Annotated in this window: 45 protein-coding genes and 1 tRNA gene (1 of these 46 running past the window's edge); 21 read left to right on the top strand and 25 right to left on the bottom strand. The window is 68.5% G+C overall.

Annotated elements, in window-relative coordinates; genetic code table 11:
* On the top strand, positions 1–1971 hold the 3' portion of the coding sequence (gene priA / locus VFK57_13485; protein HET7696719.1) for a primosomal protein N'. It extends 444 nt beyond the left edge of the window; 1971 of the gene's 2415 nt are visible here — the last part of the coding sequence; its start codon lies off the left edge, out of view; its stop codon occupies positions 1969–1971.
* Here the strand turns inward: priA and VFK57_13480 are convergent.
* Both VFK57_13480 and VFK57_13475 read right to left on the bottom strand, forming a co-directional pair.
* Entirely contained in the window at positions 1966–2814 is an 849-nt protein-coding gene (locus VFK57_13480; GenBank protein ID HET7696718.1) for a site-2 protease family protein, read from the bottom strand. The two genes, priA and VFK57_13480, sit on opposite strands and share 6 nt — an antisense overlap.
* Before the next feature lie 50 nt (positions 2815–2864).
* On the bottom strand, positions 2865–3137 hold the full coding sequence (locus VFK57_13475) for an HU family DNA-binding protein (protein HET7696717.1): 273 nt from the start codon (positions 3135–3137) through the stop codon (positions 2865–2867).
* Positions 3138–3249: 112 nt separating this feature from the next.
* Between VFK57_13475 and der the strand changes: the two genes are divergently transcribed.
* Complete coding sequence (gene der / locus VFK57_13470) at positions 3250–4596, top strand: ribosome biogenesis GTPase Der (protein HET7696716.1); 1347 nt, start codon at positions 3250–3252, stop codon at positions 4594–4596.
* A gap of 66 nt (positions 4597–4662) precedes the next feature.
* On the opposite strand, the gene VFK57_13465 is transcribed toward der, so the two are convergent.
* On the bottom strand, positions 4663–7470 hold the full coding sequence (locus VFK57_13465; GenBank protein ID HET7696715.1) for a serine/threonine-protein kinase: 2808 nt from the start codon (positions 7468–7470) through the stop codon (positions 4663–4665).
* Between the two features lie 3 nt (positions 7471–7473).
* Positions 7474–10290, bottom strand: a complete 2817-nt coding sequence (locus tag VFK57_13460) for a serine/threonine-protein kinase (GenBank protein HET7696714.1) — start codon at positions 10288–10290, stop codon at positions 7474–7476.
* A 245-nt stretch (positions 10291–10535) separates the two neighbouring features.
* Between VFK57_13460 and VFK57_13455 the strand changes: the two genes are divergently transcribed.
* Both VFK57_13455 and VFK57_13450 read left to right on the top strand, forming a co-directional pair.
* Positions 10536–11021: a MerR family transcriptional regulator gene (locus VFK57_13455; protein ID HET7696713.1), complete on the top strand. Its 486-nt coding sequence runs from the start codon at positions 10536–10538 to the stop codon at positions 11019–11021.
* Between the two features lie 64 nt (positions 11022–11085).
* A tRNA-Pro gene (locus tag VFK57_13450) sits at positions 11086–11162 on the top strand.
* An 11-nt stretch (positions 11163–11173) separates the two neighbouring features.
* Here VFK57_13450 and VFK57_13445 read toward each other — a convergent pair.
* The gene (locus VFK57_13445; GenBank protein HET7696712.1) at positions 11174–12547 is read right to left on the bottom strand and encodes a hypothetical protein; all 1374 of its coding nucleotides are present in this window, start codon (positions 12545–12547) and stop codon (positions 11174–11176) included.
* 1001 nt (positions 12548–13548) lie between these two features.
* Between VFK57_13445 and VFK57_13440 the strand changes: the two genes are divergently transcribed.
* Positions 13549–15135: a DUF4118 domain-containing protein gene (locus VFK57_13440; GenBank protein ID HET7696711.1), complete on the top strand. Its 1587-nt coding sequence runs from the start codon at positions 13549–13551 to the stop codon at positions 15133–15135.
* Here VFK57_13440 and VFK57_13435 read toward each other — a convergent pair whose 3' ends face one another.
* Entirely contained in the window at positions 15136–15774 is a 639-nt protein-coding gene (locus VFK57_13435) for a response regulator transcription factor (GenBank protein ID HET7696710.1), read from the bottom strand. It lies immediately after the preceding gene.
* A 722-nt stretch (positions 15775–16496) separates the two neighbouring features.
* Between VFK57_13435 and VFK57_13430 the strand changes: the two genes are divergently transcribed.
* On the top strand, positions 16497–17585 hold the full coding sequence (locus tag VFK57_13430) for a hypothetical protein (GenBank protein ID HET7696709.1): 1089 nt from the start codon (positions 16497–16499) through the stop codon (positions 17583–17585).
* A gap of 170 nt (positions 17586–17755) precedes the next feature.
* Complete coding sequence (locus tag VFK57_13425) at positions 17756–18922, top strand: Na+/H+ antiporter NhaA (GenBank protein HET7696708.1); 1167 nt, start codon at positions 17756–17758, stop codon at positions 18920–18922.
* A gap of 189 nt (positions 18923–19111) precedes the next feature.
* On the opposite strand, the gene VFK57_13420 is transcribed toward VFK57_13425, so the two are convergent.
* Together VFK57_13420 and VFK57_13415 are read right to left on the bottom strand one after the other, a co-directional pair.
* Positions 19112–22387, bottom strand: coding sequence for an Ig-like domain-containing protein (locus VFK57_13420; GenBank protein HET7696707.1), 3276 nt, complete (start codon positions 22385–22387; stop codon positions 19112–19114).
* 271 nt (positions 22388–22658) lie between these two features.
* Positions 22659–23792: a universal stress protein gene (locus VFK57_13415; protein HET7696706.1), complete on the bottom strand. Its 1134-nt coding sequence runs from the start codon at positions 23790–23792 to the stop codon at positions 22659–22661.
* Positions 23793–24026: 234 nt separating this feature from the next.
* On the opposite strand from VFK57_13415, the gene kdpF reads away from it, so the two are divergent.
* From kdpF to kdpC, 4 genes are read left to right on the top strand one after another with little or no spacing between them, the layout of a single operon-like run.
* Entirely contained in the window at positions 24027–24116 is a 90-nt protein-coding gene (gene kdpF / locus VFK57_13410; GenBank protein HET7696705.1) for a K(+)-transporting ATPase subunit F, read from the top strand.
* Positions 24117–24126: 10 nt separating this feature from the next.
* The gene (gene kdpA / locus VFK57_13405; GenBank protein HET7696704.1) at positions 24127–25827 is read left to right on the top strand and encodes a potassium-transporting ATPase subunit KdpA; all 1701 of its coding nucleotides are present in this window, start codon (positions 24127–24129) and stop codon (positions 25825–25827) included.
* A 4-nt stretch (positions 25828–25831) separates the two neighbouring features.
* Positions 25832–27877, top strand: a complete 2046-nt coding sequence (gene kdpB, locus VFK57_13400) for a potassium-transporting ATPase subunit KdpB (GenBank protein ID HET7696703.1) — start codon at positions 25832–25834, stop codon at positions 27875–27877.
* Between the two features lie 4 nt (positions 27878–27881).
* Positions 27882–28526 (top strand): potassium-transporting ATPase subunit KdpC, encoded by a 645-nt coding sequence (kdpC, locus tag VFK57_13395; GenBank protein HET7696702.1) that lies wholly within the window; start codon positions 27882–27884, stop codon positions 28524–28526.
* Here the strand turns inward: kdpC and VFK57_13390 are convergent.
* From VFK57_13390 to VFK57_13370, 5 genes are all read right to left on the bottom strand, one after another.
* Positions 28502–29188: a response regulator transcription factor gene (locus VFK57_13390; protein ID HET7696701.1), complete on the bottom strand. Its 687-nt coding sequence runs from the start codon at positions 29186–29188 to the stop codon at positions 28502–28504. The genes kdpC and VFK57_13390 overlap by 25 nt on opposite strands.
* Positions 29189–29190: 2 nt before the next feature.
* Positions 29191–30741 (bottom strand): ATP-binding protein, encoded by a 1551-nt coding sequence (locus VFK57_13385; GenBank protein ID HET7696700.1) that lies wholly within the window; start codon positions 30739–30741, stop codon positions 29191–29193.
* A gap of 13 nt (positions 30742–30754) precedes the next feature.
* Positions 30755–32578 carry a potassium transporter Kup gene (locus VFK57_13380; protein ID HET7696699.1) on the bottom strand — a complete coding sequence of 608 codons (1824 nt, stop codon included), beginning with the start codon at positions 32576–32578 and terminating at the stop codon, positions 30755–30757.
* A gap of 207 nt (positions 32579–32785) precedes the next feature.
* On the bottom strand, positions 32786–32995 hold the full coding sequence (locus tag VFK57_13375) for a hypothetical protein (protein HET7696698.1): 210 nt from the start codon (positions 32993–32995) through the stop codon (positions 32786–32788).
* Between the two features lie 23 nt (positions 32996–33018).
* Positions 33019–33219 (bottom strand): hypothetical protein, encoded by a 201-nt coding sequence (locus VFK57_13370; GenBank protein HET7696697.1) that lies wholly within the window; start codon positions 33217–33219, stop codon positions 33019–33021.
* 703 nt (positions 33220–33922) lie between these two features.
* Between VFK57_13370 and VFK57_13365 the strand changes: the two genes are divergently transcribed.
* Both VFK57_13365 and VFK57_13360 read left to right on the top strand, forming a co-directional pair.
* On the top strand, positions 33923–34192 hold the full coding sequence (locus VFK57_13365) for a hypothetical protein (GenBank protein ID HET7696696.1): 270 nt from the start codon (positions 33923–33925) through the stop codon (positions 34190–34192).
* A gap of 246 nt (positions 34193–34438) precedes the next feature.
* Positions 34439–35485: a PLP-dependent cysteine synthase family protein gene (locus VFK57_13360; protein HET7696695.1), complete on the top strand. Its 1047-nt coding sequence runs from the start codon at positions 34439–34441 to the stop codon at positions 35483–35485.
* Here VFK57_13360 and VFK57_13355 read toward each other — a convergent pair.
* On the bottom strand, positions 35464–36090 hold the full coding sequence (locus VFK57_13355) for a response regulator transcription factor (protein HET7696694.1): 627 nt from the start codon (positions 36088–36090) through the stop codon (positions 35464–35466). The genes VFK57_13360 and VFK57_13355 overlap by 22 nt on opposite strands.
* Between VFK57_13355 and VFK57_13350 the strand changes: the two genes are divergently transcribed.
* The 5 genes from VFK57_13350 (at position 36007) to VFK57_13330 (ending at position 41292) form a co-directional block, all read left to right on the top strand.
* Positions 36007–36183 (top strand): hypothetical protein, encoded by a 177-nt coding sequence (locus tag VFK57_13350; protein ID HET7696693.1) that lies wholly within the window; start codon positions 36007–36009, stop codon positions 36181–36183. The genes VFK57_13355 and VFK57_13350 overlap by 84 nt on opposite strands.
* A gap of 75 nt (positions 36184–36258) precedes the next feature.
* A complete protein-coding gene (locus VFK57_13345; protein ID HET7696692.1) occupies positions 36259–37350 on the top strand; it encodes a DmsE family decaheme c-type cytochrome in 1092 nt (363 codons plus the stop codon).
* Between the two features lie 11 nt (positions 37351–37361).
* Positions 37362–39599 carry an MtrB/PioB family outer membrane beta-barrel protein gene (locus tag VFK57_13340; GenBank protein ID HET7696691.1) on the top strand — a complete coding sequence of 746 codons (2238 nt, stop codon included), beginning with the start codon at positions 37362–37364 and terminating at the stop codon, positions 39597–39599.
* Positions 39600–39630: 31 nt separating this feature from the next.
* Entirely contained in the window at positions 39631–39993 is a 363-nt protein-coding gene (locus tag VFK57_13335) for a cytochrome c (protein HET7696690.1), read from the top strand.
* Positions 39994–39999: 6 nt separating this feature from the next.
* Positions 40000–41292 carry a NapC/NirT family cytochrome c gene (locus VFK57_13330; GenBank protein ID HET7696689.1) on the top strand — a complete coding sequence of 431 codons (1293 nt, stop codon included), beginning with the start codon at positions 40000–40002 and terminating at the stop codon, positions 41290–41292.
* A 30-nt stretch (positions 41293–41322) separates the two neighbouring features.
* Here the strand turns inward: VFK57_13330 and VFK57_13325 are convergent, their stop codons facing one another.
* From VFK57_13325 to VFK57_13310, 4 genes are all read right to left on the bottom strand, one after another.
* Positions 41323–41898, bottom strand: a complete 576-nt coding sequence (locus VFK57_13325; GenBank protein HET7696688.1) for a sigma-70 family RNA polymerase sigma factor — start codon at positions 41896–41898, stop codon at positions 41323–41325.
* Positions 41891–42832 (bottom strand): NAD(P)-dependent oxidoreductase, encoded by a 942-nt coding sequence (locus VFK57_13320; GenBank protein ID HET7696687.1) that lies wholly within the window; start codon positions 42830–42832, stop codon positions 41891–41893. The genes VFK57_13325 and VFK57_13320 overlap by 8 nt, the downstream gene beginning before the upstream one ends.
* A gap of 72 nt (positions 42833–42904) precedes the next feature.
* Entirely contained in the window at positions 42905–43819 is a 915-nt protein-coding gene (locus VFK57_13315; protein ID HET7696686.1) for a PhzF family phenazine biosynthesis protein, read from the bottom strand.
* 47 nt (positions 43820–43866) lie between these two features.
* Positions 43867–44373 carry a hypothetical protein gene (locus VFK57_13310; GenBank protein ID HET7696685.1) on the bottom strand — a complete coding sequence of 169 codons (507 nt, stop codon included), beginning with the start codon at positions 44371–44373 and terminating at the stop codon, positions 43867–43869.
* An 83-nt stretch (positions 44374–44456) separates the two neighbouring features.
* Between VFK57_13310 and VFK57_13305 the strand changes: the two genes are divergently transcribed.
* Positions 44457–46808, top strand: a complete 2352-nt coding sequence (locus tag VFK57_13305; GenBank protein HET7696684.1) for a helix-turn-helix domain-containing protein — start codon at positions 44457–44459, stop codon at positions 46806–46808.
* Between the two features lie 162 nt (positions 46809–46970).
* Here VFK57_13305 and VFK57_13300 read toward each other — a convergent pair whose 3' ends face one another.
* Genes VFK57_13300 through VFK57_13290 form a run of 3 tightly spaced genes read right to left on the bottom strand, consistent with a single transcriptional unit; the run spans position 46971 to position 48618 of the window.
* On the bottom strand, positions 46971–47525 hold the full coding sequence (locus tag VFK57_13300; GenBank protein ID HET7696683.1) for a CHRD domain-containing protein: 555 nt from the start codon (positions 47523–47525) through the stop codon (positions 46971–46973).
* Positions 47526–47551: 26 nt separating this feature from the next.
* Positions 47552–48418: a DUF5777 family beta-barrel protein gene (locus tag VFK57_13295; protein ID HET7696682.1), complete on the bottom strand. Its 867-nt coding sequence runs from the start codon at positions 48416–48418 to the stop codon at positions 47552–47554.
* A gap of 23 nt (positions 48419–48441) precedes the next feature.
* Positions 48442–48618 carry a hypothetical protein gene (locus VFK57_13290; protein ID HET7696681.1) on the bottom strand — a complete coding sequence of 59 codons (177 nt, stop codon included), beginning with the start codon at positions 48616–48618 and terminating at the stop codon, positions 48442–48444.
* Between the two features lie 188 nt (positions 48619–48806).
* Between VFK57_13290 and VFK57_13285 the strand changes: the two genes are divergently transcribed.
* Complete coding sequence (locus tag VFK57_13285) at positions 48807–49634, top strand: hypothetical protein (GenBank protein HET7696680.1); 828 nt, start codon at positions 48807–48809, stop codon at positions 49632–49634.
* A gap of 596 nt (positions 49635–50230) precedes the next feature.
* Here the strand turns inward: VFK57_13285 and VFK57_13280 are convergent.
* A complete protein-coding gene (locus VFK57_13280) occupies positions 50231–52318 on the bottom strand; it encodes a hypothetical protein (GenBank protein ID HET7696679.1) in 2088 nt (695 codons plus the stop codon).
* Positions 52319–52476: 158 nt separating this feature from the next.
* On the opposite strand from VFK57_13280, the gene VFK57_13275 reads away from it, so the two are divergent.
* Entirely contained in the window at positions 52477–53298 is an 822-nt protein-coding gene (locus VFK57_13275) for an alpha/beta hydrolase (protein ID HET7696678.1), read from the top strand.
* A 28-nt stretch (positions 53299–53326) separates the two neighbouring features.
* On the opposite strand, the gene VFK57_13270 is transcribed toward VFK57_13275, so the two are convergent.
* The 3 genes from VFK57_13270 to VFK57_13260 all read right to left on the bottom strand — a co-directional run.
* Positions 53327–53632: a hypothetical protein gene (locus VFK57_13270; GenBank protein ID HET7696677.1), complete on the bottom strand. Its 306-nt coding sequence runs from the start codon at positions 53630–53632 to the stop codon at positions 53327–53329.
* A gap of 84 nt (positions 53633–53716) precedes the next feature.
* Complete coding sequence (locus VFK57_13265; protein ID HET7696676.1) at positions 53717–54133, bottom strand: response regulator; 417 nt, start codon at positions 54131–54133, stop codon at positions 53717–53719.
* Between the two features lie 141 nt (positions 54134–54274).
* Positions 54275–57671: efflux RND transporter permease subunit (locus tag VFK57_13260; protein ID HET7696675.1), on the bottom strand; the 3397-nt coding region annotated here is incomplete at its 5' end.

Here is a 57671-nt window from a genome sequence, read left to right as displayed (position 1 = left end):
AGCAGGAAGGCAAAGGGCGCCGCCGCGATCGTCGCGGCTCTGGAGGCGGACGGCTGCGTCAGCCTGACCCGCCCGCTGAAAGGCACGGCCGACGCCTCGCGCACGGTCCGCGTCGCCGTGCTCACCGCGCAGGGCGCCGAGCAGACGGAGATCAAGCTTGGCGTCCGGCAGCAGCAGGCGCTGGATCTGCTGCGCGGCGCGCCGGACGGAATGCCGCTCGCCGATCTTGCGGACGAGGACATTCCGTCGGAGTCGGTCGCGCGGCTGGCGCAGCTGGGCCTCGTGACCATCGAACGGCGCCGCGTCGAACGCGACCCGTTCGAGTCGGGCGCCGATCGGATCGCCCGCGCCGCCGTTCTCGATCTCACCGACGAACAGCAGGCGGCGGTCCGCACGCTGGCCGCACGCGCCGCCGCGAACCAGTATCACGTCGCGCTGCTGCACGGCGTCACGGGCAGCGGGAAGACCGAGATCTATCTGCGTCTGGCGCGCGACGTCCGCGCCTCGGGCAGGGGCGTGCTCCTGATGGTGCCCGAGATCGCGCTCACGCCGGCGGCCGCCGCGATCTTCCGCGCCGCGTTCGGCCCCCGCGTCGCCATCCAGCACAGCGGCCTGTCGGACGGCGAGCGCTACGATCAGTGGCAGCGCATCCGCCGCGGCGAGATCGACGTCGTCGTCGGCACGCGCAGCGCGGTGTTCACGCCGCTGCCGAACCTCGGACTGATCGTCGTGGACGAGGAGCACGACGCCTCCTACAAGCAGGAGGAGAGCCCGCGCTACAACGGACGCGACGTCGCGGTGGTCCGCGGCCGCGCCGCCGGCGCGCTGGTGGTGCTCGGGTCCGCGACGCCGTCGCTCGAGAGCTATCACAACGCCGAGAACGGCCGCTACGAGCTGGTGTCGCTGCAGCGGCGCGTGCTCGATCGGCCGATGGCGTCCGTGGCGGTGGTCGACATGCGCGCCGAGTTCGCCGCCGAAGGGCCCGGCGTGATCCTGAGCACGCCGCTCCGCGACGCGCTCGCGTCGCGCCTCGAGCGCGGCGAGCAGGCGATCGTCCTGCTGAACCGCCGCGGCTATGCCACGGTGGTGTTCTGCCGGCAGTGCGGCGACACGCTCGAGTGCCCGAACTGCAGCGTGTCCCTGACGGTCCACAAGGCGGCGGGCCGGGCGCGGTGTCACTACTGCAACTACGCCACCGGACTGCCGAAGGTGTGCGGCAAGTGCGCCGGTCCGTACCTCGAGCAGCTCGGGTTCGGCACCGAGCGGATCGAGGCGGAGCTGCGCGCGGCGTTTCCGCAGGCGCGCGTCGGGCGTGTCGATCGCGACACCGTCCGCCGGCGCGGCGCGATCGCGTCGATGCTGGCGAGCTTCGCCAACAAGGAGCTCGACGTCCTCGTCGGCACGCAGATGATCGCCAAGGGGCACGACTTCCCGCGCGTCACGCTCGTGGGCGTGATCAGCGCCGACGTCGGCCTCGGGCTGGCCGACTTCCGCGCCGCCGAACGCACGTTCCAGCTGCTGACGCAGGTGGCGGGACGCGCCGGGCGCGGCGAGATCGCCGGGGAAGCCGTGGTCCAGACGCTCTATCCGTCGCATTACAGCATCCGGCACGCCTGCCGGCAGGACTACGGGGCGTTCTACGAGGACGAGATGAAGTTCCGGCGCGCCATGCGCTACCCGCCGGCGGTCGCCTTGATCAACGTCATCGTGAAGGCGAAGTCGCGGCAGCAGGCGATGGACGATGCGGGGACGATCGCCGAGGGGATGCGGCTGCCGGGGTTCGACGCGTGGCGGGTCCTCGGACCCGCGCCGGCGCCGCTCGGACGCCTGAAGGGGGAGCACCGCGCGCAGATCTTCATCAAGGGGACGCACCGCACGGCAATGCGCAAGGCGCTGCTGACGGTGCTCGAGGCGCGTCCGGAACTGAAGCGGCGCACCATCGTCGACGTCGATCCGATGACGGTGTTATAGCGGATCGATCGGCGTGGGCGTGAAGCAGATGATGAACATCACCAGCGCGAACACCGCCAGCGCGAAGCGCGCCCCGCTGAGCGGCTCGTGCTCGTCGATGACCCGCGGATGGCGCGGGCCGAGCAGGAACAGCATCGCGATCATCATCACCGTCATCGCGATCCAGCTGTAGGACACGAAGCACATCGCCACCGCGGCGGCGACGGTGGCGTACGAGAAGAAGCTCGCGCGGTCCCCCAGCGTGGCGTAGGTGATGTGCCCGCCATCGAGCTGGCCGAACGGCAGCAGGTTCCACGCCGTCGCCAGCATGCCGAACCAGGCGGCGAACACGATCGGGTGGATGTTGACCGAGTAGCCGTCCGCGATCTGGCCGAACTGCAGCCACGCCGCCAGCCGGAAGAGCAGCGGCTCGCCCAGCGACCAGCCGTTCATGTCGGCGGGCACCGGGATGACGTTCGACAGGCCCATGCCCCAGAACAGCAGCGGCACGAGCACGACGAAGCCGCCGATCGGGCCGGCCACGGCAATGTCGAACAGCGCCGCGCGCGTCGGGAAGGCCTCGCGGATCTTGATCACCGCCCCCATCGTCCCCGAGAGAGAGATGAACGGCAGGAAGTAGGGAAGGGTCGCGTCGACCTGGTACCAGCGGCACGCGAGGTAGTGGCCCATCTCGTGGGCGCCGAGGATCGAGAGCACCGCCGCGCTGTAGGCGAGCGCCGGCCACAGAAGATCCCAGCTCACGGCCACGTCGCGCGTCCCGAACTGCGACGTGAACGAGAGATAATGGTCGGCGCCGACCGCCGTCGTGGTCACGACCGTGGCCAGGAAGAGGAGGATGTGCACCCACCACCGGTGCTGGAACCGGCGAGGAGGGAGAGCCGGCGGGAAAACGGTCAACCTCCGATATTCTGGAGGTCCTTGCCGGGCTTGAAGCGGATGGTGCGGCCGGGAGGAATGCGAACTTCCTTACCTGTACGGGGATTGCGGCCGATTCCGCGCTTCCGCGGCTTCACCTGAAACACCCCGAAGCCCCGCAGCTCGATGCGCTCGCCGCGCTGCATGGAGATCCGCATCGCCTCGAACACCGCGTCGACAGCCACCTCGGCCTTGACCTTGGTGATGTCGGCAACGCGCGACACCTCGTTGACGATGTCGACCTTGATCATGCTTACTGGCTCCTAGGGAAGTGTAAATATCATATATATCGTCACTTACGCTGTCAAGCTTCGCCCTAACTGCACTTTCTGACATGTCCTCTAGACTCCACTTCACCAAGCGATGACGCGGCCGGGCCGACTTCCAACGGTCGTGCTGGTGGGCCGCCCCAACGTCGGGAAGTCCACGCTGTTCAACCGGATCACCGATACGCGCCGCGCGATCGTCGCGCCGGTGGCGGGGACGACGCGCGACACGATCGCGCAGCCGGCGACCTGGCAGGGAGCGGCGTTCTCCGTCGTCGACACCGGCGGGATGTTCGGCGCCAGCGCCGATCCGCTCCACGCGCTCGTCGTCGAACAGGGGCGCAAAGCTATTGAGTCGGCGGACCTTGTCGTCTTCGTCGTCGACGGCCGCGACGGGCTGGTGTCGGGGGACGAGGAGATCGCGGGCGCGCTGCGCGCGACGAGCGCGCCGGTGGTGGTCGCCGTCAACAAGACCGACGATCGCCGCGCGCACGGCCGCTCGGTCGAGTTCTACACGCTTGGCTTCGAGCCGGTGGTCGAGATTGCCGCCGAGCACGGCCAGGGCGTCGGCGATCTGCTCGACGAGATCGTCGCCCGGTTTCCCGAGGGGCGCCGCCACGGATCCGAGCCGGCGGCGGAGCCCGAGACGAAGGTCGCCATCGTGGGGCGGCCGAACGTCGGCAAGTCGTCTCTCGTCAATCGCTTACTGCGCGAGGAGCGGTCGATCGTCAGCGCCATGCCGGGGACGACGCGCGACACCGTCGATTCGATCCTGAAGTGGCACAAGCGGACGTTTCGCATCCTCGACACTGCCGGGATCCGGCGGGCCGGCCGGGTCGCCCGCGGCGGCGACGTCGAGACGCTGAGCGTGCTGATCGCCAGGCGCGCCATCGCGCAAGCGGATGTGGCGGTTCTGGTGGTGGATGCGGTCGAGGGCGCGACCGACCAGGACGCGACGATTGCGGGTGCGGCGGAGAAGACCGGCTGCGGCGTGATCGTGGCGGTGAACAAGTGGGACCTGATGAAGGGGCGCGGTCCGGACTTCTCGAAGGGCTTCGACGACAAGCTGCGGCAGCAATTGAAGTTCCTGGACTACGCGCAGATCCTGCACATCTCCGCGCTCACCGGCGAGCGCACGCCGAAACTGCTGGAGGCGATCGACAAGGTGGCGGCCGCCCGGCTGCGGCGGATTTCGACCGGCGAGCTCAATCGGTTCGTGCAGGCGGTCACGGCGGCGCATCCGCCCGCGAGCCCGGGTCGGCGGGAGGTTCGCATTCTCTACGCCGCGCAGGTGGGCGTCGCGCCGCCGGAGTTCGTGTTCTTCACCAACGTCGCGACGACGTTCCACTTCTCGTACGAGCGCTTCCTGAAGAACCAGCTGCGCGAGTCCTTCGGCCTGGAAGGCACGCCCATCCGGATCCAGGTCCGCAAGCGCTCCCGCTGAAAACGGGGACAGTCCCCATTTCCGACGGGCGTCAGCGGAAATGGGGACTGTCCCCGTTTTGACGGGTTAGTCGAGGACGCGGCGGCCGAGGAGCGGTTCGCCGCCCCGGGAGACGTAGAAGCCGTAGCACGCCACTGCCGCCGGCATCGCGATCAGCAGCAGCGAGTTGCCGAAGAACCAGCGGGACGAATCGAGCGTCACCACGGCGGTGTTCATCATCATGTTGACCAGGAACAGCGTGACGGTCGCGACCAGCCCGAGCCGATCGATCGTCAGCACGATGATCGCGATCAGGAGGAACCCCGCCGCGCCGTTGACGATCGCCGACCCGCCGTCGAAGATGCCGCGCACCGCGAGCAGGAACGAGAGCAGGATCGCGACCGCGACGGCAACCCGCTCCCGCTTGACGAACATCTTCAGCAGCACCATCCCGTAGACGGCGAACAGGGCGTTGAGCAGCGCGTTGAAGACCTGATTGAGCTGGCGCGCGATGACCACGTGCGTTCCCAGCAACTGGCGCAGCTCGGGCAGGACGGGCGGCGTCGGATAGCCGAGCGCGAGATTGAGGTAGTCGCTCGAGTAGCCGATCACCGTCATCACCGCCCCCAGCGCCGCGCCGAACAGAATGTCGCGCCCGACGAGCGGATCGCGCCACTGTCCGGCCATGAGCCGCGACCAGGACACCAGCGTCGTCGGCCAGAAGCGGCGGACGTACGGCTCCAGCGCGAGATAGATCAACCACAGCAGCCCCGCCGCCCACAGAGGCTGGCCGACGAAAAAGCGCGACATCTCGATGCCGGGATCCGGCACGTGCTTCGAATCCAGGACCCACACGCCGACCGCCGCGAGCGAGATCGTGGCGGCCAGCAGGAACGCGCCGCGCCGATCGCCCCGCCCCTTGCGCAGGTTGTGACGCGCGATCAGGCCGGCGGCCAGAAACATCGCGAGCACGACGACCTGCACCAGCGCCGACGACCACCGCACGCGCGTGCGCTCGGCGATCGTGGCGGGCATCCGCGTCGGCGTGGTCCAGCGCGCGACCTGATGGAAGTAGACCGCCTTGCCGCGGTATGCGGCCGCTTCGACGCGCAGCGTTTCGCCCGGGACGTTCGGCACCGGGCCCGTCCACGCCACGCGGACGTCGGCGTAGAGCGGCGGCGTCCACTCGGGCTCGACGCGCGTGTAGGCCGCGAAGTCCAGACCGGCCGCGTCGAACAGCGCCTTCCAGTTCGTGTCGTCAGCGACCCCGTTCTGCGCCGACAGCGGACCTGTCCCGCCGAAGCCGTTCTTTGGCGAAGGCGGACCTGTCTCGCCGAAGCCGTTCTTTGGCGACAGCGGACCTGTCCCGCCGAAGCCGGTTTTTGGCGAAGGCGGATCGACCTGCGGCGGGATCACGGACAGCCGCTGCAGGCGTCCCTCAGCGTCCGTGACGACCAGGCTCATGCCCGAGATGTTGAAGAGCGGCTGGTCGGTGGTCACCCTCGGTTCGTTTTCCGGTGGAACCATTACCGTGGGACTGCCGCGATACCAGAAGTGCAGCGCGCCGGGCGTCCCGGACGCGAGCCGTTCGCGCGTCGCGAGATCCGGCCGCTGGCGTCCGTAGCCGAGGAAGTTCGCCGGCATCAGCCCGGACGCCGAGTCGATGCCGGGTGAATGTCCCAGCGAGACCAGGATCTCCTTCGCGCGTTCGGCCAGCAGGATCGGCGGCTTCGGCAGCGGGACGACGCTGGTGACGAGAAGCCGATCCGACAGCACCGCCCATGCGGCGATCGCGGCCAGGGTGACGCCCAGACCGAGGAACGCGCCCGCCGGACGAAGCGCGCTGGTCGTTCCGGCGGCGGCGACCATCTCGGGCGACGGCGTTTCCCCGGCAGCCAGCGCCGCGGCCAGCGGGTCGCCGCCGGGAAGCGCGGCGGCCACCGCGAGCGCCGACGCGGGCCGCTGCGCCGGATCCGACTCGATGCACCGCATGATCGCGCGATCGATTGCCGGATCCAGATCGCGGATCACCGTGGAGGGGGCGCTGATGCCGTCCTGCTCGCGCTTGGCGATCAGCTCCGCGAGGCTGCGTCCTTCCAGGGCGCGCCGGCCGGTGAACAGCTCGTACAACACCAGCCCGAGCGCGTAGATGTCGCTGCGCGGCGTGACTTCGCCGCCGGCGAGCTGCTCCGGCGCCATGTACGCCGGCGTGCCGGATCGCATCGTTTCCCCAGCGGCGCCGGCCAGACCGAAGTCCGTGATCCGGATCCTGCCGCCGCCGTCGAGCATGATGTTCGCCGGCTTGAGATCGCGATGGACGACGCCGCGATCGTGCGCGGCGGCGAGGCCGGCGCAGATCTGCCGCGCCAGCTCGACGCCGCGGTCCTGCGGGAACCGGCCGACGCGGCGGATCAACGACGCGAGATCCTCGCCGTCGACGTATTCCATCGACAGGAAGGTGTGCCCCTCGACTTCGCCGACGTCGTAGACGCGGCAGACGTTGGGATGCGACACCTGCCGCGCCATCCGCACCTCGGTATGGAGCTGCGTGAGGCGGGCCGGATCGGTGTCGACGTCCGGCGGCAGGAACTTCAGCGCGACGGGTTGTCCGAGCTTCAGATCGTCGGCGCGATAGACCTCGCCCATGCCGCCCTTGCCGAGCCGTCCGATGATCCGATAGCGGTCGTCGAAGATCGCGCCCGGCTGAAACCGTCCGTGGTCGATCGCGTCGGTGCTGGTGAGCCAGCTCGTCGTCGACCCCGTCTTGCGTCCGGCCGCCGGCGCGGTGCGCAGGTGCGTCACGTCGTCCGACGACCAGGGCGTCGGCGCCGAACATCGCGGGCAGAAGGCGGCGGAGTCCGGGATCTCTGCGGCGCAGCTCGGGCAGGCGGGCATCGGTCAGATCCTCGCCGCGGCGCGCGGCGCGGGGCGGGCGGCGATGTAGCAGCCGCCCACGCCGAGCAGCAGCACCGCGCCCAGGAACACGAACGAGGTCGGCGCGCGCCAGCTCGAGAAGTCCGCGGTCAGCGGTGCGCGCATCAGGACGAAATGCGTGGCGAGGGTCGAGATCGCCGTCAGGAGTCCCGCCCAGCCGAGCACGCCGACGAACGCCGACGTGATGATCAGCCCGAACGCGAGGTCGACGGCCGGCGAGCCCGGAGAGAACATGCCGTTCATCACCACGCCGACGTAGAGGACGACCGAGATGGCGCCGGCCAGCAGCCGGTTCCCGAGCCAGATGCGCAGCACGACGAACCCGCCGAGGCCGAGCATCGCCGACGTCATCGCGTCCTGCACCTGGCCGAAGATCCGCGCCAGCGCGTAGCGGACGGCGATGAGCGGCGTCGGATCCGGCACGAACGGCATCGGCTCGGGCTGGCCGAGCAGCGGCGGCACGAGGTTGTGCGCGGCGAACACGACCGTCATCGCGAGGCCGACGATCACGCCGATCGCGACATCGCGCCCGACCCGCGGGTCGCGCCAGTTGCCGGCGAGCAGGCGGGACCACCCGATCAGCGTGTCGGCGGAGAACCGGCGCACGTACGGTTCGACGCCCAGATAGGCGAGCCACACGAGCGCGGCGTTGAACAGCCCCACGCTGATCGCGCCGAACATCCGCTCCACTTCGATCGCGAGCGATCCGGTGTGATTGTTGCCGAGCAGCCAGCCGCCCATCAGCAGCAGGAACACGGCGGTGGCGGCGCGGAGCGCGCCGCGCCGATCGCCGCGCCCCGACTTCAGGTTGCGGCGCGCGAGCAGCGCGCCCGCCAGCATCAGCGACGGCATGATGAGCGACGTGATCGCGGCGGTAATGCGATTGAGCAGCGGGGGCGTCGTCCCGGTCTGCGTCCGGAGCGAGCGGGACCACGGGCCGGTGATGGCAAAGAACACGGGACGGCCTGCCGTCGCCGCCGCTTCGACGCGGACGGTGACGTCGGGCAGCTCCGGCAGCTTGCCCTCCCACGCCATGCGCTCGTCGGCGAACACCGACGGGCGCCATCGCGGCGCAACCGGCGTGAACGACCCGATCGGCAGCCCCGCGGCGTCGAACAACGCGTTCCAGTCCGCCCGCGCCGGCGCCGCGCCGTCGGGCTGAATGGGCTCGGGCACCGCGAGCAGTTCGACCAGCCGTCCTGCCGGATCGACCACGACCAGCGTCATGCCGGCGATGGTCATCGGCGGGTTCAAGCCTTCGATGGGATTGGTGTCGCCGATCGGCCGCAGCACCCGCGGACTGGTGCGGTACCAGAACACGTAGGTCTCGGGCCGGGTGACGCGCAGCCGGTTCCAGCGCGACGGATCGTTCGACGTCGCGGCGATGTAGTTCGCCCAGTCGCGCGAGGTGGCAAATCCGGACGCGCTCGCGGCGGCGTTGTCGCCGTAGCCCAGTTTCGCGACGATCTCCTGCGCGCGATCGGCGAGCGCCGCCGGCGGTTTCGGCAGCAGCGCGATGTTGCTCAATTGTGCTCGCTGGTACAGGCCGATGAGCAGCGCGCCCGCGATGACGATCGCCGCGCCAATCGTCATCGCCGCCGCGGCAGACATCGTCCCCGCGGTGCCGGCCGCGGCGACCATCTCCGGCGACGGGGTCTGGCCGGCGGCGAGCGCCGCGGCGAGCGGATCGCCGCCCGGCAGCGCCGCCGACACGGCCAGCGCCGACGGCGGCCGGCGCGCCGGATCCGGATCGAGGCACCGCATGATCGCGCGCTCGATCCCTTCATCGAGATCGCGCACCAGCGCCGTGGGCGGGACGATGTCCCCCTGTTCGCGGCGGGCGATCAGCTCCGCCATCGTCGGGGCGTCGAGCGCGCGCTGGCCGGTGAACAGTTCGTAGAGCACGAGGCCGAGCGCGTAGATGTCGCTGCGCGGTGTGACTTCGCCGCCGGCGAGCTGCTCCGGCGCCATGTAGGCGGGCGTGCCGGCGCGGAGCGTCTCGCCGGTGGCGCCGGCGAGGCCGAAGTCGGTGATGCGGATCCGCCCGCTGCCGTCGAGCATGATGTTGGCCGGCTTGAGATCGCGATGGACGACGCCGCGGTCGTGCGCGGCGGCGAGGCCGGCGCAGGTCTGGCGCGCGAGCTCGATGGCGCGGTCCTGCGGGAAACGGCCGATGCGGCGGAGCAGGGAGGCGAGGTCCTCGCCATCGACGTATTCCATCGAGAGGAAGGTGTGCCCCTCGAATTCGCCGACGTCGTAGACCCGGCAGACGTTGGGATGCGACACCTGGCGCGCCATCCGTACTTCGGTATGGAGCTGGGTGAGCCGCGCCGGGTCGCGGTCGACGGCCTCGGGCAGGAACTTCAGGGCGACGGGCTGTCCGAGCTTCAGGTCGTCGGCGCGATACACCTCGCCCATGCCGCCCTTGCCGAGACGGCCGAGGATGCGGTACCGGTCGTCGAAGATCGCGCCGGGCTCGAAGCGGCCGTGATCGATATCAGAGGTGCTGCTGGCCCAGCCGCTGCTGCTGGTCACGCCGCGGCTGCGGTGTGCGGACCGCGCGGTGCCGCTTCGCGGCGCGCCGGAGACCTGGCTGCCGGATCCGTGGCCGATCGCTTCGGCGGGGCGATTCGATGCGGCCAACCGAGTCGCGTCGGGATCGGGTGACGCCAGCCGCGTCTCGTCGGCATTCCAGGGGAGCGGCGTGTCGCACGACGGGCACGTCCCGCGCGCGGCGTCGGCGGGGGCGCCGCACGACGGACACCTGAGGGCCGAATTCACCGAGGGATTCTAGTGCTTTTCTCATCCGAGGGGCTTCGCCCCTCGGACTCCCCGGCACGCTCTCTCGTTTCAACCTCCGCCGCTTTCTCGTTTCACCCTCCGCCGTCCGGGGCTGACGCTGAACGGGACTGCGGCGCAGCGTGAGCGCGCGGCGCACCACGCGAGAGCGTTTTGCGAGCTGCTGCACACCGGGCGTTTGCTATACTGAGCCTTAGCAGTCACCTGCGAACTGCGGCCTCCTGCGAATGATCCCAGACGCCGGTCAGATTCCGAATCGGTCGCTGTTTCGGCAGCCTGAGGTATGCGAGATTGCCCAGGTGCAGCCGTACGTGCTGCGCTCGTGGGAAGCGGAGTTCCAGGATCTCGGGGTCGCGAAGGTGCAGGGCGGGCCGCGCGTCTACCGCAAGGCCGACGTCGAGCGGGTGCTGAAGATCAAGCACCTGCTGTTCGTCGAGGGGCTGACGCTGGCGGGCGCACGGCGTCGGATGCAGGACGAGCAGGGCGCGCCGCCGCCCGACGGCAGCGTGCTCGACGAACTGTTGACCTCCGACGCGCGCGAGCGGATTCTCTCGGTCCGGAGGTCGCTGCGAGAACTGTCGGCGATGCTGGCGCAGCGCCCCGGCGCGCCGCTCGACGAGTTCGTGCTCGAAGCGCCGGCGGTGAAGCGCCCCGTGGCGCGCAAGGCCGTGCCGGCAGCGGCGCCGAAGACACCCGCGAAGAAGCGGAAGTAGTACCATCGGGCGATCCGGTGATCGGGGGATCGGGTGATCGCCCACGCCGGTGGCCAGATCGATTCGGGATGTAGCGCAGCCTGGTAGCGCACCTGACTGGGGGTCAGGGGGTCGTGGGTTCGAATCCCGCCATCCCGACCAAATTTCGCGTGTCAGCGGCCGTCGAGGCGCTCGAACGCGCGTTCAGACACGGCGAGTCTGATCCGCGGACAGTCGGCGCACGGTCCCGTCAGCCCCGCGAGGGCCGCGCCGGTGAGAGGTGGGTCGACCCACACTTTCACCGCGCGGCCGGTCCAGAGCAGGAGCGCGTCCTCGAGCAGCGAGCCGAACGCGGACTGCACGTTGACCCGGCGCGCGCGATCGTCGACGAGCACGATCCAGGTGTCCGGAGGCGCCGACTGCGCGTGCGGCCGGACGAAGTCCAAGGTCGCCTGCGAAAAATCCGCGAGGCGCGTCCAGCGTTCGTTGCGGGCGATGCAGATCGGGGTGCAGAGCAGCGGAATGACCGCCGCCGCGATCAGCGCCGTGTGTTGCCGGCGCGGCGTGCTGCCGCGCCACCAGCCATCCCACAAGGCCGACGCGGCGATGATCGCGCCCACGGAGGGGAAGCACGCGTACAAACTGGACCGGCTCGGAATCCAGATCGTGATCGCGTAGCCCGCCGCCAGCCACACGGCTCCGAGCGCGAGCAGTGTTCGCGGCGATGCGGATGCCGCCGGGCGCAGGGCGATCCACCCGATCAGCGTGACCGCGATCGCGAACGTGCACGCCCGGTCGGCGTACTCGGCGACGTTGCGCGCGATGAGGGTGGGCGTAAACGTCAGGGTGTAGTACGACGGCGCCGTCGAAGGGGTCATCGCGCCCGATTGCGCGCGCAGGAACGCATATGCGACGAAGACGGCGCACGTACCGGCAGCCAGCGCGATCGCCGTCCTCCGCGCGCGCGCCGGGGCGACGAGCTTCAGCAGGAACATCGCGGCCCAGATCGCCGGAATGAGGATCGCCTCCTCCTTCGACCAGAGTGCGAAGGCGAATCCGCCCAGCGCCACCGCCGGCGCTCCGCGCACGGCGCCTATTGCCGCGACGAGCGCGCCGGCGATCAGGAGCAGCGCGGTGCGGCCGCTGATCCACAGCACGGCCATGCTGATGCCGTGAAAGTTCAGCAGCCAGACGACCGCGCCCATCCAGGCGGCGCCGCGGCTGAGGCCGAGGGATTTCAGCAGCCACTGGAGCAGCACGCCACACAGCAGGGCGAGCAGCAGGTTGGTCCAGCCGTATCCCTGCGGATGGATGCCGAACAGCGCGTAATTCAGCGCGAAGCTCAGAGAGACGAGCGGCCTGTAGAAGCCGTGGTTGGTGCGGAACAGGTCGATCGCGCCGGCAATGGAATCGACGCGGCTCTGAACGATCCACCCGAAATCGTCCGAGATGAAGCCGTGGCCGGCGGCGGAGCCGTAGACGACGAGGAACACGAGCGCGGGGCTGAGCGTCGCCCCGACTCGTGTCAAACCGGCAAGGCGGGTCACCCACGCATTATCCCCCTTGCCGCCGTGGTGCCGCGCCCACCGTGCCTTCTGGCCGGCGGAGATCCTGGGCGCGCCTCGGCCGATAGTCGACGCTTCCGGAGGCGCCCGCGGAAATCGCGAGGCTGTGCCGTCGAATCATTCGGACTCCTGACAACGCCTTGGACAGCGGCGTCCCCGCGAGGCCGGCGGAATGCGCGCTTCGTAGCAGGGCCGCGTGAGTCCTGCGCCACGGACCTCGTCCGAGCGGTTCGGATCCGTCAGCGTCACGCGCGGCTCGTTGTGCTAAGTTGCACGTCCGCAGACGTGCGCGCCTCAGGTCTCTTGGTCGGGGCGTATGACTGCAATCGACGACAAGTACGCGGCGCTCGGAGCCGCGGGCGGTGTCCTCGGATCACCGACGAGCGCGGAGCAGCCGTGTCCCGACGGGATCGGACGTTTCCGCCACTATCAGCACGGATCGATCTACTGGACGCCATCGACGGCAGCGCACGAGGTGCACGGAGCCATCCACGGATTGTGGTCGTCCGTGGGATGGGAGACGAGCACGCTCGGCTATCCAACCAGCGACGAGATGGATACGCCGCACCATTTCGGCCGCGTCAGCCACTTTCAGCACGGATCGATTTACTGGGACGCCGGGCGGGGGCCGTACGAGGTGTTTCCCCGGCCGGCGTTCGCTCCAGTGCCTGCTGCTACACACGGGCGATCGATTCACTGCGTGTCGCGAAGCGCAGACAAACTCGATGTATTCGGCACCGATGTCGACGGCGCCATCGTGACGGCGGCATGGGAACCATCCTTCACGGACGGTTGGCACGGATGGTGGGATCTCAAGGCGGCCGGGCAGCACCCGGAGCGCCGGTCACCTGTGTGTCCCGCAGTTCCGACAAGCTGGATGCGTTCGTCGTCGGGATGGACGGGCGAGTCTGGACTGCGGCCTGGGAGCCTGCGTTCCCGGATTGGTGGCACGAGCGGTGGCCGATAGGCGACTGGACGCGACGTTGATCAACAATGCATGGACGCGGTTCCTACGCATCGCCAGTTTCGCCGAACGATTGCGGGATCCCCGCCGCGACGCCATGCGCGTAGACTCAGGCCGGCCATCGCACAGCAACGTCCGCCGCCCGGGATTGCTGGCGCGCGCCTATGTTGGTTCAGTCGCCGGTGTCGGGGCGGCGGTGGTGGCCACGCTGGTCTTGCGCGGCTGGATGGGCGCCAGCCTCTCACTCTTCTTCTTCCCGGCAGTTGTGCTGTCGGCGATTTACGGCGGCTTCGGCCCGGCACTGCTCGCGACGATGCTGTCGACGTTGTGCCTCGCCTTTCTTTTCATTCCCCCGCGATTCTCCTTGAACATCGGCAGCGACGACGCGCTGCGACTGCTGGTCTTTGCCATCGTGTCGTACGCGACCGCCTGGGTGAGCTCGGCGCGGCGCCGCGCTGAGGAGGCGGAGCGCCTTGCGCTGGCAGACCTGCAGGGCGCGTTGGACGTGATGCGCCGGGTCAGCGCCTGGCCGTTGGTCGCTGACGCCGACACCTCGACGAGCATGCGCCAGATTCTCTCGCATGGCGCCACGGCACTGGGCGCGACGACGGCGGTGGCGGTCTGGATGGCCGAAGAGGAACCGTGGGTGTACGTCACGAGCGCTCGTCCTGGCGACGATCCGACATCGCGGCAGCCTCCGGCGCATTTCGTCCAACTCCTGAACGGGGACCGCACCGCAACCGCGATCTACGAGATCAGCAGAGCGCCGCACGTCGTTCCCGAGCCGATCCGCGCGCTGCTGCCTGGGGGCCTGGCCGCCGAAGTGCCGTTTCACACCGAGCACGTCGCGGGGCGCGTGTTCTTCGGCGGCCTGGGAACCGACGCGGACCCCCAGGCCCTCATCACGCCCGCGGAGGTGATCGCGCGTGAGATCGGAAACTCGCTGGCGCATCTATACGTGGCGGAGCGCAGCCGGGCGCTCGCGGTTCGTGAGGATCGCCTGCGTCTGTCCCGCGATCTGCACGACGGCGTCCTGCAGGCGCTCACCGGCATACGACTGGAGCTGCAGGATATCGCTGAGGACTGCGCCGCACACCCGGGTGTCAAGGATCGGTTGCTCGCCGCCGAGCGCGCGATGGCGCTGGAGCAGCGCGAGCTCAGACGATTCATCGACGGCCTGAAACCGGACACTCCCGGTGCGCCGACAGGCACGCTGCGCGCATCACTCGAGGCCGCAGCCGCGCGCCTGACAGGGGAGTGGAAGACGCCGATCACGGTTCGCGTCACCCCGGGCGAATTGGCGCTGCCATCGGCGCTCGATCATGAGGTGCGCCTGATGACCCACGAGGCGATCATCAACGCCTTGAAGCACGGTCATCCGTCGCGCGTCGACGTCGCCATGCTGGCGGAAGACAGAGACCTTCGGCTCACGGTCACGGACGATGGCCGGGGCTTTCGATTCCATGGCACGCTCGATCACGAGGCGCTCCGCCGGGAGAACGTCGGCCCGGCCAGCCTGCGTGAGCGCGTGAGCGGCCTGGGGGGACGACTCTCGATCACCTCGGCCCCCACCGGGTCCCGGGTGGAGATCATTCTGCGGCGCTAGCTAGACCAGCCCCTTCTGCTGCGCGAAGAGCAATAGCTCCACGCGCCCCGTCACGCCGACCTTTTCATAGATGTTATGCAGGTGCACCTTCACGGTGGCCTCGGTGATGGCCAGGCGCTCGCCGACGGCCCGGTTCTTGAGGCCCTGCGCGACCATCCGGATGATTTCGATCTCTCTGGCGGTGAGCGTGCGCGAGAGTGCGCCGCGCACCGTCTCGCGCTCCAGCACGGACTTCAACGCGCGGGACACAGTCTCAGAAGCGAGGCATTCCTCGCCGCGATGCACCCGTCTGACGCAGTCGATGAGCTGCTGCGGCGCAGCATCCTTCATCACCAGACCGGTGGCTCCGAGCTTGATCGCTTCCACCACCTGGGCGTCTGATATGGCCGCGGTCAGCAGCACGACGCGACAGGCGGGATAGTCTCGCCGAAGTGCACCGAGCAGATCGAGTCCACTGCTTTGGGGCATCCGGAGATCCGTCACGACGACGTCGGGAGCACGCGCGGCGGCTGCCTGCAGCGCGTCCTCGGCGCACCCGCACGCGGCCACCACCTCGAAGTCGTCGTGCCTCAGAAACAGATGTTCGAGACCCTGCAAGACGATCGGGTGGTCATCGACGAGGATCACGCGAATGCGCATGCGCTGACTCGTATAGTCCAAGCGGTGTAGGGCGGGTTACTGCTTTGCATCTATTTACGCGCGCCGCCTGATCAGATAGTACGCAAGGTCACATCGTTCATCAAACATGTGGCTGATCCTCCTTGCGGCCGCGTCGCTCTTGGCCTCTCGTCCGTGGCGCGTCCGGGATGACAACTGGTTCCAGGAGAGCGCTCTCCTGGCGGCGGTTCTCGCCGGCGCGATGCTGATCGCGGGCCTGTGACTCCCCGACGACACGGTGCCCGGGCGCGCGGCCTGCCGGAGTCCCGCCGTCGCTCCGCCGGGTCTGCATCGCAGCATGCAGGGTCGCATGGAAGAGTTGCCAGGATCGCTTCAGCGCTCGGACTGGCGGTTCTCGTTGCAGCGACCGTTCTGTTCCTGGCCGTGACCCTGCTCGCCATGCGGGCGGCTCGCCGAGCGACAGGCCGTTCTGACCATCGGCTACAACCAAAGACGTAGTCGAGCCTAATGCGTGGCGCGTATGTTCACGCGGCTCGAAACGCGAGACGATGTGCTGTCCGACTCGTCATGGCGTCTCGCGATTGTGACGACCTGCTCACATCGGAGCAGGGCATTCAGCGCTCGTCGATTGGACTGGCGCTACGGGGCTGAGATGACCGCCAGGCATTCCGCTTCGCCTCGGAACCGGACACCCGTGCGTCGCCGGCACGTCGGGCCGCGGCCTCCGCAAGCAGCCGAATGAGATGAGGAAAACCTGCGGCGCCCCAAGCGCCATCGGCCGGCTCCCACCGCGCCACTGGACCAACCGGCGGCTGGAGCCTGATGCCAGCTCTGGCCTGTTTCGGGATGGACTGATTGGCGGTCTGAGTTACCTTCATCCGGCCGGTCCCGAGCAACCGTGCGCTTACTCCGCACTCGACGTCGGAGCACGAGATCTGAAGTGCAGTGGCTGGCGGGTGACGAGGTGTTCGTGGGCATGGAGCGCGATCACGCTGGCTGCCGGTGCAGAAGCCGGGATCGCGGCACTGGTGCTCGACGGATTCGTTCGCGTGCTCGACGCTCAGTCAACGAGCATCGAGGCGCTCTTCGCGGAGCAAATGCGGGAGACGGAACGACACCTGCGCGGCACGACAGGTGGACATGACCTTGCGATGTGTATCACCGATGCGAGGGCGCTGCTCCAGCGGGTAGTCGAGTACGTCCGCATCCCGTCACGTTCGAGGCTGGCGCCGCTGCTCGACCGGACGGCCGCGATGTTGACGCGCCTGAGCGCTGCGGGTCTCGCTGCCTATCCCGGCTATCTCATCATCCTCGGCATTCACCTGTTGCTGCTTCAGGAACAGGCCGGGTCCGGGCAGACGGATGCGGCGCAGGACCTCGTCGCCAGGATCCAGGCAGGAATGGATCACCACGATGGCATGGTGAGACGGGTGCAGGCGGAAACCGATCCCCGCCTGATGGTGCTCTCCGAGAACGTGGTTCGGACGACCATGGCATCGCGGCGGCGCCTCGGCGCTGCCGACGCGCCGTATGGGTATGATGACGGCGTCGTCGTCTACTACCACTACCGGCAACCGGCAGCCGGCGGCGAACTGACCGGTTACACGGCACTGCGCGATGGCCACTGGGTCCGGCCGGAGAAGTTACCGCCCGATCTCCATTCCCGGTGTCCCGACGGTGCGTTCATCGATTGGGACGCGCGGCGACTGGGCCTGATCACGACGATCCTGGGGCCCGCGACCGAGGTCATCGCGTTGATGAGGCGCGCCACGGCGACACCGAAAGTGACCCTGCTTCGGACGCGCGCGCAAGAAGGTCACGCAAACCCCTGATCTCCCGATGGTCGGCACCGCGCGATCGGTTCGGATTGCCGGCGCACGGATATCCGAGTGAGCGGGCGCCAGCAGCCAGCTTCGATATAATCGATCCGGGTGTGGCGGGGAAGTCCCGCTGCAGGTAGGCTGGGTGGTCGGGCCGCCATCCCCTGGCAGGTCCGTCATCGATGCCACACCCACGTTCGCGTCTCGCGCACTTTCTCTTCGACAACTCACTCCTCCTCGTCGCGGGTACCGTAGCCGCGTTGATCTGGGCCAACGTGGACCAGGCGAGCTACGCCCGTGTCGCGCATCCACTGCATTTCTGGGTGAACGACGTGGGCATGGTGTTCTTCTTCGCGCTGGCGGCGAAGGAGGTCTTCGAGGCGACGCTCCCGGGGGGCTCCCTGGCCTCGCCGCGGCACGCCCTGTCGCCGCTGGCGGCTGCCGCGGGCGGAATGGCCGCGCCCGCGCTGATCTACAGCGCGCTCGTGGCGGCGATGGGACCTCCAGAACTGGCGCGCGGGTGGGCGATTCCTTGTGCCACGGACATCGCGTTCTCGGCCATGGTGGCGCGGGCGATCTTTCCGGCCAGGCATCCGGCGATCCCGTTCCTCCTGCTGCTGGCGATCGCGGACGATGCCCTCGGGCTGATCATTCTGGCCGTGTTCTATCCGTCCGCACCGTTGTCGCTCACCTGGGTCGTGACGCTGATGACGGCCGCGGTGGTCGTCGCCGTGTGGCTGCGCCGCCGCCGGACACCGAGCTTCTGGCCGTACGTCGCCGCCGCAGGGTCGCTGTCGTGGGCCGCACTGTACCTCGGAGGCCTGCATCCTGCACTGGCCCTCGTGCCCGTCGTCCCGTTCATGCCGCACTGCGCGCGGGATCTCGGGATCTTCGACTCCCGCGAAGACAGCCGGACGGACACGCTGAACAGGTTCGAGCACTGGTGGGCGAAGCCGGTGCAGGTGATTCTGATGCTCTTCGGGTTTGCCAACGCCGGCGTCGCGTTCGAATCGATCGGGCCGGGCACGTATTACGTGCTGGCAGGCCTCCTCGTCGGTAAGCCGGCGGGCGTGCTCGTGATGACGGGCGCGGTGCGGCTCGCAGGTGCGCGCTTGCCAAAGGGACTTCACACCGCCGATCTCCTGGTGGTGGGCATCGTCGCCTCGATGGGATTCACCGTCTCGCTGTTCTTTGCCACCGCCGCGTTTCCCGGAGGCACTGCGCTGGCGGAGACGAAGATGGGGGCGGTGCTCAGCTTTGCCGCGGCGCCGCTGGCCCTCCTGCTGTCCCGGATCGTCCGGCGCTCACCCCGTGGTCGTGCCGTCCACGAGCATGCGCGCGAGGTCTGACGCGACGCCTGGAGGATTCGAAGATGACGCCGCTGACTGCCAGTCGCTTTCTTCACACCGCCGCGGTCCACTTACGTGGCGCGGCGCGCGATGGCCGGCACACCGCCGAGAGTCGCTGGTGACGGCGCCCTCCGCAAAGCGCCGCGCCCGGCCGGACGTCCAGCCGGGCGCGACGCCGTACACACGGCGCTATCGCCGCGTCTGCTTTTCGATCGCGACGTAGTCGACGCGCGTCGACTTGCCCGTCGCCTTGAACGACAGCGCGACGGCTCCCGCGCCCGCGGTCGATCCGCCGGAGATGTTGGAATACACGCCTTTCCGGCCGACCGACATGTCGAACAGGTTCAGCGTATCGTTCCCCTTGTTCACGGTCGTGGGTTCACCGCCATCGACGAACAGACGGGCGTCGACCGTATCGAAGATGTTGACTCCGATCGTGTCGTTGCCCTGCAGCGTGGCGATGCCGACCTTCTCGATGTCGGCTGCCGGCATGTTCAGGGCCCTGCTCAGACCCACCTGCACGGACAGCATCGTCGTGACGGTCACCGCGACGCTGTCGTCGGCGGCGCTGCCAATCGTCGTCACGGTATCGTCACCGGTGAGCGGATTGACGGTGAACACACCGGCGTTGCTGAAGTTGACCGTCTGTCCCGAGCCCTCGAGGGTGAAGCTGCCGGCGGCCGGTCCCGACGGGGTATAGCCCAGCGTGTCGCTGCCGGCCGTCAGATTCACGGTGAGGGTCTGCCCGTTGCCGTTCACGTTCACGACCGGAATGCCGGAAATGCCGATCACGCCGGTCGCTGAGACGCTGGCGAAGCCCTGTATCGTCCGCGCGGCGAGATCCATGACCACTGGGCCGGCCGCCGCGTTCGTCGTCTCGCCAGGGAGCGTCAGCGAGAACTGCGCGATCGTCACTTTGAGCGGCGCGGTGGGCGGGCCCACGTTGCCGGCGCCGTCTTCCAGCGTGGCAGTGAGGTTGTACACGCCGTCGCTCAGCGAGGGCACCGTGAACTGCCAGACGTTGGGGCTGACGACCACGAATTGTGCGACCTGCACGTTTGCCCCCGCCGGCAGCTTCTGTGCGTACACCCTCACCAGGCCCGGCGCGTTGACGCCGATGCTGAACGAAGGCGTGCTGAACGTCGTGATGTCGTCATCGTCGATGCCGCCGCTGTCGCTCGACGCCAGCAGGTCGAGCGGACCCAGCGCGCCGGGCCCGGGCGCCGTGGTGTCGAGAGTGACGAGCAACGCGAACGATTCGCCGCCCTGACCGACGGCGTGCACGGTTCCACCGCCGATCGCATCGGAGTTGTCGACGACCACGACCCGCGCGGTGATGAAGTTGAGTCCTTCCGTCAGCGGCGTCGTGAAGGTGAACGTGAAGATGCCGGGCTGTCCAGCGACTGGCGTCGCGCGCCCGACCGCCGTGCCGTTGCGATAGATCTCCACCTTGTAGCCCGGCGGGTCGTCTGCCAGTGACGCGGTGCCGTTGTCAGGCGAGAACGCCAGCGGCGCGAGCGGGTTGAGATCGACCGCGAGCGTGATCGTCGGCATCGGATCGTTGGTGATGTTATCGAGCCCGTTGCCGCCGGTATCGTCCGCGGCGGCGAGCGACAGCCCGAAGGGCGTCGGGGCGGGCGTGTTGAGGATGTCGAGATCGTAGACGTTGATCGGCGGTGCCTGCCCGGGTTCAGCGAACACGCGGAGGAAGTACGCCTCTCCGGCCACCGCGGGAATCGTGAGCGTCTCGAGGTTGTTGCTGTCGAGGCCTGTCGACGACGTGGCGACGGCGTTGTTGAACTTGTCACGCACCTGGATATCCAGATCCGACAGGCGGCCGTTGTAGGTGATGCGGAAGGCCAGCTTCCCCGTGGAGTGGGCGACCACCTTGAAGAAGTCTTCGTCGGTGTCCGAGTGGATGGTCAAGTTCTGATTGTTGTAGCTGCCGAACGAGCCAAGGACGGATGCGACCCCTGGATCCCACGCATCATTGGGCTCCATCGGGTCGGCGAAGGCGCCGAGGATCGAGAACGCGTCGAAGTATGTGGTCTGGCCGCCGCTCGGCGGGTTGGTGCCGTTGTTGCCGGTCCAGATCGCGTAGCCGATGCCGTCGGCCGCGGCCGTGCCGTTGTACTCGCCGATGCGCAGCGTATTGGGCCCGGCGTCCGCTCCGCCGCAGGTCGGCAGCGTGCCGAAGCGGCAGGGGGCGTTCAGGTCCGGATCCATCGCGGCGTCGCTGACTCTGAAGTCGAAGGTGAACGTCTCGCCGCCGTCCCGGCTCACCGTCGCGTACTGGTCGAGCATCAGCGTGCCGGCGGCATTGGTCAGTCCACGGCGCGTGTCCCACCAGGTCACGACGAGGTTGCCGAGCTGGTCGATCGCCCCGGTCGGGTACGCCTGCAGCGTGCCGACGGGGCCATGGCTGATCGTGCTGACGGTCCAGCTCAAGCCGTCGTCCGATGAGCGCGCCAGGATGATGTCGCCGCCGTCACCCGAGGTGAAGTCGTCGTTCGGGTCGTGATTCGCCACGACGTACACCTGCCCGGTGCGGACCGGATCGGGAATCACGAATCCCTGATTGGCGCCCTGCATCCAGAAGGTGGTATTCGGGATGGCGGTGGCAGCCGCCGACTGCACGTTACACGTGACCGCCGCGGTGAAGGAGGTCTTCTGAAATCCCGCGGCGGCCTGGAACTGGGCCCCGCCCGTGGTGTCGCGCAGCACGAACATGGGCGCCGTCGCCGAACCGCACGTGTCGCTGTGATACGTGGCGTAGACGTCGCCGTTCGGCGCAACGGCGATGTGCGATGGCCAGACGAAGCCTTCGCCGCCGTCGATCGCCGCAGGGGCCGACCACGTCGCGCCGCCGTTGGTCGAGCGCGTGAACATCACCTGAGACGGGCCGTCGAGCCTCGTCCAGATCACGTACAAATTGTCGCGGAACGGGCTGGACGGGTTGCTGTCGGCGACGATCCATTCCTTGTCGTCGAAGTTCAGCGCGCCGCCGCTCACCTCGATCGGATTCCCGACGGTGGCACCGGTGGTCGCGTTGATTTGTTGAACGAATGCGGAGATGTCGACGCGATTCGCCGGCACGGCGTTGTCGTTGCCGCAGAGCAGGTAGCTGAAGAACAGCCGGCCCTGCGAATCGAACGTGACCGACGCGTCGCCGCAGCCGCTCCACGACGCGATCGTGCCGTAGACCGGCACGTTGGTGGTCGCAGTCACCGTGGTCGGAAACGTCACGCCGAAGTCGGTGGAAATTGCGACCGACAGGCCCCGCGCCACCGCGATGATATTCGGACTGAGCGGGTTGACGGCCGCCGACGTGGGTTCGTTGCCGCCAAGGCCCGTGCGGACGTCCGTGGCCGTCTGCGTGAGTACGGGCACCAGGGCGACCATCGCCAGCGCCATGATCACCTTTCGCGCAGACCCGTACACTTGGGGACGCGATCGACTCTTCATGTGAGCCTCCTCGTGAAAGCGGATTTCGAGTTTCGGTGAACGCCCTAGAAGGGTCTGTCCGGACGACCGCGACGGGTATCGTGTTCGCACGAAGCCGCAGCCGCCTCGCCTGTTGAGCGATAACTGGTGTAACGGCTCGCACCCTCCAACCGAACAGACATCGGGCGGTGAGCCGGACCTCGGATTGCCACGTTGGGTGTCACCGGACTGGCGGGACGGCGGACGTTGGTCGTGTGCGCGGCCCTGTTGGAAATCGTCGGATGTTGCGCGTCTATGCGTCGAACGGCACGACCTGGACCGCGGCGTCGCGCACCTCTTCGAGAAACCGGTTCAGGGTCGACCCTTTCCAGAGGATCTCGAGGCGCGAGCGCGCCGACTGGCCGAAGATGACGTGCGTGATCCCCTCGCGCTTGGCGAACGCAATCAAGCCGTCAGCCGGCCGATCCGCCTTGACCCGGACGACGGTCGCGCCGAGACTCTCGGCCAGCGCCAGGTTTCGTGCCAGCGCTTCACGATCCGCCGGCTCGATGTGGCCCGGCGCCTCCCGGGGTGTCTCGACATAGACGGCGTACCACCGTGCACCCAGTCTGCCGGCGATGCGGGCGCCGGTCCGCAGCACGCGGGGCGCCTGCGCCGCGGAACTGGTGCAGACCATCACCCGTTCGGGGATCAACCCGGGCTCCAGGCCTTCGCGCTGCCGGTAGGAGGCCGCTTTCGCACCCACTTCATCGGCCACCGCACGCAAGGCAAGCTCGCGCAGGGTCGAGAGATTCCCTTCGGTGAAGAAGTGGGTGAGCGCCTGCTCGACCTGCTCAGGCTTGTAGACCTTGCCTTGGCGCAGCCGGCTGCGCAACTCCTCGACCGTGATATCCACGTTGACGACTTCGTCGGCTCGCGCGAGAAACGTGTCGGGCACGGTTTCGCGGACCCGGATGCCGGTGACGCGCCCGACGGCGTCGTTCAGCGTTTCGAGATGCTGAATGTTGACCGCGGTGAGCACGCCGATGCCGTGATCGAGCAGCTCGATCACGTCCTGGTAGCGCTTCTCGTGCCGGCCGCCGGCGGCGTTGCTGTGCGCGAGCTCGTCGACGACGCACAGCTCGGGGCGGCGGGCGAGAATGGCGTCGAGATCCATTTCCTCCAGGACGACGCCGCGGTAGGGGACCGCGCGCCTGGGAACGACCTCCAGATCGCGGAGCTGCGCCTCTGTTTCAGCGCGCCCGTACGTCTCCACCAGCCCGATCACGACGTCGACCCCCTGCCGCCGCTCCCGGTGCGCATCGCGCAGGAGCGCGTACGTCTTGCCGACACCAGGCGCCGCCCCGATGTAGATCCGCAGCCGCGCCCGTTCCGCGTGCTGCATGCGCGCGAGCAGTTGCTCAGGAGTGGGGCGATCCTCGGCCACGATCGCCATCGTACGGGCCGGCCTGATCGATCGCACGGTCTTAACGGAGTTTTTACGGAGTTTTGATCGCTCCGTTACGGTCACCGGGCCGATGCTGAAGCCATGGATATCGTGCGTGGCACCAGGAAGGGGATCTGGTAATGGGCGACGCGGCGTTCATCGCGATCACACTGCTGTTCTTCCTCGCCGCCGCCGCGTACGTCTCCGGCTGCGAGCGCCTCAGGTGAGCCGCCCATGACCGGCGAGCTCTTCATCGGACTGCTGATCGCCGTCGGGTTGCTGATCTATCTGCTCGCGGCGCTGCTGTATCCCGAACGTTTCTGACGGTGCTGGCATGACTGCAAACGGCTGGCTGCAGATTGCGCTCTTCATCGGCGTCATCGCCGTCCTCACCAGGCCGTGCGGCCGGTACATGGCCCTCGTCTTCGCTGGCCGCCGAACCTGGCTGGATCGCGCGCTGCGTCCGATCGAGCGCCGCATCTATCGGGTGTGCGGGATCGACTGGTATCACGAGATGCCGTGGACCGAGTATGCGGCCGCCTTGCTCACGTTCAGTTGTATCTCGATGCTGGCGCTGTATGCGCTGCAACGGTTCCAGGGCTGGCTGCCGTTCAACCCGGAGGGGTTGCCGGCGGTGTCGACGTACTCGTCCTTCAATACGGCGGCGTCGTTCGTCACCAACACGAACTGGCAGGCGTATGCCGGCGAGACGACGATGAGCTACCTGACCCAGATGGCGGGGCTCGCGTACCAGAACTTCGTGTCGGCCGCGGCAGGCATGTCGGTGGCGATCGCCCTGGTCCGCGGCATCGCCAGGCGCGAGAGCGGCACGCTCGGCAACTTCTGGGTCGACACGACGCGCGGGTTGCTGTGGATCCTGCTGCCGCTCTGCAGCGTCATCGCCCTGCTGTTCGTCTCGCAGGGCGCGGTCCAGAACCTGAAGCGCTATGACGTCGTGCACCTGGTCGATGGCAGCGGCACGCAGACGATCGCCCAGGGCCCCGTCGCGTCTCAGGAGGCCATCAAGCAGCTCGGGACCAACGGCGGCGGCTTCTTCAACGCGAACAGCGCCCACCCGTTCGAGAATCCGACGCCGCTGACCAACTTCGTCTCCATGGTCATGATCTTCCTGATTCCGGCCGGGTTGACCTGGACTCTCGGGGAGATGACGGGGTCGCGCCGGCATGGGTGGGCCGTCTGGGCGGCGATGGCGTCATTGTTCCTGGTGGGCGCGGCCGCCGCGTACTGGGCTGAAGCGCGGGGCAACCCTCTTCTCGGGCTGTCCGGCGGCAACATGGAAGGCAAGGACGTGCGGTTCGGCATCGCCAATTCGGCGCTGTTCGCGACCGTGACGACGGCGGCCAGCGGCGGCGCGGTGAACGCGATGCACGATTCGTTCACCCCGCTGGGCGGCCTCGTCCCGCTCACCAACATTCTGCTCGGTGAAGTCGTCTTCGGCGGCGTCGGGGCGGGCCTCTACGGGATTCTCGTCTTCATCATCCTGACGGTGTTCATCGCCGGACTGATGGTTGGCCGCACCCCGGAGTACCTGGGCAAGAAGATCGAAGCCTACGACGTCAAGATGGCGATGCTCGCGATCCTGATCGTCCCGTTGACGATTCTGACGCTGACCGGCATCGCGGTCCTGTCGTCTGACTTCGGGACCTCGAGCGTGCTCAATCAGGGGCCGCACGGACTGAGCGAAATCCTGTACGCCTACACGTCGGGAGCCGGGAACAACGGCTCCGCATTCGCCGGTCTGTCGGCCAACACGCACTGGTACAACGCGACGATCGGCGCCGCGATGCTGCTCGGCCGCTTCATGGCGATCATCCCGATGCTCGCGCTGGCCGGCAATCTGGCCGCCAAGAAGACTGCGCCGGTCTCGCTCGGAACGTTCCCCGTCACCACGCCGCTCTTTTCCGCCCTGCTGGTCGCCGTGATCGTCATCGTCGGCGCACTGACGTTCTTCCCGGCGCTGAGCCTCGGCCCGATCGTGGAGGAGCTGCTGATGCACCGAGGAAAGGTCTTCTGAAGCCGTGTCAGGCACGCGCTCGTCAGCGGCGTCGAGATTCGATCCGAGGCTCGTTCGCGGCGCCCTCGTCGCGGCGCTGTGGAAGCTCAATCCGGCAACGATGGCCCGCACCCCGGTGATGTTCGTCGTGGAAGTCGGCGCGGTGCTGGTGAGCGGCCGGTTCGTCGTCGATGTGGCGCTCGGGCGCGGCGGCCTCCTGTTCGAGGGGCAGATCGTTGCGTGGCTATGGCTGACCGTGCTGTTTGCGAACTTCGCGGAAGCGATGGCGGAGGGACGCGGCAAGGCGCAGGCCGACACGCTCCGCCGCGCCAGGACGGATACCCTCGCCAATCGCGTGGTCTATGGCAACGCCATCGAGCGGGTCCCTGCGGCACGGCTGCTGCGCGGGGACCTGGTGATGGTCTCGGCAGGCGAGGTGATCCCCGGCGACGGCGAGATTGTCGAGGGCGTGGCCTCGGTGGACGAATCGGCGATCACCGGCGAATCGGCTCCGGTGATCCGCGAGGCGGGCGGCGACCGCTCAGCGGTGACCGGCGGGACGCGGGTGCTGTCGGACTGGATCAAGGTCCGGATCACCGCCAATCCGGGGGAGACCTTTCTCGATCGCATGATCGCGCTCGTCGAAGGCGCCGCGCGCCAGAAGACGCCGAACGAGATCGCGCTGAACATCCTGCTGTCCGGCCTCACGATCGTCTTCCTGGTGGCAGTCGTCACGCTCGAACCGCTGGCGATCTACTCGAACGCGCCGCAGAGCGTCTTCGTGCTGGTGTCGCTGCTGGTCTGCCTCATCCCGACGACGATTGGAGGACTGCTCTCCGCGATCGGCATCGCCGGCATGGACCGCATGGTGCAGCACAATGTCCTCGCGATGTCGGGGCGGGCCGTGGAAGCCGCCGGCGACGTCCACACGCTGCTGCTGGACAAGACGGGGACCATCACGCTCGGGAACCGTCAGGCGGCCGAGTTCGTTCCTGTTCCGGGGCGGACCGATCGGCAACTCGCGGATGCGGCGCAGCTGGCGTCGCTCGCCGACGAAACTCCCGAGGGCCGCTCCATCGTCGTGCTCGCCAAGGAGCGCTACGGTCTGCGCCAGCGCGAGTTGTCGCCGCAGCGAGCCACCTTCATTCCGTTCTCGGCGACCACCCGGATGTCGGGCATCGAGGTGGACGGGCGCGATATTCGCAAAGGCGCGGCGGACGCGATCGAGCGGTATGTCGCCCAGCGTGGCGGCGCCGTCCCGGACGCGCTGCGTACCATCGTGCAGCGCGTCGCGCGATCCGGGGGGACGCCGCTCGTCGTGGCAGAGAACGCGCAGGCGCTCGGCGTGGTGCACCTGAAAGACGTGGTGAAGGGCGGCATGCGCGAACGGTTCGCCCACCTGCGGGCCATGGGCATCCGCACCGTCATGGTCACGGGGGACAATCCCCTGACCGCCGCGGCAATCGCGGCAGAAGCCGGCGTCGACGACTTTCTCGCCGAAGCGACGCCCGAGGCGAAGCTGGAGCTGATCAAGCGCGAGCAGGCGCAGGGGAAACTCGTCGCGATGACTGGCGACGGCACCAACGACGCTCCCGCGCTGGCGCAGGCGGATGTCGGGGTGGCGATGAACACCGGGACGCAGGCGGCGAAAGAGGCCGGCAACATGGTCGACCTCGACTCGAACCCGACGAAGCTCATCGAAGTCGTCGAAGTCGGCAAGCAGCTGCTCATTACGCGCGGTGCGCTCACCACGTTCTCGATCGCGAATGACGTAGCCAAGTACTTTGCGATCATCCCGGCCATGTTCCTGACCGCGTTCCCCGGGCTCGCCGCCCTCAACGTCATGGGTCTGCGCTCGCCGCAATCGGCGATTCTGTCCGCGGTCATCTTCAATGCGGTGGTCATCGTCTGTCTGGTGCCTCTAGCGCTGAAGGGGATCCCGTATCGGCCGCAGGGCGCCGAGGGCCTGTTGCGCCGCAACCTGCTGGTCTATGGCGTGGGCGGCCTGGTCGCGCCGTTCGTCGGCATCAAGGCCATCGACGTCCTGATCGCCGCGCTCGGACTGGGGTGACGTCATGTCGAACATCGGTTTCGAGATTGCCTCGGGGATTACCGCCGCTGCCGGGATCACGATCGGCGTGGTGCGGCGGCTCTATGTCGCGATGGCCTTCACGGTGGCGACGACGCTCGTGTGCGGGCTCGCCTACCCGCTGCTGGTCACCGCGGCCGCCCAGGCGTTGTTTCCGGCGCGGGCGAACGGATCGTTGATCGACCGGCACGGGGTCGTGGTCGGGTCGGCGCTCATCGGGCAGCGCTTCTCTGGCCCGGGCTATTTCTGGCCGCGTCCATCGGCGGCGGGAGACGGCTACGATGCGGCGGCGTCGGGCGGTTCGAACCTCGGTCCGACGAGCGCGGCGCTGGTCGCGAGAGTGGCGGCCGAGCGGGATCGGCTCCAGGCCGCCAATCCCGGAGCGGCGGTGCCGATCGAACTGGTGACGGCATCGGCATCCGGTCTCGATCCGCACCTGTCACCTGCGGCGGCTGAGTTCCAGGTACCGCGTGTGGCGCGCGACCGGGGCGTCAGCGAGGCCGGGATCAGGCGGCTCGTCGCGGAGCTGACGGAGCCGCGGCAGTTTGGCGTGCTGGGGGAGCCGCGGGTGAACGTTCTGCTGCTGAATCTGGCGCTCGACGAGCGCTACTCGGGATCGGCGAAACGATAGCCGACCCAGGGCTCGGTCACGATGTAGCGTGGACGAGAGGGATCCCGCTCGAGCTTCTTTCGAAGTGATCCGAGCAGGACGCGGAGGTGCTCGGGCTGATCGACGGCGTGCGGGCCCCAGATCGCCTTGAGAATGGCTCGATGCGTCATGACCCGGCCGGGGTGCTGCGCCAGGAACACCAGCAGCTCGAACTCCTTGGGTGTCAGCCGCAGCTTGTCCCCCGCGCGCGTGACCGTGTGACGATCGCGATCGATCACCAGCTCACCGCGGACGAGCAGGCCCTGGCTCGAGGGAGCCGACTCCACCCGGCGCAAGGCCACGCGAATGCGCGCCAGGAGCTCCTCGGCGCCGAACGGCTTGGTGACGTAGTCATCGGCCCCCGCATCCAGCGCGCCGACCTTGTCGCGCTCGCCGCCGCGAGCGGAGAGCACGATGATCGGCATCGACCGTCCGTCACGCAGCAGCCGGCAGACCTCGACGCCATCGAGGTCCGGCAAGCCGAGATCGAGGATGATCAAGTCCGGCTCGAGCCGCTCGACGCTCTCGAGGCACGCTTTCGCCGACATGGCCGTGGATACCTCGTAGCCGCGCGCACGCAGGAGGGGGGCGGTGGTGGCCAGAATCGCCGGCTCATCGTCCACGATCAGCACGCGTGAGGGCATGGCTATGAGACCGGTGCGCTGGCGGCGCGCACCGGCGCGGGCACGGCAATCGTAAACTGCGCTCCACCGTCCAGGGCGTTCTCGCACCAGATGCGGCCACCCTCTGCGGCGAGCAGACCGCGCGTGATCGCCAGACCCAGACCGGTGCCGGTGGCGTGCCGCGTCTTCGGGCTCCGGTAGAACGGCTCGAACACGTGATCGAGGTCGGACGCGTCAAGACCAGGGCCATGATCGCGGACCGCAAAGTGGGCACCGTCATCGTCGGTCCAGGCGCGCACGGCGATTGGCGCCGCGGCGGGCGAATACCGGACGGCGTTCTCGAGCACGTGCGCCAGGGCGGTGGACGTCAGCCTGGGATCGATGGAGATTTCGTGCTCACTGTCGGCGTCGATGCGGAGTGTGTGTGCGCTCAGGGCTGGACCGGCATGCGCGATGGCGGCATCGACGACGTCCGCCGGCGAGACCCACTGGCGCTCGGGGTTGACCGCAGCCGCGTCGATCCTGGCCATGTCGAGAATGTCGGCAAACAGCCGGTTCAGACGGTCCAGCTGCTGAAGCGCAAGCTGCCCCTGGCCCTGCCGCTCGTCGGCCGGAAGGCCGGGGTCCAGCAGGTTGGTGACGGCCACACGGACGGAGGTGACCGGCGTGCGCAGGTCATGGCTGAACGAGGCCAGGAGGGCCGACGCCAGATCGGCGCGCTGGCTCGCCAATTCCGCTTTCTTGCGCTCGGCGAGAAAGTGCGCGCGCTCGATTGCGATGGCGACGACACCGCCGAGCGCATCGAGCGTGCCGACTTCGAGGTGGGTGGACCTGACGGCGAGCAGGCCGAGCGGTTTCGTGCCCAGCCGCAAGGGTACCAGCGTCACGCGGGCGCCGTCCGGCCGGTCCAACCGCATGTGCCCGCCGTACGCGCGCCGACGTGCATCGTATTCGAGCGGGCCGCGCAGCCGGGCGAGCGCCTCGTCGAGTTGCTGCGCCGATGGCTCCACGGACTTCCTGCCCCCCTGGTGCAGTTCCCAGCCGTGGTCGGTGGGCAGGCAGATCGCGGCGGCGTCCACGTCGAACCGAAGCGCCACGTAGCGCGCGACGTCGGCGACCGCGCGGCCGCTGTCGGTGGTGAGCAGAATGTCGCGGCTGAGATCGAACAGGCGCGTCACTTCCTGCTTGCTGGTCTCGGCTTCCGTTGCGCGGCGTCGCGCAACGGCGGAGAGCTGACTGGCGATGACCGCAACCACGACGAACACGAACAGCGCCACCCAGTTCTGCGGGTCGGCGATGGTGAGCGTGTAGAACGGCGGCAGCAGGAAGAAGTTGAACGCGAGCATGGCTGCCACGGCGATCGCGATCGACACGCGGAGCTGCGCGACGGTCGCCGCCATGAGGACGATGAGCAGGAAGAGCAGCGCCGCGATGGTGGGGTTGGGATGGGGCTGCGCCGTTCGCAGCACGGTGACGACCGCGGCGATGGCGACGAGCGCCGCGGTACTCACGAAGGCATCGTGCCGCCATCGCCGCACGGCCCGGAACATACGCTGGCGGGAACGCGGGGTCAAATCCAGGGAACCGTCAGATCTCCACCTGCACGCCCAGTTCGACGACGCGCTCCGGCGGCAGGCGGAAGAAGGCCGTTGCCCGGACCGCGTTGCGGGCCATCAGCACGAACAGGTGTTCCCGCCAGGTCGCCATACCCGAAACACGGCTGACAATCAGCGTCTCTCTTCCCAGAAAGTAGGTGACGTCCTGGTCGTCGAGCTCGAGCCCCTGCGCCTTCGCCTGCCGGAGCGCGGCTGGGACGTCGGGGTCTTCCATGAAGCCGTACTGCACCACGAGGTCGAAGACACCCTGGCCGAGCGACTGGAGGGCAATCTGTTCGCTGGCCGGCACATGAGGAACCGGCTGCGTTGCCACCATCAAGGTCACCACCCGTGAATGCAGCACCTTGTTGTAGCGCAAGTTGTGGGCGAGCGCCGGCGGCGTGCCGCGCGGCTGCGCCGTCATGAACACCGCGGTTCCGGGGACGCGAGCCGGGCGGCTCTCCGCCACCGTGGCCAGGAATTGCTCGAGCGGCACGGCCCGCGCCGTCAGTCGCTGTGCGACGATCTGGCGCCCGGTCTTCCAGGTGGTCATCAGCGTGAAGAGCACACCGCCTATGGCCAGCGGCAGCCAGCCGCCGTGCGCAATCTTGAGGGCGTTGGCGCCAAAGAACGCCAGGTCGATGCTGAGGAAGATCCCGGTCACCGTGAAGGCGATCCACACCGGCCACCGCCATCGCTCCGTCGCGATGACGTGAAGCAGGATCGCGGTGATGATCATCGTCAGCGTGACGGCAATGCCGTAGGCGGCGGCCAGCGCGGTTGACGACCCGAAGGCGATCACGATCGCGATGGTGCTGAGCATCAGGGCCCAGTTGACCTGCGGCACGTACACCTGGCCGATCTCGTGCGAGGACGTGTGCGCGATATCCAGACGCGGCGCATACCCGAGCTGAATGGCCTGCCGCGTCAGTGAGAAGGCGCCGGAAATCAGCGCCTGGGAGGCGATGATCGCTGCCGCCGTCGCGAGTCCGACGAGCGGGAACAGCGCCCAGTCGGGTGCCAGCAGGAAGAACGGCTGTTCGGCCGCGCGCGGATTCTGCAGCAGCAGCGCGCCCTGGCCGAAGTAGTTCAGCAGCAGCGCAGGCAGCACCAGACCGAACCAGGCCACGCGGATCGGCCGTTTGCCGAAGTGCCCCATGTCGGCGTAGAGCGCCTCCCCGCCGGTCACGACGAGGAACACGGCGCCGAGCACCGCGAATCCGTGCCCGCCGTGCTCACGGAAGAACGCCACCGCATGGCGTGGATCGACAGCGCTCAGCACCACGGGTTCACGCACGAGCCAGCGGATGCCGAGCATCGCGATGACGGCGAACCACAGCACCATGATCGGCCCGAACAGCCGGCCGATGCGATGCGTGCCGTGCCGCTGCACCGCAAACACCCCGATCAATATGCCGACGGCGATCGGAACCACGTACGGCTCGAACAGCGGCGTGGCGACCTTCAGTCCTTCGACAGCGCCGAGGACGGTGATCGCCGGCGTGATCATGCCGTCGCCGTACAGCAGCGCGGCGCCGAAGATGCCCATCAGGACGAACACGCTCCACCGCTTCGGGTTGGCGGCAGCGCGCGGCAGGAGCGCGGTCAGGGCGAGGATGCCGCCTTCCCCCTGGTTGTCGGCCCGCATGACGACGGCGATGTACTTGACGGAGATGACGACGAGCAGCGAGTAGATGATCAGCGAGAGGACGCCGAGCACGTTGGCCTGCGTGGGGGGCACGGAGTGGGATCCGAAGAAACACTCGCGCATCGCATACAGCGGGCTCGTCCCGATGTCGCCGTAGACGACGCCGATCGCGGTGAGTGTGAGAGGAAAGAGCTGTGGCGAAATGCGTCGGACGGTTGGCAGGATGCCTCCAGGAGCGCTCGCCCGCGCCTCGAGGGGAGCGGACGGTCTCCTGATTGATACCGTGGAACGGAATAAGAATTCCGTAAAGAATGGCGAGAGCGCGGCGTTGCCGCGGCGGCGGCACGCGCAGATGAATCGCGGGCCGTGAGTTGCCTAACCGGGCGTGCCCGAGCGGGTCGTCTGCTTCAACTGCTCGAGCCGCTCGACGGCCTTGGCGCGCAGGGCAGCGGCGTCGCGCGCGATGTCCACTTCTCCCGCCTGCGCAACGCCTGGAAGCCGCCGATCGAGAGCAGTGATCAGCTCCTCGAGGTCGCGGGCGAGGTCGGCCGGGTTCACCGCCGTTCGGGGCGTTGGTGTGTTCATGGAGGTCCTCACATCCGCAAGGTCTAACGCGGTCCCGCGTCCGAATCCGTCGGGTCGTCGGTGGTGATCAGCCGGTACAGGTAGTCCGTGAGGTCGCGCAGCCGCACGCCGGCCGCGTCGGGCAGCGGTCGTGCGCCTGACGGGATCGACGGAACTTCCACCGCTCCGCGGACGATGAGTGCGGCGGCAAGCACCGCGCGCGCCTGCGCTTCTGCTCGGTCCATCACGTGATGCCTCTCTCTCGAGGAAATGCTCAGCCGCCCCTGCGAACGCAGCGAAGGAACTTCAGGAAAGGAGCTTCAGCGTATCACGGTTGCGCGCCCGGGCCGTCACATCGGCGGGGCAGGATCAGGGCGAGAAATGATCGGCGGCCTGCGGCCCGCCGTGTATACTTGCGCCACCTGCTTTTCTGAGCTCTTCGGCCGACCCGGCCCGAGCCCTCACCAAAGCTTTCCTGGTGAGGGTTCGAATGGCTGTGGACTCGTCTTCACCTCTTATCACCGCCGGTTCCGTGATCCGCCGCCCGCCTGGAATCGGGGCGTTTCAATTCGTCATCCTTGCCTCGCTCAGGGCGATTCAATTGACGCGCGGGTGTTCGCCGAGGATCGGCGGCGTTCACCGGAACACCGTCGTCGCGCAGCTGGAAGTCTCGCAGGGCAAGGTCGTCCAGGCGGTTGACCGCGGACGCGTCTGAAACGGACTGGAGCACGCCATTGCAGATCACCGATTTCCGAACGCCGGCATCCGCTCCCGACCGATCGCCTGCCGTTGGCGGGGAGATCACGGGCAGTGTCGTCGAGTACGCCCGTTTCGTCGAAGTGCAGCAGCGCCGGGTGCGCATCAGCGCCGAAATCGAAGGACGCCACCGGGACAGTGGTGAACCTGCCGGCGTGAATCGGTGCGAGTACGGTCCGTGGACCCGTTGAGGTGCGACAACCTCCGACGGGCGCGCCGATGAATGTGCCGCCGCGAGGGCCGTCGCGGTCGGGCCGAATCGTGACGCTGGTGCTCGGGCAGGGGCACGGTTTCATCCGCCTGGCCGATCGCCGCCATGTCTTCTTCCACCGGAGCGACTTGTGCGAGGGGACGGGATTCAGCGATCTCGCGATCGGCGAAGTGCTCACCTTCGAGCTGCTCGAAGATCCCATCAGCGGGCCGCGCGCCCTGCGCGTCGAACGCCGCCGGCCGCGGCGCTGAGGATCCGGCCGGTCTAAGGCGCCTTCGTCGACGCTCTCCACACGCTTCCGCGACTGCCCCGCCCCTCTGCGCGAACATGAACATGAACCTCCACGGGATGCCGGGAGTGAATCTTGCTCCCGCCAGGGCAAACCTCCAGATTGGGGTGAAATAGTGGACATCTCGGTCCGTCCGGCCGTGGAAAAATCCGCGCCGGCTGGAATAATCCCCACTCGCATCGCGGACGTCGAGGACCGGCTATGGACGATGCGGCGGCTCGTGGGGAATACGCCGATGCTGGTCGTCGCCTGCAGCGTTCGCGGCCGGCGGCGCACCGTCTACGCCAAGTGCGAGCAGTTCAACCTGACCGGCAGCATCAAGGATCGGATGGCGCTGCACATTCTCGAGCGCGCCTACCGCGAAGATCGACTCCGTCCCGGTGACACCATCGTCGAAGCGACCAGCGGGAACACCGGCATCTCGTTCGCCGCCATCGGCCGCGCGCTCGGGCATCCCGTGAGGATCTTCATGCCGGACTGGATGAGCCGTGAGCGCCGGGATCTCATGACGAGTTTCGGCGCCCGCATCGTGAACGTCAGCGCCGAAGAGGGTGGTTTTCTGGGCAGCGTGCGCCGCGCGGAGGAGATGGCCGCCGCGGATCCGCGCGTCTTCCTGCCGGCGCAGTTCTCCAACATCGCCAATCCCGACGCGCACGAGACGAGCACGGGCCGTGAGATCCTCGAACAGCTCGCGCTCGCCGGGCGCGTGCCGGACGCCTTCGTCGCCGGCGTCGGGACCGGCGGTACGGTCATGGGCGTGGGGCGGTGCCTGCGCGCGCGCAGCGCCACGGTGCGCATTCACCCGGTAGAGCCCGCGGAATCGCCGACGCTGTCCACCGGCCGCAAGAACGGCCGTCACCGCATCCAGGGGATTTCCGACGAATTCATTCCGGCGGTGGTGAAGCTCGACGAGCTGGACGCGATCGTGGCCGTTCATGACGGCGACGCGATCGTGATGGCGCAGATGCTGGCGCGCGACCTGGGGCTCGGCGTCGGTATCTCCTCCGGCGCCAACCTCGCCGCCGCGCTCGCGATTCAGGACGATATGCCTGACGATGCCGTCGTCGTGACGGTGTTTCCGGACTCCAACAAGAAGTATCTGAGTACGGCGCTCCTCTGTGAAGAGCCGATTCGGGCGGGGTACGTCTCAGGCGAGACCGAATTGATCGGCTTCAGCGCGCTGCCGCGCGTCTGTTCCGGCTGTATCGATCACCGGCCCGCGCCCGCGGCAGGTCACACGCCGCCGATCAGGTAGCCGACGCCCCGCACCGGGCTCAGCAGCGGCCGCTCGGTCCGCAGTTCGATCTTCTTGCGCAGGTTGCTGATCACCACGTCGATGACGTTGGTGCGGCGATCCCAGTTGACGCCCCAGACGTGCTCGGCAATGAGACGGCGCGCCACCGGCCGTCCCGCGCGGCGCATCAGGAACTCGAGGAGGGCGAACTCCTTCGGCGTCAGATCGATCTCCCGTTTGCCGCGGTTGACCCGGCGGGTCACTGGATTGAGCGTCAAGTCAGAGACCACGAGCCGGTGGGCGTCCACGAACCCGCTTCGGCGGAAGAGGGCGCGGACGCGAGCGCTCAATTCGCTCGTGGCGAACGGTTTGGTCACGTAATCGTCGGCGCCGGAATCGAGCCCCCTGACGCGATCGGCGATACGGCCGTGAGGGGAGATCAGAAGGATGGGCGCCCTGATGCCCATGGCGCGCATCCGCCGGCAGGTCGAGAACCCGTCGCCGTCGGGCAGGGTGGTATCGAGAATCACGGAGCCATAAACGTGTCGCCGCAGCTGTTCCATGCCGGTCGCGGCATCCGGCGCCACGTCGACGGCGAATCCGTCCTGCTGAAGGCGGCGCGCGATGCTCCGCGCAATTCGGGGCTCATCCTCGATGGTGAGCACGGCACGCGAGTGATCCAGAGGCTGCGAAGCGTTCATGGCGATCCGCCGAAATGAATGATTAAAACTTCTTCATCAAGTTGGCCGGCGATCCGGCCGCGTGCTATGAAATGCTGAGCGGCGTCGGCTCGGATGTATGCCTGCCATACGTCCGGCCGGACGCAGGAGCAACCGTTGTGCCGATATCTTAGCGGGGTTGGCATGAACCGACGTGTCAGGAAAATGGGCCCCGCGCTGCCGTTGGCGCTGGGTTTCGCGGTGTGGTTGGCCGCACTCGCTGGGGTTGGCGCCAGTGTCGGAACGGACGGCACCACCCCTCCCGCCGCGAAAGAATACGCACCCTCCGGAAAATTTCCGCAGTCCACCCAGACTCCCAAGCCCCAGCCAGTCCGCACGCAGGGAAAAGGTCAGGCGACCTACGTCGGGGACCAGAGCTGCCTCGGCTGTCACGACAAGGAGCAGCCCGGGTACGAGAGGAGCCCTCACCACTGGGCTGCGGATCCGCGGACGCCGGCCGCGAAACAAGGCTGCGAAACCTGTCATGGCCCCGGCAGCCTTCACGCGGAAGACCCCGATCACATTCGCGCCGTCAACGACTTCAAGGCGATGAAGCCGGGCGAGGTCAATGCGGTCTGCGCCACCTGCCACAACCGGGGCGAGCATGCGCTCTGGGACGGCAGCCAGCACGAGCGCCGCGACGTCAGCTGCACGACCTGCCACAGCCAGCACAAGTCGCTGTCGGACAAGGCGCTGCTCAAGGCGAAGACGGAAACCGAGATCTGCGCCACCTGCCATCGCGACAAGGCGGCCAAGCTGGATCGCTCCGGCCACATGCCGCTGCGCGAAGGGAAGATGGCGTGCTCGACGTGCCACAACCTGCACGGCTCGACCAACGTCAAGCTGCTCAGGAAGGGGGACTCGATCGCGGAGATGTGCGCGTCGTGTCATGCCGACAAGCGCGGGCCGTTCCTGTTCGAGCATGCGCCGAGCCGGGACGGGTGCGTCACCTGCCACGACCCGCACGGTTCGTCGAACGAACGCATGCTGGTCGTCAAGACGCCGATGCTGTGCCAGCGGTGTCACGTGGCCACCCGGCATCCCAGCACGATCTACGACCAGTCGCTGATCAACACGAGCGTCCGCGTCTACGCCCGGTCCTGCGTGACGTGCCACGCGAGCATCCACGGCTCGAATCACCCGAGCGGGCGATTCTTCATCCGGTGAGGGGAGGCAGCATGCGGATTCGCCTATTGTTCCTTGCCATCCTCCTCGGACTGCTGCCGGTCCGTGCCGCCGGCCAGACGCCGCCGGCCACGCCGAAGCCGCCCGGCGCGCAGCCGCCCATCCCGGCGCCGGCCGCCGAAGCCGACGAACACCCGCCGCTGCCGACGACCTACGGCTCCATCGACTTCGGCGTCCGCGGGACGCACATCGACGGCGACGGCGCGCGCTACGAGCGGTACCGCGATCTCGGCGACGGCCTGTTCCTCGATCGGGCGCGCTACAACACGGAAAAGGGCGGCTGGATGTTCGACCTCGCGGCCGACCACGCCGGCCGCCGCGATCAGCGGTTCGCCGGCCTGGCGGCGCGCCCCGGTCAGTTCAAGATCTGGGGGCAGTGGGACCAGATTCCGATGTTGATGAGCCGCACGACGCGGACGCTCTTCTCGGCGACATCCCCCGGAGAGCTGCAGATCGACGACGCCATCCAGTCCCAGGTGCAGGCGCAGGCGTCGTATCTGGCGACGGCGGTGCAGACCGCGCGCACGTTCGACCTCAGCTCGCGCCGGCACATCTTCGACGGCGGCGCCGAGTACGTGGCCAGGAACGGCTTCACCATCCAGACCAACGTGCGGCAGACGAACCGCGACGGCGCGATTCCGTTCGGCGGCAGCTTCGGCCACGGCAACGTCGTCGAGACGTTCGCGCCGGTGGAGCACAAGCTGACCGACGTCGATTCGTCGGCCGAGTACGTCTACGGCGACGTGCTGGTGCGCGGCGGCTACACCGGATCCTGGTTCCACAACGACGTGCCGGCATTGACGTTCGACAACCCGTTCCGCGTGACCGACACCACCTCCGGCGGATCGCGCGGCCGCATCGCGCTCGCGCCGAACAACTCGTTCATCGGCGTCAACGGCCTGCTGTCGTACAAGCTGCCGTACAAGTCGCGGGCCAGCGTCTACGTCTCGGCCGGCAGCCTGCGTGACGACGACGCGGCGCTCCTGCCGTTCACGATCAACACCGCGCTGCCGGTGGTGCCGCTCGAACGCGCCACGACGGACGGTCATGCCCGGACCTCGGCGGTGAATCTCACCTTCACCTCGAGGCCGACGCGGACGGTGGACTTCGACGTCCGCTTCCGGACCTACGACTACGACAACAAGACGCCGGTCTTCCGGGTCACGCAGCGCGTGGGCTACGACAACGCGGTGTCGACCGTCACCAATCCGGCGCTCCAGGAGACCGAGCCGTTCGGCGTGAAGCGCGCCACGTTCGACGCCGACGTCCGGTTCAACCCGCTGCAGACGTTCTCCGCGGGGGTGGGCTTCGGCCACCAGGCGGAGGAGCGGACGCATCGCATCTTCGAAGAGATCACCGACAACACGTTCCGCCTGTCGTTCGACACGGTGGGGAACAGCCGGTTCACCCTGCGCTCGAAGTACGAACACACGCAGCGCCGGGGTGAGGGGGACGCGGCGGCGATCGCGGCGGAGTTGATCGCCATCGGCGAGCAGGGCGGCATGCGGCACTTCGACATCGCGTCGCGCGATCGCGACCGCGTGACGATCACCGGCGCGGTCGTGCCGCTCAGCAGCATGTCGCTGAGCGCCTCGCTCGCGGTGGGGAAGGACGACTACGGCGAGAGCGTGTTCGGGCTCCGCGATAATCGCCACCGGGTGTATTCGGCGGGCGTCGAGTACGCCCCCGACGAGTACCGCAGCGCCGGCGTGTCGTACTCGTTCGAGCGCTACAACTCCCTGTCCCGATCGCGCCAGGCCAGTCCCGGCGTGCAGTTCGACGATGCGTCGCGCAACTGGGCCACCGACGCGACCGACAAGGCGCATTCGATCATCGGCCACGCGGAATTCCTGCAGATCGTTCGGAACGTCGATCTGACGATGTTCTTCGACTACAGCCGTACCCGCGGGCTGTATCGCTACATCACCGGACCGGTGCCGGATCGCACGCTTCCCGAGGAGACGATCGTGCCCACCTCGCTGCCGCCGCCGACGCAGCTGCCGCCGGTGCGGAGCGACCTGGGCCGGGGCAACGTCGACGTGTTCTACACGCTCAGGGAGCGGTGGGGGATCGGCGCCTCGGTCGGATTCGAGCGCTACCGCGTGAAGGATTTCAGCCTCGATGCCGACGCGCTCACCCGGCTCGATCCGGCGGGCGCGCTGCTGCTGGGCTATCAGTACCTGCCCTACACGGCTGCCACCGTGTTTTTGCGAACGGTCTACCGATTCTGATGGATAGTATGCCCAAGGAGGCAGGGAGCACATGACACGGACGATCGGACTCATCGCGGTGGCACTCTCGCTGGCAGGGACGGCAGCGGCGGCACAGGCGCCCGACCCCAAGCTGGCGAACGACGGCAAGAAGCTCTACGTGACCTACAAGTGCGACAAGTGCCACTCGATCGCCGGGCGCGGCAGCAAGAAGGGGCCGCTCGACGGCGTCGGCGCCAAGCTGTCGAAGGAAGACATCAAGCGCTGGTTCACCCACCCCGCCGAGATGGAAGCGAAGCTCGAGAAGAAGCCGAAGGGCACCGACGCGATGTCCCACGCGCTCAAGAACAAGGGCATCGAGCCTGGAGAAATCGACGCCCTCGTGGCGTACATGCAGACACTGACCAAGAAGTAGCTCGCGTTGGCGCGCAATCCGATTTCGATCGCAGGCGCTTGGATCACCACTCTGAGCGTCTGCGCGTTCGTCACCTATCTGGCCCTCGACCAGTTCGGGCTGCTGGCCAGCCCGTACGCGGGACTGTTCGGGTTCGTGGTGGTGCCCGCGATCTTCGCGGTCGGTCTCGTCCTCATCCCGATCGGTATCTGGCGCGAGGCGCGCCGCCGCCGCGCCGGCCATGCCGCCTGGCAGTGGCCGGCGATCGACCTGGGTCAGAGCCGGACGCGCGCCGCCATCGCGCTGATTACCGCGCTGACGCTCGTCAACATCACCATCATCGCGGTCGCCAGCCTCGGCGCCGTGCACTACTCGGAGTCGAACTCCTTCTGCGGGCAGGTCTGCCACGTGCCGATGGAGCCCGAGTACACGACCCACCAGCTGTCGCCGCATTCGAAGATCCGCTGCGTCGACTGCCATGTCATCCCCACGGCAGCCGGCTTTCTCAAAGCCAAGCTGAACGGCACGCGCCAGCTGTACGAGCTGGTGACGAACAGCTACAACCGGCCGATTCCTTCGCCCCGGGATCGCATTCCGGTGCCTGCGGCCACGTGCGAGCGTTGTCACGCGCCGATGGAACCGGAGCGCGAGATCAAACGGACCTTCCGCGAGCACAAGGACAACGAACAGAGCAGTGAGATCACGACAACGCTGATGATGTATTCGGGCCGGAGCCACTGGCACGCCAGGCCCGACGTCGTCGTCGAGTACGCGGCGACCGACAAGACGCTGTCGACGATCCCCTACGTCAAGGTCACGGAGCGCGGCACCACGACCGAGTACTTCGCCGAGAACGTCACCGCGCCGCCCGCGGGACAGCCGCTGCGGCGGATGGATTGCCTGGACTGCCACAACCGTCCCGCGCACACGCTGTCAGCCTCGCCGGCGCAGGTGGTGGACCGCGCGATTGCCCGCGGCGAGATCAGCACGAAGGTTCCCTTCGTGCGGAATCACCTGGTGGAGGCGTTGGGCGAGGAGCGGCCGGCGGGGACGGACGCCTCGCAGGCGATCGCCGACCGGCTCACGAAGATCCTCGGCACGGGGACGCCGGAGGCGCGCCAGGCCGTCCAGGTGGCGCAGCGGCTCTATCGGGAGAACGTGTTTCCGCGGATGAAGATCACGTGGGGCACGTACACCAACCAGCTGTTCCACATCAACGACACCGGCTGCTTCCGGTGCCACACCGACACGCACACGATCAAGGGCAATCCCGAAAAGAAGGTCCGCCAGGACTGCGAGCTCTGCCACAAGGAGCTGTAAGTCCGCGTCCGCGGCGCGGCGTCGCTGCTGCTATGTGAAGGCGACCGCATCCGCCGGCTGTTCTCGAGCCCCTGCTCGCGATGACGTGCCCGGCCGGGGAACCGCAGCGGCGATCTCCCTGCGGAAGGCCTGACGCGCACGCGATAGCCTCGACATCACCGTGCCCATCGGTATTCCCATCACTTCCGACAGCTCCCGGTAGGACAGGCCCTGGAGCTCACGAAGCACGAGCAGTCGATGAAAGTGACCGGGCAATCGATCGAGCGCCTGCGCGACGCACCTGGCGTCGTCGTTCCTGAGCAGCAGCGTTTCCGGATCCGACTGCGGCTGCGCGCTGCTGTGCTGCTCCTCCTCGAACGAATCGGTCGGAGGCTGGTACCGCTGGCGACGCCACCCGTGACAGGTGTTGCGGACGATGCGCAGGAACCAGGCCCGCCCGTCTCCGCCGACGAACGTCCGGAAGTATCGAAACGCCCGGAGGGACGCCTCCTGCACCACCTCCTCGGCATCGCTTTCATCGCGCATCAGCCAGCGCGCCAGCCGGTAGCCGGCGTCGAGGTGTGGAAGGACGACGGCGTCGAAGCTCTCTCCCGGGTGGTTACTCATGGAGAGCACCGAGGACCTGCCTCAGCCCGTGTTCGAGCGTGGGATACCGGAAACGGAATCCGATGCCGCGCAGCCGGATGTTCGAGAACACCGCATTGGAGTGCAGGTGGTCCGCGAGGACGGGCCCGACGACGAGGCGGGTGGCGAGTTTCGGCACGCGAAGGAGGCGCAGCGGACGGTGTGCGAGGCGGGCGAACGTCCCGGCGAATTCATGGAGACGAATCGGCGCCGGGTTGACGAGGAAATAGCGGCCGCCGGGTTCTCCGTGTTCGGCGAGATGCACCAGGGCGCGGGCGCAGTCGTCGACGTGGATTGGCGAGACCCAGGGCCCCGTCTTGCCGAACTGCAGCACCCGACGGCCAGCCATGACCGGCTCGATGACACGTTCACGGAACCACCCGCCGTTGCCGTAGACCCACCCGGGCAAGGCGGCGACGATCGGCTGGCCGGCGACGAGGTATCCCTCGAGCCGTTCGAGCGCCGGTGCCAGACAGTGGCCCCAGGTGGAGGGGCGCGGCGGGGTGTCTTCGGTGATCGGACGCGGGCCCGTGCCACCGTACCAGCTCGTGTCCGCGACGTAGACAATCCGCCGCGTCGCGCCTGCGGCGACGGCGTCGAGCAGGTGCGCGTCCATCGACACCCGCGCGCGCGCGAGGCAGGCGGCGCGCCGCCACGTCACGCGCGGTCCGCATACCGGGTGGGGCACCAGGTGAAACACCCAGTCGGCCGCGGCCTCGTCCTGCCAGGGACCCGGCTCGAGCAGGTCGCCGATGACGGGCACCGCTCCCGCCTGCCGGACGCGCGCCGCCGCCTCCACCGAGTCCGCGAGACCGAACACGCGATGGCGGCGCGCGACGAGGAGCCTGACCAGCGCCGACCCGATGAATCCCGCGGCTCCAGTGACGAACGTGGTGGCGCGGGTGGCGGTTGCCATGGTTCCCAGTGTGCGGCGCGGATGAAGCGCCGCCCACTGACAACACCCGCACAGGACCCGTACGACCGCGAGTCAGACCTCGCCGATGGGGCGCGCGTCGCTGCGGCGTAGATTCAGGTCGAGGACACCATGGCTGACGGGCCAGACCTCGCCGCTGACCAGGAGGTGCCCTTCGGTGTTCCGGGCCACGGTCAGATTGCTCGGACGGCCGGCAAAGCGCCCCTGCGCGACGTGAACGGGCACGTTCGGGTCGGCCAGGCCCACGCTGAACAGGTAGGCGGCGGCGGGACCGGCGGCACTCCCCGTCGCGACGTCTTCCACCTGGCCCAGGTTGTCCCAGGTTCGGATCTCCGGCCGCTCGACGTCCAGCACCAGCACGAATTTCGCGCCGATCGTCGCGAGCAGATGTTCGAGGTCCGAGCCCCGGATCGCCGCGCGCGCCAGCGCCGCAGGTCGAACCGGCACGATCAGGTAGGGGAGACCGGTCGACACGACAGCCGCGCTGATGCCAGCGACGGAATCTGCCTCGTCGAGACCAAGCCGCGCGAGGAACGGCTTCAGTTCGTCCGCCCCAACGCTGCCGCCGGACACCGCCGCCCCCTGATTCATTTCGCACAGGTGGTGGCCGCCGAGATCCCTGGTCGTCACCGCGATCGTCCCGTGAGGCAGTCGCAGCGCCCAGGCACGGAACCCGGCGTCCGCGGCCTGCGTGCGATGAAGCACGGCCGCGGCCCCCAGGACCGGGTGTCCCGCGAAGGGCAGTTCCTCCTCGACCGTGAAGATGCGCGCCGTGGCCCCGTCAGCAGTGACGTCGGAGAGGAAGATGGACTCGAACTGTTTCATCTCTCGAGTCAGGCGCTGCAGCGTCGACTGCGGCCAGCCGTCCGTCTCGAGGAACACCGTCAATCCGTTGCCGGTGAGGGGGGCGGTGGCAAAGACATCGACGTGGAAGAGCGTTGCGTTGAGGTGAGACGGAGTGCTGGGCACGCCGATCCGAACCGGCCGGGACCGCAGAATATTCCGTGCGGGTGGTTCTACTGCCGGTCGAAGAACATGACGTGGTGAACCGTTCGCCCCTGCGCGTCTCGGCCGGTGACGGTGGTGATCCGGCTCTTGCCGTCAGGCGAGACGACAATCCGCCGCGTCGTGACCACTTGCGCACTGGACACGTTGCGGACTTCGTACGTCCGGTCGTCGATCCTCTTCCACGAGACCGAACCCTGGTTCGGCGCAGGCTTGCCGTCGACGGTTCCCGTGACCGGATGCTGCCTGCCGTCGAACGTCGCCGTGTACTCGGAGTGCACGGCGCGGCCGCTCGAATCCACTCCGTTGAGCGACGCCCTGACCGTATCGCGGGTCACCTCGTAGGTGACCAGGAGGCTCGGGGCGGACAGATCCGGCGGCGAGAACGTCGACTTCGCGAGATTCAGTTTCCAGGTCCCCGTGAGCGGCTGCGCCGATTGCGCGGCTGCCGCCGTCAGCGGCAGTGCACCGAGTGCAAGTACGGCGACGAAGACACGGATTCTTCGACAGGACAGCATGGTGGGGAAGGCTCGAGGCATTGTGACCCTGGCGTGCGGGCAGCGCAAGGGAGTTCTGCGATCGGCGGTAAGATGGAGCAGCCGTGAAACCCGTCATCCACGGGTCATTTGGCACGCAACTCAGGGCACTCCGCGAAACGGCAGGCTTCACCCAGGAGGAGCTCGCAACGATCGCGGGGCTCTCGGTGCACGCCGTGAGCGCCCTCGAGCGCGGTGAACGGCGCCGTCCTCACGTGGAAACCGTCCGGGCGCTCTGCGCCGCACTCGACCTGACCGGTCCGGCGCGCGACGCGTTCGTCGGGAGCGCCCGCGCGCCGGCGTCCGAACCGGCGGCCGACGAACTGAGCGGCTCGTACGTGCCGGTGCCCCTTACGCCGCTTCGCGGACGCGAAGCCGATCTGCAGTCGCTGCGGCGCTGGCTGGACGATCCCGGCGCGCGCCTCATCACGCTCACCGGGCCGGGAGGATCCGGCAAGACGCGCCTGGCGCTGGAGCTGGCGCGCGAGATCAGCGAGAAGGGAACGCTCCGCGTGGTGTTCGTTCCGCTGGCCGCGATCCGCACGCCGGCGTTCGTCGCGTCGGCAATCGCCGAAGCGCTGGGGTTGTCCGACGTCATGTCGGCCGGTCTCCCGGTCCACGCACGGGTCGTGTGCGAGGGCCGGCCGACGCTGCTGGTGCTCGACAACCTCGAGCAGGTGCTGGATGCGGCGCCGCTGATCGCCGATCTCCTGTCGACCGTCCCCACGCTCAGGCTGCTCGCGACCAGCCGCGCGCCGCTTCGGGTGCGGGGAGAGCGGGAGTATGGCGTCGGCCCGCTCTCGTTGGGAACGGATGCGACGGCGCTGCCGACGGCCGATCTCGCCCGCCTGCCGGCGGTGCGCCTGTTCGTGGAACGTGTTCGCGACATGCAGCCCGACTTCCGGCTGACGCCGGCGAACGGCGCGACGGTCGCGGCGATTTGCCGGCGCCTGGATGCGCTCCCGCTCGCGCTGGAGCTCGCGGCGCCGTGGATCAAGGTGCTGACACCCGAGAACCTGCTCGAGCGGCTGAAGCACGACGTCCTGTTGTCGACGATCGGGCCGCGCGATTCGCCCGAGCGCCAGCAGACGATGAATGCCACGGTGGCCTGGAGTTATCAGCTGCTCGAGCCGGACGAGCGGCGCGCGTTCCGTCGCTTTGCGGCGCTGCCCGGGCCCTTTCCCATCGACGCGGCGACGGCGGTGCTTGCCGGCCGCGATGCGGCTGCGGCCGAGGAGCCCGATGCCCTCCGCGTGACGGCGGCGCTGATCGACAAGAGCCTCCTGCTCCGCATGGCGAACTCGGTCGTGGCGACGTGTCCGCTGTACGAAATGCTCGAGACGGTGCGGGCCTACGCCGCGCTGGAGCTGGCCGCGGCCGGCGAGCGTGATGACGCCGTGGAGGGCCTGGTCCGGTACTGCACCGGTGAAGCGGTCCTGGCCCGTGAAGGCCTGGTCGGTCCCGCGCAAATCCAGTGGCTGGATCGGGTGCGCGAAGATCTCGAGAGCTACCGGTGCGCCCTGACGTGGCTCCTCGAGCATCGCCGCGCCGACGAGGCCGCCGAGATTGCGTGGAGCCTGAAGTACTTCTGGCTGATTCGCGGGCACGCCGCGGAGGGGCTTCGCTGGTCCGAGGAGATTCTGCACCTGCCTGCGCTGGAGCCTCCCGCGGAGCTCAAGGCGCTCGCGGCGGCAACCGTGCTGTGGTACACGCAGGGCGAGCTGGCGCGCGCCCGCGCCGGGCTCGATCGCATCATGGTGCTCGCTCGCGACACCGATCGCATCGACGTGGTCGCACACGCCGAGCACCTGTTCGGCCACGTCGAGCACGCCGCCGGCAACGTCCGCGCCGCGCGCGAGCGGTTTGCGAGCAGCCTGGCGGCATTCCGGACGCTGGGATTTCCAGCCGGCATCGGAACGGCGCTCAGCGGCATGGCGGTGCTGGACCTCGCCGCCGGGGAAACATCGGACGCGGAGCGGCGGCTCGACGAAGCCACCCGCGAGCTGCGTCGGGCCGGCCCGTGGTTCCTCACGTGGGCGCTCTACGCCCGCGCCATCCTCGCCGTGCGGCGGGGAAACGCGGATGCCGCGATCGGGCTGGTTCGGGAGAGCCTCACGCGCATCCGCGAGCTCCACGACAAATTCGCGTTCGTCTACGCGCTCGTGCCGCTCGCCGCCGCGGCGGTGCTCAAGGGGGACGACGCGTGGGCGGCCCGGATCCTGGGGGCGCGCGACGCCGTCACGGACCGTACCGGTGTGACGGTCGTCGACACGTCGGTGCAGGACCTGCGTGAACGAGCCGAACGCGAGGTGCGGGCGCGCCTCGGGCCCGCGCGGTGGGCGAAGTCGTACGCCGCAGGACGTCGAACGTCGATCGACGCGCTGCTGGACGACATCGGCGCCGCGGCGGGCGGATAACCTCTCGCGGCTCAGCGAAGATCGGCGTCCCGCGGAATCGAGCCGCGCCCGGCCGGCCGCCGGTAGACGCGTTGAATCTCGTCCGCCTGAAGCGGGCCGGGCGCGTGTCCGCGCCCGGCCGGCCTCACCGTAGTCGTGCTCGCGCCGGATGCGCGGCCCGTGTCAGTAGGGAATCGTCGTGCCCGGATCGAACGCGCCCTCGGACAGCTGTCCGCGGATCGCGCCGTCGGGGTTGAGACCCGTGTGAACGTTGAAGTAGAAGCCCGCGCGGTTGTTCAGGATCGCCGCCGCCCGGTCCGCCGGCACGTTGATCCCGTTCTTGCTGATCGAGCCGCTGCCGTTGGTGATCGCCAGCTCACCCGACGTCAGGCCGACGTTGATGATGGCGCTGCCGTTGCTGCCCGCCGCCGCGCTGTGGATGTGCGCGTCCGTCACGCGCGTCGCCGCGGGAAACCCGGCGACGCTGATCTGGAAGTTGGCGGACGCCGACGTGATCGTCCCCGCGCCGTCTTTGGTGACGGTGAGCGCGATCACCACCGTGCCGCTGCCGCTCGCGTCGGCATTGGCGATCGCCGGCACCTCGTTCGAGGGCGAGAGCGGCACCGTGAAGGTGGACGTGGTCGTGGTTCCCTGTGACGGTCCGGCCGGCGACGAGTCGCTGCCGCATCCCACCGCGAGAATGCTGAGACCGAGGATGAGTGCTGTTACCCGAGTCATGCTGTGTGCTGCCTTTCGAGAGTCGCTCAGAAGAATTTCCGGGCGAGATTGAAGCCGAGGTAGAGACTGTCCGAGAATCCGCCACGCGCGAGTTGTCCGAACGTGGTTCCCTGGCCGTTGTTGACGTTGAGTTGAAAGAGGTGCCCGCCGGCGCGCTTCTCGATGGCGAAGCCGTAGGCGGCCTTGTCGGGCCGGTATCCGCTGACGCGCGGAGCCACTTCGCCGACGAGGTACACCCTGGCCCCCACCCGCACGCGGCCGCCGACGCCGACGAACACGGTGTTGCGATCGATGGCGAGGTTCGCGGCCGTGTTGTGAACCCAGACGGGTGTCGCGTAGACGGCGAGCCGATCGGCGACGACGCGCGATACCGCCACTCCGACTGCGGGGGCATAGCGCTCCTGGAAGTTGTCCGCCCCTTCGACTGAGGCGAGTACCGAAAGCGACACCGGGATCGAACGCCCCTGCCGCACGGCGTCGTACTTGCCGTGGAACTGAAAGGTCTTGTCGATCGCCGTGCGATAGACGGCTGCCTGCAGATGCCGGGCGAGACCGAACCGGTACTCGAAGCCGACGGCCGCTCCCTGATCGAGCCCGAAGAGATTGCTCGAATTCTCCGTGAGACTGCCCTGGCGGAGGTTGCCGTTGAAGCGGTGCGTCAGCTGAAAGCTCGACCCGTGCCGCGGCAGCCGCAGTGTCGACGGAAGATTCAGCACGCGGAAATCCGGCTCCGCACGCACCAGCGCTCCATCGTCTCCTCCACTCGCCACGCCGGGCTGACTTGGCGGCGGATTCTGGAGCGCGGGCGCGTCCTGCGCGGCGGCGCCCGACGCGAACACGGCGAGCAGCGCGGCGGCTGCGAGGACGACCGGACGACGCGTGATGGCAGTCATGAGGGCCTTCTTCGAATCTGCGTTTACGAACGTGGTGTCACGACCGACAGGACCTGCGACACCCTGACGTGAATGGCGCGCGTGGCCTCGGCGAGGTCCGGCGCCAGCGCGACGACGAACGGCAATGCAAGGAGCAGCAGCGGTGCGAACCGTCTCGTCTGCCTTCGCGTGGCGGCTGCGCGTCGAGCGCTTGCGGTCATGGTGGACAGTGTGAGCCGTCCTCGCAGCGCCGACCACCCACATCAGTCGCACAGCATCCGTACGTTTCGCGCCTGGCAGGCGGCCGTGGAATATCCACGGGTCTCTTCCGGTTGGATCGATATGCGCGCACGCTGACTGCGACAGTCACAGCAATGTGCGGCGGTTCATCAGAGGAGAAAACACCACAATGAGTCAGTTGAAATTCGGGTACCGTTTCGGTCTTTCTGCGTTGTCAGCCGGTGCGCTGGCCGCGTTGGCGGGATTCATCCTGATCTCCGGGCACCCGACGCAGGCGGCTCTGCTCGACATCGGGAAGGGGCCGCAGCTCCTCATCGGCCTCGACGACGACAACCAGACCAACCCGCTGATTCAGGCGGGCGCGGCCGGGAACCAGTCGCTCAACCGTACTGACGTCCTCGACGGCGGGTCCGGCAACGACGTCATGTTCGGACTGAGCGGCAGCGACGTCATGGATGGTGGTCCGGGCGACGACATCATCCTCGGCGGGCCCGACGGCGGAGCCGCCCCCGGTGGTCCGCCCAACAGCGACATCATGTTCGGCGGTCCGGGCGACGACGTGAATCTGTGGGCCCCGGGCGACGGCAGCGAGGTGTTCATCGGCGGGCCCGGGCGCGACGCGATCATCTTCGGCGCGACCGATCGGGAGGGCGTCGAGGATCCGGCGACGGGCGTCCGGCTTCCGACCCTGCTGTCTGGCGTGGCTGGTTTTCCGCAGGGCATCATCACCGCGGACGTGAGCGGTCTCGGGAACTTCTGCACCGTGGAGGCGAGCCCGTCCCCCGGTTATGAATTCGTGGTGCGGTTCCGCTCCAAGGCAACCGGCAACATCGCGGCGACGGTGCGAGTGAAGGACGTCGAGCAGGTCTTCTGCACCAGCCAGAGCGGCGCGGCGATCGCGTTCGCCGATCTGACGGGCCCGTCAGTCGACTTCAGGGAGGTCAGCCTGCCGGAGGTTCAGGCCCTGAATCGGCTCGTCGGCGCAATGATCCGCTAGATGTCCGCATCGGCTCGAGGTCCTGCACACCGTGTCGATGCGCCACGCCACCACCTGTTCACTCGGCTTCATCCTCGCCTGCGCGGTCGCGGGGATGCGGCCGACCTCGCTTGCCGCGGCCGCCGTGCCCCGCATCGGCCTCACGGTTCGGGTGTATCAGAGCGCCGGCCTTGCTCCCTCGCTGCGGCAACAGGCGCTCGCGGACGCGGGGACCGTGCTGCTGGCCGCGCTGGTGGACGTGCGCTGGCACGAGTGCACGGGCCTGAATTCACCCGCGACCTGCGGCGTGCCGATCGGGCCGTCCGAACTCGTGCTGCTGCTGCGCGACACGACCGGCTGCGCGGGCACGCGGATCACGCTCGGTGAAGCCCTGGTCGTGCGCCAGTCGGGCGGCGTGCTGGCGACCGTGTACGTCAACTGCGTCGCGGAGCTGGCGGCCGAGACGGAGACGGACGTCGCGGTGTTGCTCAGTCGCGTGGTCGCGCACGAACTGGGGCATCTGATGATGCGCAACCCGGCGCACACGCCCCGCGGGCTGATGCGCCGCAGGTGGACGCCGGCGGAGATTCGGCGAAACGACGCGACGGACTGGGCGTTCACCGCCGCGGACGTCGCGGCGATCCGCCGGCCATGGCCGCTCGAAACGCCGGCTCATACGCGCAGCGGGTGCCGGTCCGAACCGTGCGATCGAGATGCTCGCCCAGCGGGGAATGGTGCTCGCGGATGCGGGCGAGGGCCTGGCGGACCGCCCTCGTCACCGCGCTCCTGGCGCGTTCGGACGCGGACCCCGCCCGTCGATGGCGCCCGCCCAGTCCCACGGCACGCGCCAGTTCCCGAATGAGATATTCGCGTTCCGCATCCGCCTGCGCCGCGCGTTCGATGTCGCCCGTCTGTCGCGCATCCGCGAGGTCGTCGTCGATGTCCGCGAGGCGGCGGCGATAGGCCTGCGCCGCGCGCCGATCGAGGTGCTCGCCGGCATCACCCGCGTCGGGAAGAAAACGGGTCCCCGCGTCGCTGCCCGCGGGTCTCCCGGTGTGCGCGGCGACGAGATCCAGCACGTGGAACTCTCTTCCGGGGCTGGCGACCAGGCGCGCAAGATACCCGAGACCCTTCGAGTCGCGCAGGCGCGAGGTGCGGCCCGCGAACCCGACCGACCAGTACTCACCTTCGCGAAGCACGACGGCGGTGTGCGCGTCAGCCGGCGGCGCTGATGACGGCTCGGCCGCGGCGGCGCAGGCCTGAGCGGCGCGGGCCGCCTCATGCGCCGCACCGATGCGTTCGAACGTGGCACGAGCCGCACGGAATTCGAGCAGCGCACGCTCCTCCTTCCCGAGGGCCCGGAGCGAGTGCCCGAGATCCATCCTGGCACCGGCGGTTTCGTACGGGGCGCCGATGTCGCTCCACGCCTGTGCCGCGGCCTGGAAGTCGGTGCTGGCGCCGGCGGCGTCCCCTCCCGCCATTCGTACGCGGGCGCCGGCGAGCGCCGCGCTCGCCGCAAGCGCCTTGCTCTGGAAGAGTGCCGCGACCTGGCCGAGTTCGTTCGCCGCCGACTTCGCCGCGACGAGATCCCCAGCCGCGATCTCGATCGCCACTTGCGCCTCGAGCAGCGGCGCGCGGCGGAGTTCCGTGTTCGGCGGCCACTCCTTCGAGGGAATCGTCGAACGTCCGCCGAGCGCTTCGCGAATGGACGCGGCGGCACGCGCGACGTCGCCGCGCGCCAGGTACACCAGCGCGAGGCCGGGCTGCGGATCCCATCCCGCTTCGTGAGCGTCGAGAAACGCATCCTCCGCGCCGTGAATGTCGCCCTTGCGGAACCGGATGCGGCCCAGCTCGGTCAGCGGCCAGCCGAACTCGCGCCGCAGATAGGGACGCAGTTCCTCGCAGGCCTTCAGGATCTCCGTCTCTGCGTCGGCGCACCGCCCGCGCAGCCGGAGGATTTCCGCACGATGCACGCGGCAGCGGCCGTGGAGACTCCCGACGGGCTTGCCATGCCGCCAGCGCTCCATCTCCTTGGTCCACTCCTCGGCGAGGTCGTACTGCCCGAGCGCCTGGAACGCGCAGACCACCTCGCAGTAGACCAGTCCCGTCCACAGCGGATCGAGCTCGCCGGTGACGGCCGCCACGGCCGCTTCATTCAGCAGCGCGAGACCTCGCGATACTTCCCCCTGGAGAATCAGGCTGCGCGCCTCCGCGATCCGGCCGATCGCGGCCGCGGCGGGATCGTGCTCCGCTCCCGCCGCGATCGCGCGTCGCGCCCACGTTCGTGCGCTGGCGAAGTCACCTGAGAACAGACGTTCGTAATTGCGGACGACCGCGAGCCAGGCGTGAACGGACGTGTCGGTCTGCACATCGACGAGGAGCCGTTCGGCGCGCGCGAGCCACCCGCGCACCGGCGCCAGGAGAGCCGTGTCGAACAGGAGGTGCATGGCGACACGAACCGCCGCACCGGCCGCCTCGAGGCGGCCGCCGGCCTGCAGACTGGCCCTGTAGACCCGCTCCCAGGCGTCGATGGTCGCGTCGAGATGGCCTGCCGCATACGCGACGCCGGCAAGCAGCGCCAGGTCGGGTCCCGCCAGCGGCGTCTTCGCGTCCGCCGCGCTCAGCCGCTCGTAGGCGTCCGGCCAGTCCCCGCGGGCCGCGGCCTCTCGCGCCTGGCAAAGCGCCGCGTCAGTCGCCTCTTGCATGTCGATCCTCGAGGTCGCGTGTATCCGAGCGGCGCCGCCGGGGCGTCCTTGGTGACGAGCGAAGTTCCCACCGTAACACCGTTTGTCACGCCCTCATAAGCAGAGAGCCGATTCCGGCGATCCGGCATTCCAGGAGGACGAGCATGCAACGGCGCACGATGCGGCGCGCGCAGGTGAACGGCGTGGAACTCGAATACGAAGCAGCCGGGGCCGGCGAACCGGTGCTGTTCATCAGCCCGGTTGTCGCGGACGGTTTTCTGCCGCTGGCCTCGGAGCGGGCGCTGGCCGACCGCTACCGGCTGATCACGTATCACAAGCGCGGCTGGGCCGGCAGCACCCACACGCCTCCACCGGTGGGCATCGCGGACCATGCGGCGGACGCCGCCGCGCTGCTCGATCATCTCGGCGTGCGCTGCGCGCACGTCGTTGGCCACTCGAGCGGCGCCGCTGTCGCGCTGCAGCTCGCGGCCGAGCGTCCGGCGCTCGTCCATACCCTCGCGCTGCTCGAGCCGTCGCTTCTATCGGTACCCGGTGCCGCAGATTTTCTCGGGAAGGCCGGGCCCGCCTTCGCGGCTTATTCCGCCGGCGAGCACGAGGCAGCGCTCGCGGCGTTCATGAGCACGGTCAGCGGCCTCGAATGGAAAACATGCCGGGCGCTGCTCGACGATCGCATTCCAGGGGCCGTGTCGCAGGCCCTCGCGGATGCCGACACCTTCTTCGGCATCGAGCTGCCGGCGCTCACCTCCTGGACATTCGGCGTGGAGCAGGCCGCGACGATCCGCCAGCCGGTGCTGTCGGTGATTGGCAGCAATACCGAGCCGCTATGGATCGACGTGGCTCAGCAGCTCCGGGCCTGGTTCGCGCAGGTCGAGGAGTGCACGATCCCCGGCGTCGGCCACCTCCTGCACATGCAGCGCCCCGAGCCGGTCGCCGCCTCGCTGGCGGCCTTCTTCGGCAGGTATCCAGTGAACGCGGCTTGACGGCTCCTGCCCGCGACCCGGGATCCGGCTAGCGGCCGAAGCTGCGCCGGGCGCCGCCGCTTCGCTTCTGATCCAGCTTCTTCTGCTGCTTCACTTTCCACTGCAGGTCGCGCCACATCACGGCGAGGATTTCGCCGCGGCACCCCTGCGAGCTCGCCAGGCGCGACAGCTCCTTGACTTCGAGGCTGGTCAACTCGTCGAATCGCTTGCCGGCCGAGGTCCCGGCAATCGCCGGAAGCGTCACGCCGGCGATGTTTCCAGCCTGGCCTGCCAGGTCGAGGACGTCGATGAACGCCTCCCAGTCGGATCGGGGCGATGGCGGCTGTAAGCTCACGGGGGGAGTGTACGTCAAACGTCGATCCGATGGACGGTCGAACAGCGGATCGAATGACCGGCAGTCAGGGGCTCGTTCGCTCAGCTATATCCGACGCGCGTCCCTCGATCGCTCCGGCCGCTCTCCCGCCAGAACTCGCTCCAGCTCGGCCACCAGGTGCGATGGCAAACAGGGCTTCCTCAGGACCGCGACCATCTGCACGGCGGCGGCGCGAACGTGCGTCTCGCGGCTCCAGTTCGCGGTCAATCCGATGACCGGCACGTCTTGCGTCAGGGGCGCCGCTCGCAGCGCGACCGTCAAGTCGAAGCCGTCCATTCCAGGCAGCGCAATGTCGGTGACCACGACACTCGCGCCGCGCGTGGCCGCAACCGGGAGCGCGGCGGAGCCATCGGGCACGCCGACGACCTCGTAGCCCGCGTCCGTCAGGTACTCGATGTACCCTGACAGCGCGTTGCGGTCGTCCTCGACGATCAGGATGGGCGCGCCCGCGGACCCAGGCATCGAGTCTGGCCGGAGCAAATCAGGGTCCCGGCGAGAACCGGCGTGTATTTGCGTCCCACGCCGGGGCCGACCGTCACAATTCGTCGCTCCCTTACAGTTTCGTGCTCGACGGCAGACGCCAGGGCAGCCCGGTGACCGGCGTCATCCGGCGAGCGCGGCGCCTACTTGATGGCGGCGCCACATGGCATACGCCGCAGGAAGGACCAGCAGCGTCAGCAGCATGCACGACCAGAGACCGCCCACGACCGGAGCGGCCGTCCGTGCCGAGACGTCCGCACCGACACCCGCCTCCCACAGCAGCGGCAGCAGACCGAGGACGGTCGTCGCCACCGTCATGACGAGCGGCCGCACCCGTGCGCTCGCGCCGTCGACGACGGCGGCATCGACGTCCTCGGGTCTCCGGATCCTTCCTTCCGCCTTGTGGCGGGTGAACGCCTCGTCGAGATACACCACCATCACGATGCCCGTCTCCGCCGCCACCCCCGCGACGGCGATCAGCCCTACCCAGACCGCGGTCGACAGGTTGTAGTCCATCAACGCGAGCAGCCAGATGCTGCCGGCGACGGCGAACGGCAGGCTCGAGAGCACCAGGAACGTCTGCGGCCATCCGCGCATCGACAGGTAGAGCAGCCCGATCACGAGCGCGAGGGTGAGCGGGATGATGTACCGCAGACGGGCCTCCATCTCGGCGAGGAACTCGTACTGCCCGGTCCACTGCAGCCGGTAGCCTTCCGGCAGCGTCAGCTCCGCAGCGACGAGCGCCTTCGCATCGTCCACCCAGCCGCCGAGATCGCGCCGGGTCTGATCGATGTCGGCGAATACGTACCCGACCAGCACGCCGTTCTCGTCCTTGATCATCGGCGGTCCCGTGACGACGCGGACGTCGGCGAGTTCGCCGAGCGGCACGGCGGCGCCAGGCTGGCGCCACTGCTCGAGGAGGTCCGGGGGCTGCGCAGCGCCGCTCATCGGCAGCGCCGCAGGCGCGGCTGACATCGTCCCTGCCGAGGACATCGCAGATGTTGAACCGCCGCCCATCGCGCCCATGCCGCCGCCCGCGGCGGCGCCCCCCGTGCGCACGAGACTTCCAGATGGCGTGCTTGCACCCGCCCCGGCATTCGGGCCGCCGATGTCGAACGCGGCGCTCGTGGACTGCACCGGCACGAGGATCCGCCGGAGTGCCTGCGGATCAGAACGCCGGTCTGCGGCGTATCGCAGATTGATCGAGAAGCGCGCCCGTCCCGCGATCGCGGTCGACACCGGCATGCCGCCGATCGCCGCTTCGATGACATCCTGAACGTCGCGTACGGTCAGGCCGTAGCGCGCGATCGTTTCGCGATTCGGCACGATGTCCACGTACTCGCGGCCGGTCTGCCGCTCGGCGAACGTGCTGCGCGTGCCTGGCACCTGGCGCAGCATGCCTTCCAGCGCGACGCTGACCCGCTCGATCTCGTTCAGGTCGGCGCCGTACACCTTGATGCCGACCGGCGTCCGTACGCCTGTGGTCAACATGTCGATCCGCGTCCGGATCGGTGGTGCGATCGCCATCTGGTACCCCGGCATGCGAAGCGCGGCGTCGAGATCGCGCGACAGCTCGGCGAGCGTCCGTCGCCGCTCTTCCGGCCAGACGGCGGCCAGCACGGGCTTCAGCCACCCCGGCGCGGCGTTGCTGTACCAGCGGTGCGTGTGGCGGGTCGGCCACTCGTCGCGCGGACGCAGGGCGACGACCGATTCGATCATGTCCAGCTGCGCGGGATCGGTCGCGGTTTCGGCTCTGCCGGCCTTGCCGTGCACGGACGCGACCTCCTTGAACGTCATGGCCGTCCGGTGCTGACGCTGCATCGCCCGCCGCGCTTCCTCGATGGAGATGCCGGGGAAGGTCGTCGGCATGACGAGCAGGGAACCCTCGTCGAGCGGCGGCATGAACTCCGAGCCGAGCCGCTGGAACACCGGGACGGTCGCGAGCATCAGCACGGCCGCCGCGGCGACCACGACTACGCGATACCGGACGATGACTGTCGCGATCGGACGGTACACAGCCGTCAGGGCGCGGCTGACCGGGTTGGTCAGCTCGTTGCGAAAGCGCCCTTTCAGCAGGAGCACCATCAGCGGCGGCGCGAGCGTGATCGACAGAACCGCCGCCGCGAACATGGCAAACGTCTTGGTGTACGCCAGGGGCGTGAACAACCGTCCCGCCTGGCCGGCCAGCGTGAAGATGGGGAGGAAGCTGATCGTGATCAGCAGGAGCGAAAAGAAGATCGGCCGGCCGACTTCCTTGCACGCGTCCACGATGATCCGCTTCCGATCGGCGTCTGCCGGCGCGGCCGCCAGGCGGACGTGCGCGTTCTCGATCAGCACGATCGCCGCATCCGCGAGCTCTCCGATGGCGATCGCGATCCCGCCGAGCGACATGATGTTCGACGACAGGCCCGCGTAGCGAATCGCCACGAAGGAGAACAGGACGGACAGCGGCAGGACGAGCATCACCACCAGCGCGGAGCGCGCGTGGAACAGGAAGATCAGGCAGATGATCGTGACGATCACGGCCTGCTGAAGCAGGGTGTCGCGCAGCGTCGCGATCGAGCCGAGGATCAGGTCCGAGCGATCGTACGTCGGCACGAGGCGGACGCCTTCGGGCAGCCGCAGGTTCGCAATCTCTCGCTTCACGGCTTCGATGACCTGCAGCGCGTTCGAACCGATCCGCATCACGACGATGCCGCCGACCGCCTCGCCCGTGCCGTTGAAGTCCGCGGCGCCGCGGCGAATCTCGGGGCCGTGGCGAACGGTGGCGACGTCCCTCAGCCGGACGGGCGTGCCGCCGGCGCCGACCGTCACGACACTCTGCTCGAGGTCGTGGAGATCTTTCACGTACCCGCGGCCGCGGAGCACGTATTCGCGGCCGGCGAGCTCGAGCACGCGGGCGCCGACTTCGGCGTTGGCGTCCCGCACCGATCGCGTCAGGTCCGTCAGCGTCAGCCCGAAGCCGACGAGTCGATCCGGGTCGACGACGATCTGGTACTGGCGCTCGAAGCCGCCGAGTGACGCCACTTCCGCCACGCCCGTCACCGCCTGCAGGGCGGGGCGCACCGTGAAGTCCTGCAGGGCGCGCAGCTCCGCGAGATCCATGCGGCCCGTGGCGTCCTTGAGGACGTACTGATAGACCCAGCCAATCCCGCTCGCGTCCGGACCAAGCGTCGGGGTCACCCCCTGCGGCAGCTGCTGCTGCACGCGTCCGAGCTGCTCGAGCACCCGCGTCCGTGCCCAGTAGATGTCGGTGCCCTCGGCGAACAGCGCATAGGTGAAGCTCATCCCGAACATCGAGTAGCCGCGGACCGTCTGCACGCCCGGCGTGCTCTGGAGCGCGCGGACCAGCGGGTAGGTGATCTGGTCTTCCACGAGATCCGGGCTGCGTCCCATCCACTCGCTGTAGATGATCACCTGCGGATCCGACAGGTCGGGGAGCGCGTCGAGCGGCGTCCTGCGAAGCGCATCCGCGGCCACGAGCGCGAGCGCGGCCGCCGCGCCGAACACCACCCACTTG

It is taken from the genome of Vicinamibacterales bacterium (genome assembly GCA_035699745.1).
In the GTDB taxonomy this organism is placed as follows: domain Bacteria; phylum Acidobacteriota; class Vicinamibacteria; order Vicinamibacterales; family 2-12-FULL-66-21; genus JAICSD01.
This window is presented reverse-complemented; position numbering and strand designations above follow the sequence as displayed.

Excerpts from the sequence above, each read along its gene's own strand:
- VFK57_13310 (HET7696685.1), bottom strand. The coding sequence starts at position 44,373 with ATGCTGTCCTGTCGAAGAATCCGTGTCTTCGTCGCCGTACTTGCACTC.
- VFK57_13420 (HET7696707.1), bottom strand. The coding sequence starts at position 22,387 with ATGAAGAGTCGATCGCGTCCCCAAGTGTACGGGTCTGCGCGAAAGGTG.
- VFK57_13465 (HET7696715.1), bottom strand. The coding sequence starts at position 7,470 with ATGCCCGCCTGCCCGAGCTGCGCCGCAGAGATCCCGGACTCCGCCGCC.
- VFK57_13360 (HET7696695.1), top strand. The coding sequence starts at position 34,439 with ATGCGGCGGCTCGTGGGGAATACGCCGATGCTGGTCGTCGCCTGCAGC.
- VFK57_13390 (HET7696701.1), bottom strand. The coding sequence starts at position 29,188 with ATGCCCTCACGCGTGCTGATCGTGGACGATGAGCCGGCGATTCTGGCC.
- VFK57_13325 (HET7696688.1), bottom strand. The coding sequence starts at position 41,898 with ATGAGTAACCACCCGGGAGAGAGCTTCGACGCCGTCGTCCTTCCACAC.
- VFK57_13340 (HET7696691.1), top strand. The coding sequence starts at position 37,362 with ATGCGGATTCGCCTATTGTTCCTTGCCATCCTCCTCGGACTGCTGCCG.
- VFK57_13430 (HET7696709.1), top strand. The coding sequence starts at position 16,497 with ATGAGGAAAACCTGCGGCGCCCCAAGCGCCATCGGCCGGCTCCCACCG.
- VFK57_13320 (HET7696687.1), bottom strand. The coding sequence starts at position 42,832 with ATGGCAACCGCCACCCGCGCCACCACGTTCGTCACTGGAGCCGCGGGA.
- VFK57_13455 (HET7696713.1), top strand. The coding sequence starts at position 10,536 with ATGATCCCAGACGCCGGTCAGATTCCGAATCGGTCGCTGTTTCGGCAG.
- kdpF (HET7696705.1), top strand. The coding sequence starts at position 24,027 with ATGACCGGCGAGCTCTTCATCGGACTGCTGATCGCCGTCGGGTTGCTG.
- VFK57_13285 (HET7696680.1), top strand. The coding sequence starts at position 48,807 with ATGAGTCAGTTGAAATTCGGGTACCGTTTCGGTCTTTCTGCGTTGTCA.
- kdpA (HET7696704.1), top strand. The coding sequence starts at position 24,127 with ATGACTGCAAACGGCTGGCTGCAGATTGCGCTCTTCATCGGCGTCATC.
- VFK57_13370 (HET7696697.1), bottom strand. The coding sequence starts at position 33,219 with ATGGACCGAGCAGAAGCGCAGGCGCGCGCGGTGCTTGCCGCCGCACTC.
- VFK57_13300 (HET7696683.1), bottom strand. The coding sequence starts at position 47,525 with ATGACTCGGGTAACAGCACTCATCCTCGGTCTCAGCATTCTCGCGGTG.
- VFK57_13275 (HET7696678.1), top strand. The coding sequence starts at position 52,477 with ATGCGGCGCGCGCAGGTGAACGGCGTGGAACTCGAATACGAAGCAGCC.
- VFK57_13375 (HET7696698.1), bottom strand. The coding sequence starts at position 32,995 with ATGAACACACCAACGCCCCGAACGGCGGTGAACCCGGCCGACCTCGCC.
- VFK57_13290 (HET7696681.1), bottom strand. The coding sequence starts at position 48,618 with ATGACCGCAAGCGCTCGACGCGCAGCCGCCACGCGAAGGCAGACGAGA.
- VFK57_13265 (HET7696676.1), bottom strand. The coding sequence starts at position 54,133 with ATGCCTGGGTCCGCGGGCGCGCCCATCCTGATCGTCGAGGACGACCGC.
- der (HET7696716.1), top strand. The coding sequence starts at position 3,250 with ATGACGCGGCCGGGCCGACTTCCAACGGTCGTGCTGGTGGGCCGCCCC.
- VFK57_13435 (HET7696710.1), bottom strand. The coding sequence starts at position 15,774 with ATGCGCATTCGCGTGATCCTCGTCGATGACCACCCGATCGTCTTGCAG.
- VFK57_13475 (HET7696717.1), bottom strand. The coding sequence starts at position 3,137 with ATGATCAAGGTCGACATCGTCAACGAGGTGTCGCGCGTTGCCGACATC.
- VFK57_13425 (HET7696708.1), top strand. The coding sequence starts at position 17,756 with ATGCCACACCCACGTTCGCGTCTCGCGCACTTTCTCTTCGACAACTCA.
- VFK57_13335 (HET7696690.1), top strand. The coding sequence starts at position 39,631 with ATGACACGGACGATCGGACTCATCGCGGTGGCACTCTCGCTGGCAGGG.
- VFK57_13345 (HET7696692.1), top strand. The coding sequence starts at position 36,259 with ATGTATGCCTGCCATACGTCCGGCCGGACGCAGGAGCAACCGTTGTGC.
- VFK57_13295 (HET7696682.1), bottom strand. The coding sequence starts at position 48,418 with ATGACTGCCATCACGCGTCGTCCGGTCGTCCTCGCAGCCGCCGCGCTG.
- VFK57_13280 (HET7696679.1), bottom strand. The coding sequence starts at position 52,318 with ATGCAAGAGGCGACTGACGCGGCGCTTTGCCAGGCGCGAGAGGCCGCG.
- kdpC (HET7696702.1), top strand. The coding sequence starts at position 27,882 with ATGTCGAACATCGGTTTCGAGATTGCCTCGGGGATTACCGCCGCTGCC.